This is a genomic window from Kurthia sp. Dielmo, assembly GCF_000307285.2.
GTDB lineage: Bacteria > Bacillota > Bacilli > Bacillales_A > Planococcaceae > Kurthia > Kurthia populi.
Map to the genome: position 1 here is coordinate 3032 of NZ_HE578964.1, position 57671 is coordinate 60702.

Annotated in this window: 71 protein-coding genes and 2 other annotated features (1 of these 73 cut by a window edge); of the genes, 3 read left to right on the plus strand and 68 right to left on the minus strand. The window is 38.7% G+C overall.

Annotated features, from left to right (window positions below; all coding sequences use genetic code 11):
• Window positions 1-29: 29 nt before the first annotated feature.
• From KTHG_RS18475 to KTHG_RS18805, 66 genes are all read right to left on the minus strand, one after another.
• Window positions 30-437 carry a MaoC family dehydratase gene (locus KTHG_RS18475; protein ID WP_126991948.1) on the minus strand — a complete coding sequence of 136 codons (408 nt, stop codon included), beginning with the start codon at window positions 435-437 and terminating at the stop codon, window positions 30-32.
• 142 nt (window positions 438-579) lie between these two features.
• Window positions 580-972, minus strand: coding sequence for a 30S ribosomal protein S9 (gene rpsI / locus KTHG_RS18480; RefSeq protein ID WP_126991949.1), 393 nt, complete (start codon window positions 970-972; stop codon window positions 580-582).
• Between the two features lie 21 nt (window positions 973-993).
• Window positions 994-1431 carry a 50S ribosomal protein L13 gene (gene rplM, locus KTHG_RS18485; RefSeq protein WP_126992054.1) on the minus strand — a complete coding sequence of 146 codons (438 nt, stop codon included), beginning with the start codon at window positions 1429-1431 and terminating at the stop codon, window positions 994-996.
• Window positions 1432-1621: 190 nt separating this feature from the next.
• Window positions 1622-2371, minus strand: coding sequence for a tRNA pseudouridine(38-40) synthase TruA (truA, locus tag KTHG_RS18490; protein WP_139995828.1), 750 nt, complete (start codon window positions 2369-2371; stop codon window positions 1622-1624).
• Between the two features lie 9 nt (window positions 2372-2380).
• Window positions 2381-3178 carry an energy-coupling factor transporter transmembrane component T family protein gene (locus tag KTHG_RS18495; RefSeq protein ID WP_126991951.1) on the minus strand — a complete coding sequence of 266 codons (798 nt, stop codon included), beginning with the start codon at window positions 3176-3178 and terminating at the stop codon, window positions 2381-2383.
• Window positions 3175-4041 (minus strand): energy-coupling factor ABC transporter ATP-binding protein, encoded by an 867-nt coding sequence (locus tag KTHG_RS18500; RefSeq protein ID WP_139995831.1) that lies wholly within the window; start codon window positions 4039-4041, stop codon window positions 3175-3177. Before KTHG_RS18500 ends, KTHG_RS18495 begins: the two co-directional genes overlap by 4 nt.
• Window positions 4017-4862 carry an energy-coupling factor ABC transporter ATP-binding protein gene (locus KTHG_RS18505; protein ID WP_139995833.1) on the minus strand — a complete coding sequence of 282 codons (846 nt, stop codon included), beginning with the start codon at window positions 4860-4862 and terminating at the stop codon, window positions 4017-4019. The genes KTHG_RS18500 and KTHG_RS18505 overlap by 25 nt, the downstream gene beginning before the upstream one ends.
• Before the next feature lie 367 nt (window positions 4863-5229).
• Entirely contained in the window at window positions 5230-5610 is a 381-nt protein-coding gene (gene rplQ, locus KTHG_RS18510) for a 50S ribosomal protein L17 (protein WP_010290381.1), read from the minus strand.
• Between the two features lie 61 nt (window positions 5611-5671).
• Complete coding sequence (locus KTHG_RS18515; RefSeq protein ID WP_010290382.1) at window positions 5672-6616, minus strand: DNA-directed RNA polymerase subunit alpha; 945 nt, start codon at window positions 6614-6616, stop codon at window positions 5672-5674.
• 152 nt (window positions 6617-6768) lie between these two features.
• The gene (gene rpsK / locus KTHG_RS18520) at window positions 6769-7158 is read right to left on the minus strand and encodes a 30S ribosomal protein S11 (protein ID WP_126991954.1); all 390 of its coding nucleotides are present in this window, start codon (window positions 7156-7158) and stop codon (window positions 6769-6771) included.
• Window positions 7159-7184: 26 nt separating this feature from the next.
• Entirely contained in the window at window positions 7185-7550 is a 366-nt protein-coding gene (rpsM, locus tag KTHG_RS18525) for a 30S ribosomal protein S13 (protein ID WP_029500576.1), read from the minus strand.
• Window positions 7551-7574: 24 nt separating this feature from the next.
• The gene (gene rpmJ / locus KTHG_RS18530) at window positions 7575-7688 is read right to left on the minus strand and encodes a 50S ribosomal protein L36 (RefSeq protein ID WP_000868344.1); all 114 of its coding nucleotides are present in this window, start codon (window positions 7686-7688) and stop codon (window positions 7575-7577) included.
• A gap of 37 nt (window positions 7689-7725) precedes the next feature.
• Window positions 7726-7944: a translation initiation factor IF-1 gene (infA, locus tag KTHG_RS18535; protein ID WP_010290388.1), complete on the minus strand. Its 219-nt coding sequence runs from the start codon at window positions 7942-7944 to the stop codon at window positions 7726-7728.
• Window positions 7945-8389: 445 nt separating this feature from the next.
• Window positions 8390-9043, minus strand: a complete 654-nt coding sequence (locus KTHG_RS18540) for an adenylate kinase (protein ID WP_126991955.1) — start codon at window positions 9041-9043, stop codon at window positions 8390-8392.
• Between the two features lie 72 nt (window positions 9044-9115).
• Window positions 9116-10405 (minus strand): preprotein translocase subunit SecY, encoded by a 1290-nt coding sequence (gene secY / locus KTHG_RS18545; RefSeq protein WP_126991956.1) that lies wholly within the window; start codon window positions 10403-10405, stop codon window positions 9116-9118.
• The gene (rplO, locus tag KTHG_RS18550) at window positions 10405-10845 is read right to left on the minus strand and encodes a 50S ribosomal protein L15 (RefSeq protein WP_126991957.1); all 441 of its coding nucleotides are present in this window, start codon (window positions 10843-10845) and stop codon (window positions 10405-10407) included. The genes secY and rplO overlap by 1 nt, the downstream gene beginning before the upstream one ends.
• Window positions 10846-10876: 31 nt before the next feature.
• Complete coding sequence (gene rpmD / locus KTHG_RS18555; protein WP_029500580.1) at window positions 10877-11059, minus strand: 50S ribosomal protein L30; 183 nt, start codon at window positions 11057-11059, stop codon at window positions 10877-10879.
• A 16-nt stretch (window positions 11060-11075) separates the two neighbouring features.
• Window positions 11076-11579, minus strand: coding sequence for a 30S ribosomal protein S5 (gene rpsE, locus KTHG_RS18560; protein WP_126991958.1), 504 nt, complete (start codon window positions 11577-11579; stop codon window positions 11076-11078).
• A gap of 21 nt (window positions 11580-11600) precedes the next feature.
• A complete protein-coding gene (gene rplR, locus KTHG_RS18565) occupies window positions 11601-11960 on the minus strand; it encodes a 50S ribosomal protein L18 (protein WP_126991959.1) in 360 nt (119 codons plus the stop codon).
• Between the two features lie 33 nt (window positions 11961-11993).
• Entirely contained in the window at window positions 11994-12533 is a 540-nt protein-coding gene (rplF, locus tag KTHG_RS18570) for a 50S ribosomal protein L6 (RefSeq protein WP_126991960.1), read from the minus strand.
• A 32-nt stretch (window positions 12534-12565) separates the two neighbouring features.
• On the minus strand, window positions 12566-12964 hold the full coding sequence (gene rpsH, locus KTHG_RS18575; RefSeq protein ID WP_029500584.1) for a 30S ribosomal protein S8: 399 nt from the start codon (window positions 12962-12964) through the stop codon (window positions 12566-12568).
• Window positions 12965-12994: 30 nt separating this feature from the next.
• Entirely contained in the window at window positions 12995-13180 is a 186-nt protein-coding gene (locus KTHG_RS18580) for a type Z 30S ribosomal protein S14 (RefSeq protein ID WP_029500585.1), read from the minus strand.
• Window positions 13181-13197: 17 nt separating this feature from the next.
• Window positions 13198-13737, minus strand: a complete 540-nt coding sequence (rplE, locus tag KTHG_RS18585; RefSeq protein WP_126991961.1) for a 50S ribosomal protein L5 — start codon at window positions 13735-13737, stop codon at window positions 13198-13200.
• Between the two features lie 28 nt (window positions 13738-13765).
• A complete protein-coding gene (gene rplX, locus KTHG_RS18590; RefSeq protein ID WP_126991962.1) occupies window positions 13766-14074 on the minus strand; it encodes a 50S ribosomal protein L24 in 309 nt (102 codons plus the stop codon).
• A gap of 34 nt (window positions 14075-14108) precedes the next feature.
• Window positions 14109-14477 carry a 50S ribosomal protein L14 gene (gene rplN / locus KTHG_RS18595; protein WP_029500588.1) on the minus strand — a complete coding sequence of 123 codons (369 nt, stop codon included), beginning with the start codon at window positions 14475-14477 and terminating at the stop codon, window positions 14109-14111.
• A gap of 47 nt (window positions 14478-14524) precedes the next feature.
• The gene (rpsQ, locus tag KTHG_RS18600) at window positions 14525-14788 is read right to left on the minus strand and encodes a 30S ribosomal protein S17 (protein WP_010290404.1); all 264 of its coding nucleotides are present in this window, start codon (window positions 14786-14788) and stop codon (window positions 14525-14527) included.
• 23 nt (window positions 14789-14811) lie between these two features.
• Window positions 14812-15009, minus strand: coding sequence for a 50S ribosomal protein L29 (rpmC, locus tag KTHG_RS18605; protein ID WP_010290406.1), 198 nt, complete (start codon window positions 15007-15009; stop codon window positions 14812-14814).
• Window positions 14999-15433 carry a 50S ribosomal protein L16 gene (gene rplP / locus KTHG_RS18610; RefSeq protein WP_126991963.1) on the minus strand — a complete coding sequence of 145 codons (435 nt, stop codon included), beginning with the start codon at window positions 15431-15433 and terminating at the stop codon, window positions 14999-15001. The genes rpmC and rplP overlap by 11 nt, the downstream gene beginning before the upstream one ends.
• Before the next feature lie 2 nt (window positions 15434-15435).
• Window positions 15436-16092: a 30S ribosomal protein S3 gene (gene rpsC / locus KTHG_RS18615; protein ID WP_126991964.1), complete on the minus strand. Its 657-nt coding sequence runs from the start codon at window positions 16090-16092 to the stop codon at window positions 15436-15438.
• A 3-nt stretch (window positions 16093-16095) separates the two neighbouring features.
• Window positions 16096-16443 (minus strand): 50S ribosomal protein L22, encoded by a 348-nt coding sequence (gene rplV, locus KTHG_RS18620; RefSeq protein ID WP_126991965.1) that lies wholly within the window; start codon window positions 16441-16443, stop codon window positions 16096-16098.
• 22 nt (window positions 16444-16465) lie between these two features.
• Complete coding sequence (gene rpsS, locus KTHG_RS18625; RefSeq protein WP_029500593.1) at window positions 16466-16747, minus strand: 30S ribosomal protein S19; 282 nt, start codon at window positions 16745-16747, stop codon at window positions 16466-16468.
• A gap of 57 nt (window positions 16748-16804) precedes the next feature.
• Window positions 16805-17635 (minus strand): 50S ribosomal protein L2, encoded by an 831-nt coding sequence (gene rplB, locus KTHG_RS18630; RefSeq protein ID WP_139995835.1) that lies wholly within the window; start codon window positions 17633-17635, stop codon window positions 16805-16807.
• Between the two features lie 39 nt (window positions 17636-17674).
• Window positions 17675-17953, minus strand: coding sequence for a 50S ribosomal protein L23 (rplW, locus tag KTHG_RS18635; protein ID WP_126991967.1), 279 nt, complete (start codon window positions 17951-17953; stop codon window positions 17675-17677).
• Window positions 17953-18576: a 50S ribosomal protein L4 gene (gene rplD, locus KTHG_RS18640; protein WP_126991968.1), complete on the minus strand. Its 624-nt coding sequence runs from the start codon at window positions 18574-18576 to the stop codon at window positions 17953-17955. The genes rplW and rplD overlap by 1 nt, the downstream gene beginning before the upstream one ends.
• Window positions 18577-18602: 26 nt before the next feature.
• The gene (gene rplC, locus KTHG_RS18645; RefSeq protein WP_139995837.1) at window positions 18603-19232 is read right to left on the minus strand and encodes a 50S ribosomal protein L3; all 630 of its coding nucleotides are present in this window, start codon (window positions 19230-19232) and stop codon (window positions 18603-18605) included.
• Window positions 19233-19283: 51 nt separating this feature from the next.
• On the minus strand, window positions 19284-19592 hold the full coding sequence (gene rpsJ, locus KTHG_RS18650) for a 30S ribosomal protein S10 (protein WP_126991970.1): 309 nt from the start codon (window positions 19590-19592) through the stop codon (window positions 19284-19286).
• Between the two features lie 360 nt (window positions 19593-19952).
• The gene (locus KTHG_RS18660; RefSeq protein WP_126991971.1) at window positions 19953-21284 is read right to left on the minus strand and encodes a Na+/H+ antiporter family protein; all 1332 of its coding nucleotides are present in this window, start codon (window positions 21282-21284) and stop codon (window positions 19953-19955) included.
• Between the two features lie 154 nt (window positions 21285-21438).
• Window positions 21439-22629 carry an elongation factor Tu gene (gene tuf, locus KTHG_RS18665; RefSeq protein WP_139995839.1) on the minus strand — a complete coding sequence of 397 codons (1191 nt, stop codon included), beginning with the start codon at window positions 22627-22629 and terminating at the stop codon, window positions 21439-21441.
• A 161-nt stretch (window positions 22630-22790) separates the two neighbouring features.
• Window positions 22791-24869, minus strand: a complete 2079-nt coding sequence (gene fusA, locus KTHG_RS18670; RefSeq protein ID WP_139995841.1) for an elongation factor G — start codon at window positions 24867-24869, stop codon at window positions 22791-22793.
• 45 nt (window positions 24870-24914) lie between these two features.
• A complete protein-coding gene (rpsG, locus tag KTHG_RS18675) occupies window positions 24915-25385 on the minus strand; it encodes a 30S ribosomal protein S7 (protein WP_126991974.1) in 471 nt (156 codons plus the stop codon).
• 31 nt (window positions 25386-25416) lie between these two features.
• Window positions 25417-25845, minus strand: coding sequence for a 30S ribosomal protein S12 (rpsL, locus tag KTHG_RS18680; protein WP_139995843.1), 429 nt, complete (start codon window positions 25843-25845; stop codon window positions 25417-25419).
• 455 nt (window positions 25846-26300) lie between these two features.
• The gene (rpoC, locus tag KTHG_RS18685) at window positions 26301-29903 is read right to left on the minus strand and encodes a DNA-directed RNA polymerase subunit beta' (protein WP_139995845.1); all 3603 of its coding nucleotides are present in this window, start codon (window positions 29901-29903) and stop codon (window positions 26301-26303) included.
• Window positions 29904-30037: 134 nt separating this feature from the next.
• The gene (rpoB, locus tag KTHG_RS18690; RefSeq protein ID WP_139995847.1) at window positions 30038-33589 is read right to left on the minus strand and encodes a DNA-directed RNA polymerase subunit beta; all 3552 of its coding nucleotides are present in this window, start codon (window positions 33587-33589) and stop codon (window positions 30038-30040) included.
• Between the two features lie 251 nt (window positions 33590-33840).
• Entirely contained in the window at window positions 33841-34440 is a 600-nt protein-coding gene (locus KTHG_RS18695) for a class I SAM-dependent methyltransferase (RefSeq protein WP_139995849.1), read from the minus strand.
• 76 nt (window positions 34441-34516) lie between these two features.
• On the minus strand, window positions 34517-34876 hold the full coding sequence (gene rplL, locus KTHG_RS18700; protein WP_126991978.1) for a 50S ribosomal protein L7/L12: 360 nt from the start codon (window positions 34874-34876) through the stop codon (window positions 34517-34519).
• Window positions 34877-34952: 76 nt separating this feature from the next.
• Window positions 34953-35453 carry a 50S ribosomal protein L10 gene (gene rplJ, locus KTHG_RS18705; RefSeq protein WP_139995851.1) on the minus strand — a complete coding sequence of 167 codons (501 nt, stop codon included), beginning with the start codon at window positions 35451-35453 and terminating at the stop codon, window positions 34953-34955.
• A gap of 33 nt (window positions 35454-35486) precedes the next feature.
• Window positions 35487-35631: a sequence feature (ribosomal protein L10 leader region), on the minus strand.
• A 47-nt stretch (window positions 35632-35678) separates the two neighbouring features.
• Window positions 35679-36374, minus strand: coding sequence for a 50S ribosomal protein L1 (gene rplA, locus KTHG_RS18710; protein ID WP_126991980.1), 696 nt, complete (start codon window positions 36372-36374; stop codon window positions 35679-35681).
• Window positions 36375-36505: 131 nt separating this feature from the next.
• Complete coding sequence (rplK, locus tag KTHG_RS18715; RefSeq protein ID WP_139995853.1) at window positions 36506-36931, minus strand: 50S ribosomal protein L11; 426 nt, start codon at window positions 36929-36931, stop codon at window positions 36506-36508.
• A 182-nt stretch (window positions 36932-37113) separates the two neighbouring features.
• Complete coding sequence (gene nusG, locus KTHG_RS18720) at window positions 37114-37647, minus strand: transcription termination/antitermination protein NusG (protein ID WP_126991982.1); 534 nt, start codon at window positions 37645-37647, stop codon at window positions 37114-37116.
• A 98-nt stretch (window positions 37648-37745) separates the two neighbouring features.
• On the minus strand, window positions 37746-37931 hold the full coding sequence (secE, locus tag KTHG_RS18725) for a preprotein translocase subunit SecE (RefSeq protein ID WP_126991983.1): 186 nt from the start codon (window positions 37929-37931) through the stop codon (window positions 37746-37748).
• A gap of 49 nt (window positions 37932-37980) precedes the next feature.
• Window positions 37981-38127 carry a 50S ribosomal protein L33 gene (gene rpmG, locus KTHG_RS18730; protein WP_010290442.1) on the minus strand — a complete coding sequence of 49 codons (147 nt, stop codon included), beginning with the start codon at window positions 38125-38127 and terminating at the stop codon, window positions 37981-37983.
• A 79-nt stretch (window positions 38128-38206) separates the two neighbouring features.
• A complete protein-coding gene (gene sigH / locus KTHG_RS18735; RefSeq protein WP_233600632.1) occupies window positions 38207-38800 on the minus strand; it encodes an RNA polymerase sporulation sigma factor SigH in 594 nt (197 codons plus the stop codon).
• A 63-nt stretch (window positions 38801-38863) separates the two neighbouring features.
• Entirely contained in the window at window positions 38864-39394 is a 531-nt protein-coding gene (locus tag KTHG_RS18740) for an NYN domain-containing protein (RefSeq protein WP_126991984.1), read from the minus strand.
• A 13-nt stretch (window positions 39395-39407) separates the two neighbouring features.
• Complete coding sequence (gene rlmB / locus KTHG_RS18745; protein ID WP_233600633.1) at window positions 39408-40133, minus strand: 23S rRNA (guanosine(2251)-2'-O)-methyltransferase RlmB; 726 nt, start codon at window positions 40131-40133, stop codon at window positions 39408-39410.
• Between the two features lie 134 nt (window positions 40134-40267).
• Window positions 40268-40687 (minus strand): Mini-ribonuclease 3, encoded by a 420-nt coding sequence (locus KTHG_RS18750; protein ID WP_126991986.1) that lies wholly within the window; start codon window positions 40685-40687, stop codon window positions 40268-40270.
• 5 nt (window positions 40688-40692) lie between these two features.
• Window positions 40693-42093 (minus strand): cysteine--tRNA ligase, encoded by a 1401-nt coding sequence (gene cysS, locus KTHG_RS18755; protein ID WP_139995857.1) that lies wholly within the window; start codon window positions 42091-42093, stop codon window positions 40693-40695.
• 124 nt (window positions 42094-42217) lie between these two features.
• Window positions 42218-42430 (minus strand) — a binding site (T-box leader).
• A 99-nt stretch (window positions 42431-42529) separates the two neighbouring features.
• Window positions 42530-43990 (minus strand): glutamate--tRNA ligase, encoded by a 1461-nt coding sequence (gene gltX, locus KTHG_RS18760; RefSeq protein WP_126991988.1) that lies wholly within the window; start codon window positions 43988-43990, stop codon window positions 42530-42532.
• Between the two features lie 80 nt (window positions 43991-44070).
• Window positions 44071-44547 carry a 2-C-methyl-D-erythritol 2,4-cyclodiphosphate synthase gene (ispF, locus tag KTHG_RS18765; protein WP_126991989.1) on the minus strand — a complete coding sequence of 159 codons (477 nt, stop codon included), beginning with the start codon at window positions 44545-44547 and terminating at the stop codon, window positions 44071-44073.
• Between the two features lie 4 nt (window positions 44548-44551).
• Window positions 44552-45238, minus strand: a complete 687-nt coding sequence (ispD, locus tag KTHG_RS18770) for a 2-C-methyl-D-erythritol 4-phosphate cytidylyltransferase (RefSeq protein WP_126991990.1) — start codon at window positions 45236-45238, stop codon at window positions 44552-44554.
• Between the two features lie 79 nt (window positions 45239-45317).
• A complete protein-coding gene (locus KTHG_RS18775) occupies window positions 45318-46397 on the minus strand; it encodes a PIN/TRAM domain-containing protein (protein WP_139995859.1) in 1080 nt (359 codons plus the stop codon).
• Window positions 46398-46489: 92 nt separating this feature from the next.
• On the minus strand, window positions 46490-47866 hold the full coding sequence (gene radA / locus KTHG_RS18780) for a DNA repair protein RadA (RefSeq protein ID WP_139995861.1): 1377 nt from the start codon (window positions 47864-47866) through the stop codon (window positions 46490-46492).
• Window positions 47867-47953: 87 nt separating this feature from the next.
• Complete coding sequence (locus tag KTHG_RS18785; RefSeq protein ID WP_126991993.1) at window positions 47954-50410, minus strand: ATP-dependent Clp protease ATP-binding subunit; 2457 nt, start codon at window positions 50408-50410, stop codon at window positions 47954-47956.
• Window positions 50400-51497 (minus strand): protein-arginine kinase McsB, encoded by a 1098-nt coding sequence (gene mcsB / locus KTHG_RS18790; protein ID WP_139995863.1) that lies wholly within the window; start codon window positions 51495-51497, stop codon window positions 50400-50402. The genes KTHG_RS18785 and mcsB overlap by 11 nt, the downstream gene beginning before the upstream one ends.
• The gene (locus KTHG_RS18795; RefSeq protein ID WP_139995865.1) at window positions 51490-52029 is read right to left on the minus strand and encodes a UvrB/UvrC motif-containing protein; all 540 of its coding nucleotides are present in this window, start codon (window positions 52027-52029) and stop codon (window positions 51490-51492) included. Before KTHG_RS18795 ends, mcsB begins: the two co-directional genes overlap by 8 nt.
• Before the next feature lie 12 nt (window positions 52030-52041).
• Window positions 52042-52515, minus strand: coding sequence for a CtsR family transcriptional regulator (locus tag KTHG_RS18800; protein ID WP_126991996.1), 474 nt, complete (start codon window positions 52513-52515; stop codon window positions 52042-52044).
• A 157-nt stretch (window positions 52516-52672) separates the two neighbouring features.
• Window positions 52673-52996 carry a DUF4870 domain-containing protein gene (locus KTHG_RS18805; RefSeq protein WP_126991997.1) on the minus strand — a complete coding sequence of 108 codons (324 nt, stop codon included), beginning with the start codon at window positions 52994-52996 and terminating at the stop codon, window positions 52673-52675.
• Window positions 52997-53435: 439 nt separating this feature from the next.
• Here KTHG_RS18805 and corA point away from each other — a divergent pair, with 439 nt between their 5' ends.
• The 3 genes from corA (at window position 53436) to KTHG_RS18820 (ending at window position 56641) form a co-directional block, all read left to right on the plus strand.
• Window positions 53436-54398 (plus strand): magnesium/cobalt transporter CorA, encoded by a 963-nt coding sequence (corA, locus tag KTHG_RS18810; protein WP_126991998.1) that lies wholly within the window; start codon window positions 53436-53438, stop codon window positions 54396-54398.
• Between the two features lie 193 nt (window positions 54399-54591).
• Window positions 54592-55902: a globin-coupled sensor protein gene (locus KTHG_RS18815; RefSeq protein ID WP_139995867.1), complete on the plus strand. Its 1311-nt coding sequence runs from the start codon at window positions 54592-54594 to the stop codon at window positions 55900-55902.
• Window positions 55903-56008: 106 nt separating this feature from the next.
• Complete coding sequence (locus KTHG_RS18820) at window positions 56009-56641, plus strand: histidine phosphatase family protein (protein ID WP_139995869.1); 633 nt, start codon at window positions 56009-56011, stop codon at window positions 56639-56641.
• A 122-nt stretch (window positions 56642-56763) separates the two neighbouring features.
• Here KTHG_RS18820 and KTHG_RS18825 read toward each other — a convergent pair whose 3' ends face one another.
• Window positions 56764-57249: an acyl-CoA thioesterase gene (locus KTHG_RS18825; protein WP_126992001.1), complete on the minus strand. Its 486-nt coding sequence runs from the start codon at window positions 57247-57249 to the stop codon at window positions 56764-56766.
• 141 nt (window positions 57250-57390) lie between these two features.
• Window positions 57391-57671, minus strand: the 3' portion of a protein-coding gene (locus KTHG_RS18830; RefSeq protein WP_126992002.1) for a DUF779 domain-containing protein. It continues 109 nt past the right edge of the window; only the last 281 of its 390 coding nucleotides appear in the window; its start codon lies beyond the right edge, outside the window; the stop codon is at window positions 57391-57393.

The window sequence follows — 57671 nt, forward strand, 5'->3', positions numbered from 1 at the left end:
ACGGAATCGCACTAAGCGATTCCGTTTTTTTATTCTTCAATTGGAACTTTCACAACAGCATCGCCTTCAACAACTGTTTTACCATGCTGATTTGTTACTGTTGTTAGTAGTTTTACAATATCTTTTTTAATGAATTCCGCAACTTCAACCTTAGCTGTTACGGTGTCGCCAATATAAACCGGGCGTGTAAATTTTAAATTTTGACCTAGATAAATTGTACCTTCACCAGGAAGCTTCATACCGATTGTTGTTGAAATTAACGAAGATACAAGCATCCCATGTGCAACGCGGTCTTTAAAGATTGATGCTTCACCTGCAATTTTATTAATATGTATCGGATTTAAATCACCTGAAATACCTGCGAATTGATAAACATCAAATTCACTAATTGTCTTTGAAAATGTTGCTGTCGAACCAATATCAAATTTTACAACCATAAGTAATCCTCCAATAATCAAATTTAAAATATGTTTATCAAATCATAACTAATTTTGAGATAAAAGTAAATAATTAACATTAAAAGAAATAAGAAAAACCACTCCCATAAGAGAGTGGTTTTTGTATTCTGTAAACGAAAGATTAACGTTTTGAGAACTGAGGTGCACGACGAGCGCCGCGTAGACCTGGTTTTTTACGTTCTTTCATACGAGGGTCACGAGTAAGTAAACCTGCAGATTTAAGTGCTGGACGGAAATCAGGGTCAACTGTTAGTAACGCACGAGCGATACCGTGGCGGATAGCGCCAGCTTGACCTGTGAAACCACCACCGTTAACATTTACAAAAATGTCATAGCTTCCAAGAGTTTCAGTTGCTACTAATGGTTGTTTGATAATTTCGCGTAAAGTTTCGAATGGTACGTAGTTTTCAACTGCGCGATTGTTGATTACGATTTTGCCTTCGCCTGGTACTAAACGTACGCGGGCAGTAGAGCTTTTACGACGGCCTGTGCCGATATATTGAACTTGTGCCAAGATATTGTCCTCCTCTAATAATTATCCGCGAAGCGTATAAGCTTCTGGTTGTTGTGCAGCGTGTGGGTGTTCAGCGCCAGCATATACGTGTAATTTTGTGAAAGTTTGACGACCTAAAGAGTTTTTAGGAAGCATGCCTTTTACAGCTAATTCAAGCATTTGTACAGGGTATTTTTCTTTCATTTCGCCTGCAGTACGTTGTTTTAAACCGCCTGAGTATTGAGTGTGACGGTAATAAATTTTACCTTGTAATTTGTTACCTGTTAATTGGATTTTTTCAGCGTTGATGATGATTACATGATCACCTGTGTCAACGTTAGGTGTGAATGTTGGTTTATTTTTACCACGTAAAATAGCTGCTACTTCTGAAGCTAAGCGACCAAGAGTTTGGCCTTCAGCGTCAACAACATACCATTTACGTTCTACTTCGTGGCCTTTTGCCATGAATGTTGTACGCATCATTGTTAGTATCCTCCTACAATTTCAATATTAATTCTAATTCTATAAAATCTGTTCCAATTGTTTTCTTTATCCTCATAAGAAAAGATTCGGGGCTTATCTTGTGGGGTAATGAAAATACCATACATCATCTTATAACACTGAGCAACTTAAGTCAAGCATTTTCAAAAAAACACTAGGCGATGTTGTTCTAATTTGGATAATGTACTTTTTCTAGGTATAAACCTTGTGGCGCCGCGGTTTTACCAGCGGTCTTCCGATTCATCGATGCCACAATTTGTTCAATTTCTGCTGGTTCTCGCTTAGAAATTCCTACTTCCCACAAAGTTCCGGCAATAATTCTCACCATATTATACAAGAATCCATTTCCTCGAATAATCATGTGTAACTCTTCACCGTGCCATTCAAAGTCTAATGCCTCTACTGTACGAACTTTATCCTTCACTCCCGTGTTGGCAGCGCAGAAGCAAGAAAAATCATGTGTGCCAATAATATACTGAGTAGCTTCTTTCATCCTTGCGATATCTGGTTTATGACCATTTGTTGCTGTCGTGTAATATCGACGGAATGGATTTAAAATTTTTTCACATGACCAAATATATCGATATTGCTTTCCGTGTACGCTGTAACGTGCGTGGAAGTCTTCAGCAACCTCTTCTATTTTTAGAAAACGAATATCATGTGGTAGTTGGACATTTAGTGCTGTTACGTAACGATCTACAGGAATCGTTAATGTCGTATCAAAATGTAGCACCTGACCTAACGCATGTACGCGTGCATCTGTACGCCCACTTGCCGTCACATGAATCGTTTCTTTACTTTTATGCATTCTTGTTAATACTTTTTCGATTTCTTCTTGCACAGTACGCTGATTTGGTTGTACTTGATACCCAGCAAAATTTGTACCATCATATGAAATCGTTGCTTTCAAACGTCGCATATTGCCCTCCTAATTGCGTAAAAATACGAGTAATCCTATTACTAGCACTAATACGACAAGTGCTAATGTATCTCGAAGATTCCATTTCAACTGACGATAACGCGTACGACCGTCGCCCCCGCGATATCCTCGTACTTCCATAGCTGTTGCTAAATCTTCTGCACGCTTAAAGGCACTAACAAAGAGTGGAACAAGTAAAGGCACCACCGCTTTAATACGGTCTTTAATCGGTCCAGAAGTCATATCCGATCCACGTGCCATCTGAGCCTTCATGATTTTATCGGTTTCATCCATTAGTGTTGGAATAAAGCGTAGCGCAATCGACATCATCAACGCCAGCTCATGCACAGGTAATTTTATTTTTTTAAACGGATTTAATAACATTTCCATACCATCTGTAATGGCAATCGGTGATGTTGTTAACGTTAAAATAGATGTCATAAACACTAATACAAGGAAACGAATTGAAATAAATATCCCTTGTCGTAGCCCCTCTTCATGAATCTCAATAAATTTCCAATCCACTAAAACGGCGCCACCTTTTGTGAAGAAGACATGAATAAACAATGTAAATACAAGTAGTATCATGACAGGCTTTAAGCCGTTGATTAAGTAACGTAATTTAATTTTCGATATAGTCATCACAAGAAATGTAAATGCTAATAGTACCGCATATGACCACACATTATTTGCTAAGAATACGGCAACAATAAAAATAAAAACAAATAATAACTTCGCACGTGGATCCATTTTGTGCACAATTGAATCTCCTGGTAAGAAGCGTCCAAAAATCATTTTACCCATTATTGCTCACGCTCCTTAACAGCCTTTGCAAGCGTTTCTGCGAGTTCTTCCTCTGTTAGACAAAGCTTTGGAAGAGAAAAGCCTAAACGAGCCTCTAAACGCTTCTGAAAACGAATGATATGCGGTACTTCCAAACGAAACTCAGCAAGTTTTTTCGCATCACTAAAAATTTCGAGTGGCTTTCCTGTTAATACACAGCGCCCATTATACATAATGGCAATGTGGTCTGCATAACGTGCTGCATCTTCCATGCTATGTGTTACGAGAATCATTGTTAAGTTTTGTTCTTTATACAATTTATAAAACAATTCCATGATTTCTTTTCGACCACGTGGATCAAGACCAGCAGTTGGCTCATCCAGTACAATGACATCTGGTTTCATTGCAAGTACACCTGCAATCGCCACACGACGCATTTGACCACCTGATAGATCGAATGGTGATTTTTCAAGCACTTCTTCTGGTAATCCAACAAGATTGGACATTTTACGTGCTCGTTCCTCAGCTTCTTTTTCATCAACACCAAAATTCATTGGGCCAAACATAATATCCTTTAGCACCGTTTCTTCAAACAATTGATGCTCAGGAAATTGAAACACAATCCCAACTTTTTGACGAACGGGACGTAAATCTTTGGGTTTCTTTTTAGATTCAATAATTGCACTACCAATTCGTACTGTACCTTCAGTAGGCTTCAACAATGCATTTAAATGCTGTAGAATGGTTGATTTTCCCGAACCTGTATGACCAATAATCGCTTGATAACTTCCACTAGGGATTAATAAATCAACATCAAATAACGCACGCTTTTCAAAAGGAGTGCCCACACCATAGCTATAACTTACTTTTTGAAGTTCGATATCCATATATCATTCACCAACTCTTCTTCTGTCATATAGCCACCTTCAAGTGTGACTCCCTGTTGCTGTAATAGCTTAACCATTTTAATTGGAAATGGTAAATCTAATCCTAATTTAACAAGTTCATCTCCTAAATCAAAAATTTGCTGTGGTGTTCCCTCTGCAAACTTTCGACCACCATTCATGAACAGTAAACGATCTGCAAGCATTGCTTCTTCCAAGTCGTGTGTAATTGATAATACTGTTAATCCAGTTTCTTCACGTAGCTTATGAACAGTATTTAAAACTTCTGCGCGCCCTTGCGGATCCAACATCGATGTTGCTTCATCTAAAATTAAAATACGTGGACGTAATGCCAAGGCACCTGCAATTGCGACACGTTGCTTTTGACCACCGGATAAATGTTGTGGCTCATTATCTAAAAAATCCTCCATTTTCACTTGAGCTAATGCTTCGTGCACACGTTGCACCATTTCTTTATGCGGTACGCCATTATTTTCTAAAGCAAATGCAACATCATCTTGTACTGTTGCACCAACAAATTGATTATCGGGATTTTGGAATACCATCCCCATTTTTGAACGAATATCCCAAAGATTCTCTTCATTCATTGGTTGGTCTAGTACACTAACGCTTCCTTGTTGTGGAAATAATAACCCATTAATAATACGTGCTAACGTGGACTTTCCAGAACCATTATGCCCAACAATAGCAATCCATTCCCCTTCATAAACTGTAAAGGAAACATCTTCTACTGCATTTTTCACTTCTGGCTGATCAGGTGTGTATGTAAATGCAATATTTTTTAGTGATAGTATTTCATCCATGTTGAAACTCCTCTCTTGCTCGACAATTCTCTACTCTACATTCTAACTGAGCTCACTATTTATAGCTATTCTATACAAAAAGAAACGACTTTGCCACAAGAGACAAAGTCGTTTAGGTGTCATATTTTAAAATAAATAAAAAAAGCGCGCACCCCATCCAGAGAAACGCGCAAAAATCGAAAGTCTCCTTATAGGTTGCTCAGACCTATAAGTGGATGGGGTGCGTAGAGCTAAACGAGACAGCCTCAACTGCTCATCATAACACTCAGCTTTTTATATTGTCGTATAAATCATTTTGGTTTTTAAAAAAAGAGGGTGCAAAGTTCATTTGATGCGAACAGTACACCCTCCACCGCATTAGTTAAGATTAAACTAATTCAATCACAACTACTGGTGCACCGTCACCACGACGTGGACCAACTTTCATAATGCGAGTATAACCGCCTTGACGGTCAGCGTAGCGTGGAGCTACATCATCAAATAACTTTTGAAGTGCGAAAACAGTTTGTTCGTTACCTTCAGCGTCAGTTGTAGTAGCTAACTCACGACGGATAAATGCTGCAGCTTGACGACGAGCGTGTAAGTCACCGCGTTTACCTAGAGTAATCATTTTTTCAACTACTGAACGTAATTCTTTTGCACGAGTTTCTGTTGTTTGGATGCGTTCGTTAACGATTAAGTCTGTTGCTAAATCGCGAAGCATCGCTTTACGTTGAGAACTTGTACGGCCAAGTTTTCTGTAACCCATGGATATTTCCCTCCTTTGTTCAATTACTGATCGTAAAATTTATATTATTTAAAAGTTATGCTTAGTCTTCTTCACGTAACCCTAAACCAAGCTCTTCTAACTTCGCTTTTACTTCTTCTAATGATTTACGTCCTAAGTTACGTACTTTCATCATATCGTCTTCAGACTTGTTAGCAAGTTCAAGAACAGTATTAATGCCAGCGCGTTTCAGACAGTTGTAAGAACGAACAGAAAGATCTAATTCCTCGATAGTCATCTCAAGAACTTTTTCTTTTTGGTCTTCTTCTTTTTCAACCATGATTTCAGCAGTTTGCGCTTCATCAGTTAAACCAACGAAGATGTTTAAGTGCTCGGTTAAAATTTTTGCTCCGAGCGAAATCGCCTCTTTAGGACCGATGCTGCCATCTGTCCATACATCAAGTGAAAGTTTGTCGAAGTCAGTCGATTGACCAACACGAGTATTTTCCACTGTGAAGTTGACGCGTGATACTGGAGTGTAAATAGAGTCGATCGGGATAACGCCGATAGGAAGATCCTCGCGTTTGTTTTGATCAGCTGGAGTGTATCCACGTCCACGTTGTGCATACATACGCATGCGAAGATGACCATTATTAGCAACAGTTGCAATGTATAGATCTGGGTTTAAAATTTCTACGTCACTGTCGTGAGTAATATCAGCGGCAGTAATCACTCCTGAGCCTTTGAAATCAATTTCAATGACTTTTTCTTCATCAGAGTAAATTTTTAAAGCTAGCTTTTTAAGATTCAAAATAATTGAAGCAACATCTTCTACGACACCCTCAATAGTAGAGAATTCGTGTAGTACGCCGTCAATTTGAATTGATGTAACAGCAGCTCCTGGTAAAGAAGACAGAAGGATACGACGTAGTGAATTTCCCAAAGTAGTTCCATAACCACGTTCAAGTGGCTCCACAACAAACTTGCCGTATTTTAAATCATCACTGATCTCAACGGTTTCAATCTTTGGTTTTTCAATTTCGATCATTCAATTTACCCTCCTTAATAAAACATCGAATGTATGGTATCAATCCATCATTTGTTTGTTAAAATCGAATGTCAATCAAATAAGATTGTCCTAATACAAAGTTAGTGCATATGATAGTTTAACTTAATTCTAGATTAAGTTGCAACTATTAATTATACACGACGACGTTTTGGTGGGCGGCAACCGTTATGAGGTACTGGAGTTACGTCTCTGATAGCTGTAACTTCTAAACCAGCTGATTGAAGTGCACGGATTGCAGCTTCACGGCCAGCACCAGGACCTTTAACAGTTACTTCAAGAGTTTTTAAACCATGTTCCATTGCAGTTTTAGCAGCAGCTTCTGAAGCCATTTGAGAAGCGAATGGAGTAGATTTACGTGAACCACGGAAACCTAGAGCACCAGCTGATGACCATGAAATTGCGTTACCTTGTACATCTGTAATAGTAACAATTGTGTTGTTGAAAGTAGAACGGATGTGAGCAATACCAGCTTCGATATTCTTTTTCACACGACGTTTACGAGATTGTTGTTTACGTGCCATTGTTATGCGTGACCTCCTTTACTTAATTATTTTTTCTTGTTCGCTACAGTTTTACGAGGACCTTTACGAGTACGAGCATTGTTCTTCGTATGTTGACCACGAACAGGTAAACCGCGACGGTGGCGGATACCACGTAATGAACCGATTTCCATTAGACGTTTGATATTAAGAGAGATTTCGCGACGTAAGTCACCCTCTACTTTATATGTGTCTAATTGTTCACGGATTTTGTTTAATTGATCTTCAGTTAGATCTTTAACACGGATGTTTTCGTCAACGCCAGCACCAGCTAATACTTGTTTAGCTGTAGCGTTACCGATACCGTAGATGTAAGTTAATGAAATTACAACGCGTTTTTCGCGTGGAATATCAACACCAGCAATACGTGCCATGTACGATGTGCACCTCCTTTATTATTATCCTTGTTTTTGTTTGTGTTTAGGATTTTCACAGATTACCATTACTTTACCACGTCGGCGAATAACTTTACATTTTTCGCAGATTGGTTTCACAGATGGTCTTACTTTCATCTTACCTAACCTCCTTAGTGGTCCGGAGTGCAAAAGATTATTTAAAACGGTATGTGATACGACCGCGAGTTAAGTCATATGGAGATAATTCAATTGTTACTTTATCTCCAGGAAGAATGCGGATAAAGTGCATACGGATTTTGCCACTCACGTGAGCAAGAACTGTATGTCCATTTTCTAATTCTACCTTAAACATCGCGTTTGGCAAAGTTTCAAGAACTGTGCCTTCGATTTCAATTACATCGTCTTTCGCCATCGAGCCTGTCTCCCTTCTATATGCAATGCAGGTTCTCATCGTTAAATTCAAACGAATTCAGCCAAGTGTTCTTGTGAAATACTCGTCTAACATATGTTTGGATTATATGAGAGATGTTCGAAAGACGTCTGGGTTCGATCTCACATCCCTGGAAAAAATCCCAGAATCAGTATCCATAATGTCAACGCGATCACTTGGAATGTATATCCTTGGATGAGATCTGTGCATACCTGTAATCTACAGATACTTTACACGAAACCCATTATACCCCTTCAGAATTAATATTGCATCAAGGACAAAGGGAATCCTTCGAACGATACAATAATTCATCAGTGCATAGACCGGGCACAATATGCTTTTGCAGCTCTCGAAATTTAAATTCCGTTTTGCTACCGCAGCACGTTTCCTTGCCGAGGCAGAGTTTCCTGCGCCCGAGACTCGGGTATTAGTTGCGGCTGCTCTTTAAAAGAGCGTCAACATCAGCAAAGACATCATTGATATCTTTCTGACCGTCAATATCTGTTAAAATTTGTTTTTTGTTATAAAAATCAAGCAATGGTTGAGATTGTTTGATGTTTACTTCTAGACGATTAGAAACCGTTTCTAGATTATCGTCTGCGCGTTGATAAAGTTCTCCTCCATCTTTGTCACATACGCCTTCAACTTTTGGTGGGTTGAAAACTAAGTGATAAGACGAGCCACATACTTTACAAATACGACGACCTGTTAAGCGTTTAACCAATTCATCTTGGTCTACCTTAATGTTAATCACGTCTTCAACTTTGCGTCCAAGATCTGCTAAGATTTGATCTAAAGCTTCAGCTTGTTCAATTGTACGTGGGAAACCATCTAGTAGGAATCCTTGATTGCAGTCAGGTTCAGCTAAGCGTTCACGAACGATACCAATCGTCACTTCATCAGGTACAAGAGCACCTTTATCGATGTAAGATTTCGCTTCTAAGCCAAGTTCTGTGCCATTTTTCATAGCGGCACGGAACATATCGCCTGTAGAGATATGAGGAATGTCGTACTTTTCAATAATTTTGTCTGCTTGAGTACCTTTACCGGCACCAGGAAGACCCATTAAAACGATATTCATACGGTAAATCCTCCAATATATAATTTATGGTTGTATCAGGAACATCCGAAAATGCCCCCAAGCCAACCAAAGTTATTTCATAAAACCTTTATAGTGTCGTTTAGTTAATTGTGATTCAAGTTGAGTCATTGTTTGAAGAGCTACGCCCACAACGATGATTAAACTTGTACCGCCAATTTGTGCTGATTGTGGAAGACCCCCAATGTTAACGAATAAAATCGGTAACACAGCAACAATTGATAAGTAAATTGACCCTACAAACGTTAAGCGATATAACACACTTGTAAGATACGACTCTGTATTCTTCCCTGGACGAATCCCTGGAATATAAGCGCCTTGATTCTTCAAGTTATCTGCTACCTTCTCAGGATTCACTTGAACGAATGCATAGAAATATGCGAATGCAATAATCAATGCAACGTAGATTATCATACCAACAGGTTTTGAATAATCAAAAGTGTTCTGAATGAAAGTAGCAACCTCACCATCACCAAAGAAAGATGCAATTGTTCTAGGTGTTACGATAAATGCAACAGCGAAGATTACTGGGATAACCCCAGCTGCATTAACTTTAAGTGGTAGGTGGGATTTTTGCGCTCCACGAATATTGCCACCAGAACCTTTAGAGTATTGAATTGGAATTTTACGACTTGCACGTTCGAAGTAGATAACTCCAACAACAATAGCTAAAACAACTAAAGCAATAAGCGCAAATTTGACAATGTTAAGGAACAATTGATCCCCAGCATTTTCAAATTCTTGAGCATAGATTTGATTAACTGTATTTGGTAATGCTGCAACGATCCCCGCGAAGATGATAATGGAAATACCATTTCCCACACCTTTTTCAGTAATCTGTTCGCCTAACCACAATAGAAATGCTGTTCCAGCAGTTAACACAATGGCAATTGTAAGATAAGTTAAAAAACCTTCTTCACTAATCAACATACCGCTATACATACGGTTGAAACCATATGACATAGCGATAGATTGAATGAATGCTAGGACAATTGCAAAGTATCGTGTAAATCGAGCACTTTTCTTACGCCCAACTTCACCTTGTTTTGACCACTCAGTGAACTTTTTCACAACATCCATTTGTAACAGTTGAACGATGATTGATGCCGTAATATAAGGCATAATTCCCATCGCGAAAATAGAGAAGTTCTGGAGAGCTCCCCCACCAAACATATTAAGGAAACCGACTAAACTTTGTTCATCGGTTTGCTTTAATACATCTGCATCCACATTTGGTACCGGGATAAATGTTCCTATACGGAAAATCACCAACATCAAAAGTGTGAAAATGATCTTATTTCGGATATCTCTAACGCGGAATAGGTTAGCGATAGTCTGAAACATTAGATCACCTCAATGTTTCCGCCAGCAGCTTCAATAGCTTCTTTAGCAGAAGCAGAGAATTTGTGAGCTTTCACAGTAAGTTTAGTTGTAACAGAACCGTTACCTAAAACTTTAATACCTGATTTTTCATTGCTCACAACGCCAGTTTCAACAAGTAAAGCTGGTGTTACTTCTGTGCCATCTTCAAAACGATTTAAAGCGTCAAGATTCACGATAGCGAATTCTTTACGGTTAATGTTTGTGAAACCGCGTTTTGGTAAACGACGGAATAATGGATTTTGACCACCTTCGAAGCCAGGGCGTACGCCACCGCCTGAACGGGCTTTTTGACCTTTGTGACCGCGACCAGAAGTTTTACCGTTACCTGTTGCGATACCACGACCTACGCGGTTACGTACTTTACGTGAACCAGCAGCTGGTTGTAATTCATGAAGTTTCATTAGAGGCACCTCCTTATTGTAAGATAAAAGATTAATTTTCAGTAACAGTTACTAAGTGTGCTACTTTTGCAATTTGACCGCGAACAGCGACGTTGTCAGCATGTTCAACAGTTTGTTGCATTTTACGTAAACCTAGAGCTTCAAGAGTTTTCTTTTGGCCTGGTTTAGAACCGATTGGGCTTTTAGTAAGGGTAATCGCTAATTTGTTTGCCATTGTCAATTTCCCTCCCTTAACCTAAAAGTTCTTCTACTGATTTACCACGAAGTTTTGCAACTTCTTCAGCTTGTTTTAGTTCAGATAAACCTTGGATTGTAGCACGAACCATATTGATTGGTGTGTTAGATCCTAAAGATTTAGATAAGATATCTGTAATACCAGCAAGTTCTAGTACGGCACGTACTGGACCACCAGCGATAACTCCTGTACCAGGAGAAGCAGGTTTAATCATGATGTTACCTGCACCGAATTTACCCATCACTAAGTGAGGAGTTGTACCACCTACACGTGGAACTTCGATTAAGTTTTTCTTCGCATCTTCTACAGCTTTGCGAATAGCATCAGGTACTTCTTGTGCTTTACCTGTACCAAAACCTACATGGCCATTGCGATCTCCGACAACAACTAATGCAGTAAAGCGGAAACGACGTCCACCTTTAACAACTTTAGCAACGCGGTTAATAGTAACTACGCGTTCTTCAAGTTCAAGACTGTTTGCGTCAATAATGTGACCCATTGAATGTGAACCTCCTTCTTATTAAAATTCTAAACCATTTTCACGTGCAGCTTCAGCTAAAGCTTGTACGCGTCCGTGATATAAGTAACCGCCACGGTCGAATACAACCGCTTTGATGTTTTTGTCAGCAGCTTTTTTAGCGATAGCTTCGCCAACTTTTGTAGCAGCTTCAGTGTTGCTTGTAGTACCTTCAAAACCAGTTTCCATAGTTGAAGCAGATACTAGTGTAACACCTTGAATATCGTCAATAAGTTGAGCGTAAATGTGTTTGTTTGAACGGTAAACGTTTAAACGTGGACGTTGAGTTGTACCAGAAACTTTAGCACGTACGCGAGCATGACGTTTTTTACGAACTTGATTTTTATCTTGTTTCGTAATCACTAAAGGTCACTCCTTTCTAATGCTTATACAGCATTATTTACCTGTTTTACCTTCTTTACGACGAACGTATTCGCCTTCATAACGAATCCCTTTACCTTTGTAAGGTTCTGGAGGACGTACGTCACGGATGTTAGATGCTAGAGCACCAACTTGTTCTTTAGAAATACCTTTAACGATAACTTTTGTGTTAGCAGGTACTTCGATTTCGATACCTTCACCAGGAGTAAATTCTACTGGGTGAGAGTAACCAACGTTAAGAACTAATTTTTTACCTTGCAATTGAGCACGGTAACCTACACCGACAAGTTCTAAAGCTTTCTCGAAACCAGCAGATACGCCAGTTACCATGTTAGCTAAAAGAGCACGAGTTGTACCATGATTTGTACGGTGTTCTTTTGAGTCAGAAGGACGTACTACAGTAATTACGTTACCTTCTTGCTCGATTTTCATATCTTTGTGGAAAGCACGAACTAATTCGCCTTTCGGACCTTTAACAGTTGCTACGTTTTCAGCATCCACTGTAACTGTAACTCCTGCAGGCACCTCGATGATTTTTTTACCAATACGAGACATTTCTTATTGCACCTCCATTCTTTTGTTGCTAATTACCAAACGTAAGCTAGAACTTCGCCGCCAACTTTTTTAGCGCGAGCTTCTTTATCTGTAACTAAGCCTTGTGATGTTGAAACTAGAGCAATACCTAAGCCGTTAAGAACTTTTGGCACTTCTTCAGTTTTAGCATAAACACGTAGACCTGGTTTAGAGATACGTTTTAAACCTGTGATAACACGTTCGTTATTTTGACCATATTTTAAGAAAATACGGATAATACCTTGTTTATCATCTTCGATATACTCAACGTCACGTACGAAACCTTCACGTTTAAGAATCTCAGCGATTTCTTTTTTGATGTTAGAAGCTGGAAGCTCTAATTTTTCGTGACGTACCATGTTCGCATTACGGATGCGAGTAAGCATATCTGCAATTGGATCTGTCATAGTCATTACATTTTACCTCCTTCCCAATTTAGGGGATTACCAGCTGGCTTTTTTCACGCCAGGAATTTGTCCCTTGTAAGCAAGTTCACGGAAACAAATACGGCAAAGTTTAAATTTACGGTATACAGAGTGCGGACGACCACAGCGTTCGCAACGTGTGTATTCTTGAACATTAAATTTTTTAGCACGTTGTTGTTTAACAACCATTGATTTTTTAGCCACGTTCTAGCCCTCCTATCTTATTTTTGGAATGGCATACCGAATTGAGTTAACAACTCGCGAGCTTCTTCGTCAGAGTTCGCAGTAGTTACGATAACGATATCCATACCGCGTACTTTAGAAACTTTATCGAAATCGATTTCTGGGAAAATTAATTGTTCTTTAACACCTAGAGTGTAGTTACCGCGACCGTCGAATGCTTTTTTAGAAACACCGCGGAAGTCACGTACACGTGGAAGCGAAATAGAGATTAATTTGTCTAGGAAATCGTACATACGGTCACCACGAAGTGTAACTTTAGTACCGATTGGCATACCTTCACGAAGACGGAAACCAGCGATAGATTTCTTAGCTTTAGTAATAACTGGTTTTTGACCAGCGATTAATGTTAATTCTTCAACTGCTGCATCTAGTACTTTAGAGTTTTGAACAGCGTCACCAACACCCATGTTGATTACGATTTTTTCTACTTTAGGTACTTGCATAGTAGAAGTGTATTCAAACTTGCTCATTAGAGCAGATGATACTTCATTTGTATATTTTTCTTTTAGGCGGCTCATGTGTGTACCTCCCTTCTATTATTAAAAATTAGTCGATCACATTACCTGATTTTTTTGCTACACGAACTTTTTTGCCATCTTCAACTTTGAAACCTACGCGAGTCGGCTCGCCAGATTTAGGGTCGATTAGCATTACGTTCGATACGTGGATCGCTGCTTCTTGAGAAACGATACCACCTTGTGGATTAAGTTGGTTTGGTTTCACGTGTTTTTTAACGATGTTAACACCTTCAACTAACACGCGATCTTTTTTAGGGAACGCAGATAAGATAACACCTGTTTTGCCTTTATCTTTACCTGAGATAACCATTACTTTATCGCCTTTTTTAACGTGCATTATGTCGCACCTCCTTGTTGGCACTTCCTTGAAATTAAAGAACTTCCGGAGCTAATGAAACGATTTTCATGAAGTTGTCATCACGTAATTCACGTGCAACAGGTCCGAAAATACGAGTTCCGCGTGGTGATTTATCATCACGGATGATTACACATGCGTTTTCGTCAAATTTGATGTAAGTACCGTCTTTACGACGTACGCCTGATTTAGTACGTACGATAACAGCTTTTACTACTTCGCCTTTCTTGACAACGCCACCTGGTGTTGCTTTCTTAACTGTACAAACAATAACATCACCGATGTTAGCAGTTTTACGGCCAGAACCACCTAGTACTTTGATAGTTAATACTTCTTTAGCACCTGAGTTGTCGGCAACTTTTAAACGACTTTCTTGTTGAATCACTTAGGTTACCTCCCTTCGGATCTTTACTGAATAAATACCGAAATTTATTAGATAATAACCGCTTCTTCTACAACTTCAACTAAACGGAAACGTTTAGTAGCTGATAGCGGACGAGTTTCCATAATACGTACGATGTCTCCAACTTTTGCTGTGTTGTTTTCATCATGCGCTTTGAACTTTTTAGAGTATTTTACACGTTTACCGTAAAGTGAGTGTTTCTTGTATGTTTCAACAACTACTGTAATAGTTTTGTCCATTTTGTCAGAAACTACGCGGCCTGTGTAAACTTTGCGTTGATTACGCTCAGTCATGCTTGCAAACCTCCTTTATCAGTTTAATCTGCACTGATTTCTCTTTCACGAATAACAGTTTTCATACGCGCGATAGCTTTACGAACTTCACGAATACGAGCTGTGTTTTCTAATTGACCAGTCGCTAATTGGAAGCGAAGGTTGAAAAGCTCTTCTTTCAGTGATTTTACTTTGTCTTCAATTTCAACAGTTGCAAGTTCACGGATTTCATTAGCCTTCATTAGATTCACCACCAATTTCTTCACGTTTAACAATCTTACATTTTACTGGTAATTTGTGAGCTGCTAAACGTAGTGCTTCGCGGGCTACTTCTTCAGTAACTCCACCGATTTCGAACATTACACGACCTGGTTTTACAACTGCTACCCAACCTTCAGGAGCACCTTTACCAGAACCCATACGTACTTCTAGAGGCTTTTTAGTGTAAGGTTTGTGTGGGAAAATGTTAATCCATACTTTACCGCCACGTTTTGTATAACGAGTCATAGCAATACGTGCAGCCTCAATTTGACGGTTAGTAATCCAGCTTGCTGTTTGAGCTTGTAAACCGAATTCACCGAATGTTACTGTTGTGCCGCCTTTTGATTGACCACGCATTTTGCCACGGTGTACACGACGGTATTTAACGCGTTTTGGCAATAACATAATTATTTGCCTCCTTCCACAGAGTTCTTTTTAGTAGGAAGGACTTCACCACGGTAGATCCATACTTTAACACCTAATTTACCATAAGTAGTGTCAGCTTCAGCGTGAGCATAATCAATGTCAGCGCGAAGAGTATGAAGTGGAACAGTACCTTCACTATAATGTTCCGCACGAGCGATATCAGCGCCACCTAAACGACCAGATACTTGAGTTTTGATACCTTTAGCACCTGCACGCATAGTGCGTTGAATAGTTTGTTTTTGTGCACGACGGAATGATACACGGTTTTCTAATTGACGAGCGATATTTTCTGCTACTAAGCGAGCATCAAGATCTGCACGTTTGATTTCAACAATGTTGATGTGTACGCGTTTGCCAGTCATGTTGTTAAGAGCTTTACGAAGTGCTTCCACTTCTTGTCCGCCTTTACCAATTACCATACCTGGTTTAGCTGTACTAATCGTAATGTTAATACGATTTGCAGCGCGTTCAATTTCTACTTTAGAAACTGAAGCTTCTTTTAAAGTTTCTTCGATGAATTTACGTACTTTGATATCTTCGTGAAGTAATGTTGCGTAATCTTTTTCAGCGTACCAACGAGATTCCCAATCACGAATGACACCTACACGTAAACCAATTGGATGTACTTTTTGACCCACGTATTATCCCTCCTTCTTCTCAGATACCACGATTGTAATGTGGCTTGTACGTTTGTTAATTGCGCTAGCACGTCCTTGTGCGCGTGGACGGAAGCGTTTTAATGTTGCACCTTCGTCAACAAATACTTTAGAAACAACTAGGTTGTTTACATCTAAATCATAGTTGTGCTCTGCGTTAGCGATTGCTGAGTTTAAAACTTTCTCTACTACTGGAGATGCAGCTTTAGGTGTGTGTTTTAAAATAGCGATGGCTTCACCGACTTCTTTACCTCGGATTAAGTCTACTACTAGACGTACTTTACGAGGAGCAATGCGAACTGTGCGAGCGATAGCTTTAGCTTCTTGTTGCATTAGTGTTTACCTCCTCTCTTAATTAGCGTACTTTAGTTGATTTATCGTCTCCGCCGTGACCTTTGAATGTACGTGTTGGAGCGAACTCACCTAACTTGTGTCCTACCATATCTTCAGTTACGTATACAGGAACGTGTTTACGTCCGTCATACACAGCGATTGTTTCGCCGATGAAGTTCGGGAAGATTGTAGAGCGACGAGACCAAGTTTTAATAACTTGTTTCTTTTCAGAATTGTTTGATGCTTCAACCTTTTTCATAAGGTGGTCATCAATGAATGGTCCTTTTTTCAAGCTACGAGCCATTTCGGAACCTCCCTCCATGATTCAACTACGATTCGAATGAATCGTAGCTTAATCACATTATTTTTTACGAGAACGAATAATAAATTTACTAGATTTTGCTTTTTTGTTACGAGTTTTGTAACCAAGAGCTGGTTTACCCCATGGAGTCATTGGTGATTTACGACCAACTGGAGCTTTACCTTCACCACCACCGTGTGGGTGATCGTTAGGGTTCATTACAGAACCACGAACTGTTGGACGTTTACCCATCCAGCGTTTACGACCTGCTTTACCAATTTTGATAAGTTCGTGTTGTTCGTTACCAACTTCACCAATTGTTGCACGGCAAGTTGCTAAGATCATACGTACTTCACCAGATTGTAAGCGTACGATTACGTATTTGTCTTCTTTACCAAGTACTTGCGCAGAAGTACCTGCAGAACGTACAAGTTGACCGCCTTTACCAGGTTTTAACTCGATATTATGGATTGTAGTACCCATTGGAATGTTAGCAAGTGGTAATGTGTTACCAACTTTAATATCCGCATCTTCACCAGATACGATAGTCATGCCAACTACTAGACCTTTCGGAGCTAGGATGTAGCGTTTTTCACCATCAGCATAGTTAATTAATGCGATGTTTGCAGATCGGTTAGGATCGTATTCGATAGTAGCTACTTTACCTACGATACCATCTTTATTACGTTTGAAATCGATGATACGGTATTGTTTCTTGTGGCCACCACCATTATGACGAACAGTGATTTTACCCTGGTTGTTACGACCAGCTTTGCGTTTTTTAGCAGCTAATAAAGATTTTTCTGGTTTATTAGTTGTGATTTCAGCAAAGTCAGATGACGTCATGTTACGACGGCCATTTGTGGTTGGTTTGTACTTTTTAATCGCCATGTGTATTCCCTCCTTTATTAATTAAGAATGCAATCTATATTACATTTCGAATAATTCAATTTCGCCTTCAGCTAAAGTTACGATAGCTTTGCGACGTTTGTTAGTTAAGCCAGTATAACGGCCAACGCGTTTCTTTTTACCTTTGTAGTTCATGATGTTGACTTTCTCAACTTTAACACCAAAGATAGATTCAACAGCGTCTTTAACTTCTGTTTTGTTGGCACGAGTGTCAACTTCAAATGTGTATTTTTGTTCTGCCATTTGTTCTGAAGAGCGCTCAGTGATGACAGGACGTTTTAGTACTTCACGTGCTTCCATTAACCAAGCACCTCCTCAATTTTAGCTACAGCATCTTTAGTGATAACAACTTTGTTTGCAGATACTAGATCTAAAACGTTGATACCTTCAGCTGTTAGAACAGTTACGCCTGGGATGTTACGAGCAGATAATGCTACGTTTTCATTCACGTCAGCAGTAACGATAAGTGATTTAGTTGCTACTGATAAATCAGCAAGAACTTTCACGAAATCTTTAGTTTTTGGTGCATCTAGAGTTAGAGCATCAACAACTACGAAGTTTGTTTCAGCAACTTTGTTAGAAAGAGCTGATTTAAGTGCTAAGCGACGAACTTTTTTAGGAAGTTTGTATGCATAGCTACGTGGTGTTGGACCGAATACGATACCACCACCGCGCCATTGTGGAGAACGGATAGAACCTTGACGGGCACGGCCAGTACCTTTTTGACGCCATGGTTTACGACCACCACCAGAAACTTCTGAGCGACCTTTAGTTTTGTGTGTACCTTGACGTAGAGAAGCGCGTTGAGCGATTACTGCGTCGAAAAGTACAGATTCGTTTGGTTCGATTCCGAAGATAGCATCGTTTAATTCGATTTCACCTACAGAAGAACCTGTTTGACTAAGTACATTTACTTTTGTCATTCCTGTTTCCTCCTTTCTTCGGAAAATTAGTTAGCTTTAATACCAGATTTAACTGTGATTAACGCTTTTTTAGAACCAGGAACATTACCTTTAACTAGTAATAAGTTGCGTTCTGTATCAACTTTTACGATTTCTAAGTTTTGGATAGTTACAACGTTGCCACCCATTTGACCAGGTAAATTCTTTTGTTTGAATACGCGGTTTGGAGCAACTGGACCCATTGAACCAGGGCGACGGTGGTAACGAGAACCGTGGGCCATAGGACCACGTGATTGACCATGACGTTTAATAACACCTTGGAAACCTTTACCTTTAGTAACACCTGTTACATCTACTACATCGCCTTCTGCGAAAATTTCAACTTTGACTTCTTGACCAATCTCGTACTCAGCTAAGTCAGCATTGCGAATTTCGCGAATGAAGCGCTTAGGAGCAGTGTTTGCTTTAGCTACGTGTCCTTGTTCAGGTTTGTTAGATAATTTTTCTCGTTTATCTTCGAAACCGATTTGGATAGCTTCGTAACCATCTGTATCAACTGTTTTCTTTTGAAGAACTACGTTTGGAGTAGCTTCGATTACAGTTACAGGGATTAAATCACCGTTCTCAGCGAAGACTTGCGTCATACCGATTTTTCTACCTAAGATTCCTTTGGTCATGTGTCACACCTCCTGAAGATATTTAAAATTAATTTTATTTTTTACCATGCATTATAGTTTGATTTCGATATCAACGCCTGATGGTAAATCTAATTTCATTAACGCGTCAACAGTTTGTGGTGTTGGGTTAACGATATCGATTAGACGTTTATGCGTACGCATTTCGAATTGTTCACGTGAGTCTTTATATTTATGAACCGCACGTAAGATTGTGTAAACTGTTCTTTCAGTTGGTAGTGGAATCGGACCTGATACACCAGCACCTGAACGTTTTGCAGTTTCAACGATTTTTTCAGCAGATTGATCTAAAATTCTGTGATCATATGCTTTTAAACGAATACGAATCTTTTGTTTTGCCATTATTTTCCCTCCCTTTTCGCCTATTTCCTAGACAATTCTCCACGGAAATTTTCCAACCACGCGCCATGGCAATGCGGCCGGGTGTGTCGGTAACCTCCCGTTTCATCGCAGTCAAAGACCAACATTTATATTATACATAATCTACGTATCGAACGCAATAACTTTCTTTAAAAAAATTATTTACGCTATTCTATGTGGTTCTTTTCTTGAATTTGAATTTACGTCTGCTTTTTTAACGTTTTCTAGTATATAAAAAATTAGCGCAGAAGGCAACCTTTTACCCTTCGAAATTAAGAAAAACCATTTTTCTGTCAATTCAAGCACAAAAAAATGGTTTTCCTTCTATATATAATATAGTTCCTATGAAAAGAACATAATTGCTACCCAGCCAGAAATTAATAGTGGAATATTGAAAATGAATAAAGTCGGAATACAGGTATCGCGAATATGATCATGCTGACCATCAACATTTAATCCAGCTGTGGGACCCAACGTTGAATCAGAAGCTGGAGATCCAGCATCACCTAATGCTCCTGCCGTACCTATCAATGTAATAATTGCTGCAGCACTTAAACCAAAGCTTTCTGCTATTGGTACAAAAATAGATGCAATAATTGGAATAGTCGCAAATGAAGAACCAATTCCCATATCGATGAAAAATCCAATTAGTAACATTAGTAAAACAGCTAAAGCTTTATTATCACCAAGCATTGTTTCCGCAGCAGATACTAAACCGTCGACATCTCCTGTAGCTGTAACAACTGCTGCAAAACCACTTGATGCAACCATAACCATTCCGATAAAAGCCATTAAACGCATGCCATCTGTTAAAATACTATCGGCTTCTTTCCAACGAATAGCACCAGTAATATATAAAATCAATACACCAGTTAATGCGCCTAAAAACATTTGCCCTGTCTCTAATGGTACTAATGCCGGAATTTGTACTAACACTGTTGCAACTAATGCAATAACTGTTGAAATAATATTTTTTCTACTTACTTTAACGATAAGTTCACTTTCTACATTAATTTCTCGATATTTACGCGGTTTACGAAACGCAAAAAACGCAATGATCAATCCAATTAACATGCCGATTGCTGGAATTAACATCGGTCCATAAACATCGGTGCGAGAAATATCTAATCCTGCTGATGAAATATTATCTGCTACAATCCCTTGATAAACAAGCCCAAAACCAAATGGCAAACTCATATATGGTGTAATTAAACCAAATGCTAAAATACAAGCAATCAAACGACGATCAATTTCCAACATATTTAAAATTTTAATAATTGGGGGAATTAACAAAGGAATAAATGCAATATGAATAGGAATGATATTTTGTGAGGATACAGCCATTAATAATAAAACAATAAAGATAAGCGCCTTTACTAGAGCTGATTTTTGTGAATCTCCACTTCGTTTCACTACTTTTAAAATTGCTGATACTAGCAATTCAGATATCCCGGTTTTTGAAATTGCAACAGCTAGACCACCAAGCATCGCATAACTTAATGCTACCTCTGCCCCATCGCCTAAACCACCTATAAATGCCTCTAATGTTTTACTTAATGACATTCCCGAAGTTAAGCCACCAATAAGTGCCCCAATCGCTAATGAGAAAACCACATTAATGCGAAGAACACTTAATATTAGCATAACCAATACAGCAACAATGACTGCGTTCATCAATGTCACCTACTTTCTAATTTTTTGACTCATTCGCCATTATAATGAACGTAAGATTTCATGTCAATTTTCCGTAAAAAAAAAGCATATGCAGCAAATGCTACATACGCTTTTTATAAGAAAGCTTATTAAATCAATCTAGTTAAAGAAAGAATTAAGCTTTTTCGATGTTAGAAACAACACCTGAACCAACTGTACGGCCGCCTTCACGGATTGAGAAACGAGTACCGTCTTCAATAGCGATTGGGTGGATAAGTTCGATGTTCATTTTAGTGTTATCGCCAGGCATTACCATTTCAGTACCTTCTGGTAACGTGATTACACCAGTTACGTCAGTAGTACGGAAGTAGAATTGTGGACGGTAGTTAGAGAAGAATGGAGTGTGACGGCCACCCTCTTCTTTTGATAACACGTAAACTTCAGCAGAGAATTTAGTGTGAGGTGTGATTGTACCTGGTTTAGCAAGTACTTGACCACGTTGGATATCTTCACGAGCAACACCACGTAATAAAGCACCGATGTTATCGCCAGCTTCAGCGTAATCTAATAATTTACGGAACATTTCAACACCTGTTACAGTTGTTTGAGCAGTTTCTTCAGTAATACCAACGATTTCAACAACATCGCCGACTTTAACTTGACCACGTTCAACACGGCCAGTTGCTACTGTACCACGACCAGTGATAGAGAATACATCCTCTACTGGCATCATGAATGGTTTGTCAGTTTGACGTTCTGGAGTTGGAATGTAAGAATCTACAGCGTCCATTAATTCAACGATTGCATTTTCCCATTTTTCTTCGCCTTCTAAAGCTTTAAGAGCAGAACCTTTGATTACAGGAACATCATCGCCAGGGAAGCCATATTCTGATAATAGGTCACGTACTTCCATTTCAACTAATTCAAGTAATTCTTCGTCGTCTACCATATCGCATTTGTTTAAGAATACTACGATGTAAGGTACACCTACGTTACGAGATAAAAGGATGTGTTCACGAGTTTGTGGCATTGGACCATCAGCAGCAGATACTACTAAGATCGCGCCATCCATTTGTGCAGCACCAGTGATCATGTTTTTAACGTAATCGGCGTGTCCTGGGCAGTCAACGTGAGCGTAGTGACGAGTGTCAGTTTCATATTCGATGTGAGAAGTGTTGATAGTGATACCGCGTTCTTTTTCTTCTGGAGCGTTATCGATATCAGCGTATGATTTAGCTTCCCCGCCTTGTTTTTTAGCAAGAACTGTAGCGATTGCAGCAGTTAAAGTTGTTTTACCATGGTCAACGTGTCCGATTGTACCAATGTTAGCATGCGTTTTAGAACGGTCGAATTTTTCTTTAGCCATTTTAAATGTGCCTCCTAGGGTTTTAAAAGTTTTATTAGTAATAAGATTTATAGATACATCTTTTAGAAGAACGGGCCCTGTTCTCCTGCTAAGATGTAGCTTACATGTTATTTATACTTGATATACCAAGAAATTTCAATTAAAAATTATTCAATTTAAAATTAACCTTGGTGTTTTTTGATGATTTCTTCTGAAACTGATTTTGGAACTTCTTCATAGTGATCAAACACCATTGAGAATGTACCGCGACCTTGAGTAGATGAACGTAAAGTTGTTGCATACCCAAACATTTCAGCAAGTGGAACCATTGCACGAACAACTTGAGCGTTACCGCGAGCTTCCATACCTTCTACACGTCCACGACGAGCAGTGATGTTACCCATGATATCACCAAGATATTCTTCTGGCATTACTACTTCTACTTTCATAACTGGTTCTAAAAGAACTGGGTTACAAGCTTGAGCAGCTTTTTTCACTGCTAGAGATGCAGCTACTTTAAACGCCATTTCATTTGAATCGACATCGTGGTAAGAACCATCGACTAATGTAGCTTTAACGTCGATTAGAGGGAATCCTGCTAATACACCGTTTGCTAATGAATCTTTAAGTCCTGCTTCTACAGCTGGGATGTATTCACGAGGAACTACACCACCAACGATAGCGTTAACGAACTCAAAGCCTTTTCCTTCTTCGTTTGGTTCGAATTCGATATGAACGTCACCATATTGACCACGACCACCAGATTGGCGAGCGAATTTACCTTGAACTTTAGCCGCTTGACGGAAAGTTTCACGGTAAGATACTTGAGGAGCACCTACGTTGGCTTCAACGTGGAATTCACGTTTCATACGGTCAACTAAGATATCTAAGTGAAGTTCACCCATACCTGAGATGATAGTTTCACCAGTTTCAACATCAGTGTGAGCGCGGAAAGTTGGATCTTCTTCTTGAAGTTTTTGTAGTGCTTGACCCATTTTATCTTGGTCAGCTTTTGATTTAGGCTCAACAGATAGAGAAATAACTGGTTCTGGGAATTCCATTGATTCAAGGATAACTAAGCTATCTTCTGCACAAAGAGTATCACCAGTAGTTGTAGCTTTAAGACCTACTGCAGCAGCAATGTCGCCAGCGTAAACTTCAGAGATTTCTTCACGGCTGTTAGCGTGCATTTGTAGGATACGACCTACACGTTCACGTTTGCCTTTAGAAGAGTTTTGTACGTAAGAACCTGATTGAAGAACACCAGAGTACACACGGAAGAAAGTTAATTTACCAACATAAGGGTCAGTCATAACTTTGAACGCAAGTGCAGCAAATGGTTCATCATCAGAAGAGTGACGTACGATTTCTTCGTCGCCATCAACAGATGTACCTTTAATAGATTCAACATCTGTTGGAGCTGGTAGGTAATCAACTACTGCATCAAGCATTAATTGAACACCTTTGTTTTTGAACGCAGTACCACATACTACTGGGTAGAATTCTACTGATAAAGTAGCTTTACGGATAGCAGCTTTTAATTCTTCTTTAGTGATTTCTTCACCAGCGAAGTATTTTTCCATTAGATCTTCATCTAATTCAGCAACTGCTTCCACAAGTTTTTCGCGGTATTCGTCTGCTTGTTCTTTGTATTCAGCAGGAATTTCTTTAACTTCTGCGTGTGAACCGTCATCGCCTTCTTTGTAGAAAGTAGCGTTCATTTCTACTAAGTCAATGATAGCGTGGAACTCATCTTCAGCACCGATTGGTAATTGAATTGGGTGAGCGTTTGCTTCTAAACGTTCATGTAAAGTTCCTACAGAGTATAAGAAGTTCGCACCGATTTTATCCATTTTGTTAATGAATACGATACGTGGTACGCCGTAAGTTGTAGCTTGACGCCATACTGTTTCAGTTTGTGGTTCTACACCTGATTGAGCATCAAGTACAGTAACAGCACCATCAAGTACACGAAGAGAACGTTCAACTTCTACAGTGAAGTCTACGTGTCCTGGTGTATCAATGATGTTTACACGGTTGCCTTTCCATTGGGCTGTTGTAGCAGCAGAAGTGATAGTAATACCACGTTCTTGCTCTTGCTCCATCCAGTCCATTTGAGAAGCGCCTTCGTGAGTTTCACCGATTTTGTGAATCTTACCAGTGTAATAAAGGATACGCTCAGTTGTTGTTGTTTTACCAGCATCAATGTGAGCCATGATTCCGATATTACGAGTGTTCTCAAGTGAGAATTCTCTAGTCATGCGGAATTTCTCCTTCCATAATGGATGTATATTTTAGGATAAATCTTACCAGCGGTAGTGAGCGAATGCTTTGTTGGCTTCAGCCATTTTATGCATATCTTCACGTTTTTTAACTGACGCACCAGTGTTGTTAGAAGCGTCTAAAATTTCGTTAGCAAGACGTTCTTCCATAGTTTTTTCGCCGCGAAGACGAGAGTAGTTTACTAGGTAACGAAGACCTAAAGTAGTACGACGTTCTGGACGAACTTCTACTGGTACTTGATAGTTAGCACCACCGACACGGCGAGCACGTACTTCAAGAACTGGCATTACGTTTTCTAATGCAGCTTCGAATACTTCTACTGCATCTTTACCAGAACGTTCTTTAACTAAATCGAAAGCTCCGTATAAGATTTTTTGAGAAGTACCTTTTTTACCATCTACCATTAATTTGTTGACTAAACGAGTTACAAGTTTTGAATTATAAAGTGGATCTGGTAACACGTCACGTTTGGAAACAGGACCTTTACGAGGCATGTGTTTTCCTCCTTTCAAGTATAGCTACTTATTAGATTACATTATTTTTTTCTTTTGGTTTTTTAGCACCGTATAATGAACGTGATTGCATACGTCCTTGTACAGCTGCAGTATCAAGAGCACCACGAACTACGTGATAACGTACCCCTGGTAAATCTTTTACACGTCCGCCACGGATAAGAACAACACTGTGTTCTTGTAAGTTATGGCCTTCACCAGGAATATAAGCGTTAACTTCGATTTGGTTAGTTAAACGTACACGAGCGTATTTACGTAACGCTGAGTTAGGTTTTTTAGGTGTCATTGTACCAACACGAGTACAAACACCACGTTTTTGTGGTGAGTTAACATCAGTTAAGCTTTTTGCAAAGCTGTTATAGCCTTTGTTTAAAGCTGGTGAATTAGATTTCTTACTTTTGGATTGACGAGGCTTACGTACTAATTGGTTAATTGTAGGCATCGATATGTCCTCCTCTCATTGCTTTCTTTAAATCCACACATCCAGGTGGTTCATTTTGAGTTAAAAACAAAAGTCTTTACGTGATCAGCGTAAAAACTACTAAAGCAGTACTTCAAGTTATGTTGGCGTTTTACATCAACGTCATTATCTCTACCAAGAGTCTGCCTGGTTATTTAATGCAACGGGAACACCAAAATTTGTGCCGTCGCACCGCATGCGTGGTTTATTCACCTGTTACATCTTAGAGTAACAACGTTTTGTTCCACGACCAGCAATGCTTGTCGTTACTGTTTGTAATTAACGTGCATTGTTTTAATTTTTCCCTTAGACATTAAGCCCATGAAATGATAGACAATGAACTATCAACCTAAAATATATTATCATCTCAGAAGTTTGTTGTCAACTAAATATAAAAAATCCCAACGAAAATTCGTTGGGATTTAATATAAAATCTATTATTCGGCTGAAGTTGTTGTTTCTGTAGCTGCACCAGCACCGGCAATTTCGATTTGACGGTAACGTTGCATACCTGTACCAGCTGGCACAAGTTTACCAAGAATAACGTTTTCTTTAAGACCAAGTAATTCATCACGTTTACCTTTGATAGCTGCATCCGTTAACACACGAGTTGTTTCTTGGAATGAAGCTGCAGATAAGAATGATTCAGTTTCAAGAGAAGCTTTTGTAATACCAAGGATAACTGGACGACATGTAGCTGGCGCTTTGTTACCTGACATTAAGATACTGCTGTTTGCTGCAGTGAATTGGTGAATATCCACTAATGAGCCTGGTAGTAAGTCAGTGTCACCAGCTTCGATAATACGAACCTTACGTAACATTTGACGTACCATAACCTCGATGTGTTTATCACCGATTTCTACACCTTGCATACGGTATACTTTTTGAACTTCTTTTAATAGATACTCTTCTACAGTAGACACGTCAGTAACTTTGATTAATTGTTTTGGATCAATTGAACCTTCAGTTAATGATTGACCATGAGAAACTTGATCGCCCTCTTGGACTTTTAGACGTGCATTGTATGGAGCTGTATATTTACGAGATTCGATTGGGCTTTGAACCGTAATTTCTTTAAGACCTTCACGAATTTCTTCAATTTCAACAATTGTACCTGAAATTTCCGTAATAAGCGCTTGACCTTTTGGATTACGAGACTCGAAAATCTCTTGGATACGAGGTAAACCTTGAGTGATATCGGCACCGGCAACCCCACCTGTATGGAAAGTACGCATTGTTAACTGAGTACCTGGTTCCCCGATAGATTGAGCAGCGATGATACCAACTGCTTCACCCACTTCAACTTCATCACCTGTAGCTAAGTTCATACCATAACATTTTTTACATACGCCGTGTTTAGTATTACATGTAAACGCAGAACGAATTGTAACTGTTTCGATATTTGCTTCAGTGATTTTACGAGCTAATTCAGCTGTGATTAATTCGTTTGGATTTACGATAATTTCGTTTGTTTCCGGATGACGAATTGTTTTCTTAGCGTAACGACCAAGAACACGTTCTTCAAGGGCTTCGATTAATTCGTTGCCTTCTTTAAGAGCTGAAATTTCAAGACCTTTATCAGTACCACAATCGTCTTCGCGGATGATGACATCTTGTGCAACATCAACAAGACGACGAGTAAGGTAACCTGAATCGGCTGTTTTAAGTGCTGTATCGGCAAGACCTTTACGAGCACCATGGGTAGAGATAAAGTACTCTAATACCGTTAAGCCTTCACGGAATGAAGATTTAATTGGTAATTCGATGATACGACCAGCTGGGTTGGCCATCAGACCACGCATACCAGCAAGTTGAGTGAAGTTAGAAGCGTTACCACGCGCACCAGAGTCACTCATCATGAAGATTGGGTTAGTCGCTGGAAGAGATTTCATCAGTTTAGATTGGATAACATCCTTCGCGTCACTCCAGAATGAAATTACACGATCGTAACGTTCTTCTTCAGTGATTAAACCACGACGGAATTGTTTTTGTACTTTATCTACTTTAATTTGAGCTTCATGTAAAATTTCTTGTTTATCTGGTAATACGATGATATCTGAGATACCAATTGAGATACCAGCTTTAGTTGAATATTTGAAACCAAGGTTTTTCAATTCATCAAGCATTTTAGAAGTTTCTGTGATATGGTAGCGATCAAATACTTCTGCGATAACATTACCAAGATATTTTTTAGTGAATGGTTTAGAAGGCTCTTGCTCTGCTAAATATTCTTTAATATTTGTATTAGTTGAAACGAAGAATTTATCTGATGTACCTACTTGTAAATTATCGATAGTTGGCTCGTTAATGTATGGGAAATCAGCATATAAGATTTCGTTAAACAATACTTTACCAACAGAAGTAACTAACAATTTTTTATTTTGTTCTTCAGTGAATGTGTTGTTATTTAAAGAGGCTGCACGAATAGCAATACGAGTGTGTAAATGCACTTCGTTATTCGCGTAAGCAACATTTAATTCTTCAGGATCTGAGAACACAGTACCTTCACCTACAGCGCCTTTACGCTCAAGAGTTAGGTAATAGTTACCTAAGACCATATCTTGAGATGGTGTAACAACTGGTTTACCATCTTTAGGGTTTAAGATATTTTGCGCTGCAAGCATTAATAGACGTGCTTCAGCTTGTGCTTCTGCAGAAAGAGGAACGTGGACGGCCATTTGGTCACCATCGAAATCGGCATTGTATGCAGTACATACTAATGGGTGTAAGCGAATTGCTTTACCTTCGATAAGTGTAGGCTCGAACGCTTGGATACCAAGACGGTGAAGTGTTGGTGCACGGTTCAGTAATACTGGGTGCTCGCGCATGATGTCTTCTAAAACATCCCATACTTCTTCGTGTTGACGTTCGATTTTACGTTTAGCTGATTTAATATTATGAGCTAAACCGCGTTCAACTAATTCTTTCATTAAGAAAGGTTTGAATAGTTCGATTGCCATACCTTTTGGTAGACCACATTGGAACATTTTTAAAGATGGACCAACGACGATTACAGAACGACCAGAGTAATCGACACGTTTACCAAGTAAGTTTTGACGGAAACGACCTTGTTTACCTTTTAACATATGAGAAAGAGATTTTAATGGACGATTACCAGGACCTGTAACAGGACGGCCACGACGACCATTATCGATTAATGCATCAACTGCTTCTTGTAACATACGTTTTTCATTTTGAACGATGATGCCAGGAGCACCAAGGTCTAATAAACGTTTTAAACGGTTGTTACGGTTGATAACACGACGATATAAATCATTTAAATCAGATGTTGCGAAACGACCACCATCTAGTTGTACCATTGGACGTAATTCTGGTGGAATTACAGGAAGTACATCTAAGATCATCCATTCAGGACGATTGCCTGAGTGGTGGAATGATTCAACAACTTCTAAACGCTTAATTGCACGTGTGCGGCGTTGGCCTTGTGCAGTTTTAAGCTCTTCTTTAAGTTCAATTGATTCTTTGTCTAAATCGATTTCTTTCAATAAATCTTTGATTGCTTCTGCACCCATAGATGCTTTGAATGTTTTACCGAATTTTTCACGGTACGCACGATATTCTTTTTCAGAAAGAAGTTGTTTCTTTTCTAAAGGAGTATCGCCTGATTCAATTACAACGTAAGAAGCGAAGTAAATTACTTCTTCAAGTGCGCGTGGAGACATATCTAAGATAAGTCCCATACGGCTTGGAATACCTTTGAAGTACCAAATGTGAGAAACAGGAGCAGCTAGCTCAATATGTCCCATACGTTCCCGACGTACTTTTGCACGTGTTACTTCAACGCCACAGCGGTCACAAACTACGCCTTTATAACGTACGCGTTTGTATTTACCACAGTGACACTCCCAGTCTTTTGTTGGACCAAAGATGCGTTCACAGAATAAACCATCTTTCTCTGGTTTTAATGTACGGTAGTTGATAGTTTCTGGTTTTTTAACCTCACCATATGACCACGAACGGATTTTATCTGGTGAAGCAAGACCAATTTTCATGTATTCAAAATTATTAACGTCTATCAAGGAGCCTACCTCCCTCTATTAATGAAGTCTTTTCGACTTATAAATAATTAGCTCGACGATTGATTATTAGCAAATAAAAGGGAATTAGGACAAGCCCATAAGAGGTCCTGTCCATGTCCCAAAAAAATTACAACTTAATTTTCAGAAGATACTTCGTCACTTTCTTCTTTTTTAGAAGCGATGTTTAACGCGTCTGCTGATGGAACATCATCATCTTCGTCATCGCGTAGTTCTACTTCTTCATCATTAATGTTTAACATTTTCACGTCTAAACCTAATGATTGAAGTTCTTTAATTAATACTTTGAATGATTCTGGTACGCCTGGTTCTGGAACAGGTTCACCTTTAACGATTGCTTCGTATGTTTTCACACGTCCCACAACGTCATCAGATTTAACTGTTAAGATTTCTTGAAGTGTGTGCGCTGCACCATATGCTTCAAGAGCCCAAACTTCCATTTCACCGAAACGTTGACCACCAAATTGAGCTTTACCACCCAATGGTTGTTGTGTAACAAGTGAGTAAGGACCAGTTGAACGAGCGTGAAGTTTATCATCAACCATGTGCGCAAGTTTGATCATGTACATAACCCCTACTGATACGCGGTTATCGAATGCTTCACCTGAACGTCCATCATAAAGTGTTGTTTTACCATCACGGTTCATGCCTGCTTCTTCCATTGTACGCCATACGTCTTCATCTGTAGCACCATCGAATACAGGTGTAGCCATGTGCACGCCTAAGTAACGAGCGGCCATACCTAAGTGTAATTCAAGTACTTGTCCGATATTCATACGAGATGGTACACCTAATGGGTTAAGCATGATGTCGACTGGAGTACCGTCTGGTAAGAATGGCATATCCTCTTCTGGTAAGATACGAGAGATAACCCCTTTGTTACCATGACGTCCGGCCATTTTATCCCCAACACGGATTTTACGTTTTTGAACGATATAAACGCGTACCATTTGGTTTACGCCAGGAGATAATTCGTCGCCATCTTCGCGATGGAATACTTTAACGTCAAGTACAATACCACCAGAACCGTGAGGAACACGTAATGATGTATCGCGTACTTCACGCGCTTTTTCACCGAAGATTGCATGTAATAGACGTTCTTCTGCAGTAAGCTCTGTTACACCTTTAGGAGTAACTTTACCTACTAAGATATCACCATCATTTACTTCTGCACCAATACGGATAATACCACGTTCGTCTAAGTTGCGAAGTGCTTCTTCACCAACGTTAGGAATATCACGAGTGATTTCTTCAGGTCCAAGTTTTGTATCACGAGCTTCTGATTCATATTCTTCAATATGAACAGAAGTATATACATCGTTTTTAACTAAACGTTCGTTCATGATTACAGCATCTTCATAGTTATAACCGTTCCAAGTCATGAATGCCACGACTACGTTACGGCCAAGTGCAAGTTCACCATTTTCCATTGACGGACCATCAGCAAGAATATCACGCGGTTTCACGCGGTCGCCTTCTTTAACTAATGGACGTTGGTTAATTGATGTACCATGGTTAGAACGAGTAAATTTTTGTAGTTTATAACGAACTAAATCACCTTTTACTTCTTTACCATCTACCTCTTCAATAGTACGAACTGAAATATAACGAGCTTCAACATGCTCAACGATACCATGGTATTTAGCTACGATTGCAGCACCAGAGTCACGAGCATTGACATGTTCCATACCAGTACCTACGAAAGGAGCTTCTGGGTTAAGAAGTGGAACAGCTTGACGTTGCATGTTGGCACCCATAAGAGCACGGTTTGAGTCATCGTTTTCTAAGAATGGGATACATGCTGTCGCAGCAGATACTACTTGTTTAGGAGATACGTCCATGTAATCAACGGTGTCACGTTTGAACACTGAGTTATCGCCACGGAAACGACCCACTACTTCTTCTTCAGCAAACGTACCATCTGCATTCAATGGTGAGTTTGCTTGAGCAACAACATAGTTATCTTCTTCGTCTGCTGTTAGATAATCGATATGTTCAGTAATTTTACCAGTTTCAGGGTCAACACGACGATATGGTGTTTCAATGAAACCAAATTTATTTACTTTTGCATATGATGATAGAGAGTTGATTAAACCAATGTTTGGACCCTCTGGAGTTTCGATTGGACACATACGGCCATAGTGAGAGTAGTGAACATCACGTACTTCGAAACCAGCACGTTCACGTGTTAAACCACCAGGTCCTAATGCAGAAAGACGACGTTTGTGCGTTAATTCTGCAAGAGGGTTTGTTTGGTCCATAAATTGTGATAATTGAGAACTACCAAAGAATTCTTTAATAGATGCAATTACTGGACGGATATTGATTAATTGTTGTGGAACAATTGCAGCAGTATCATTGATTGACATACGTTCACGTACAACACGTTCCATACGAGATAAACCGATACGGAATTGATTTTGTAGTAATTCACCTACTGAACGTAGACGACGGTTACCTAAGTGGTCGATGTCATCAGTATCGCCCACACCATGTAATAAGTTAAAGAAATAAGAAACAGATGCTACAACATCTGCTGGAGTAAGATGTTTTACTTCATCATCGATGTAAGCGTTACTGATTACTTTGATTTCTTTTTGAGACTCATCATTTGGTGCAAAGATTTTTACTTCTTGTACAAGAATGTCACCTTCGATAATGCCGCCCACTTTTGAAAGTGTTTTAAAGTTTACGCCTTCTTCTAAGAATGGTGTAATGCGGTCTAATACACGACGGTCAATCACAGTTCCGCTTTCCGCTAAGATTTCTCCAGTATTTGGATCTACTAGCGTTTCAGCCAATGTTTGATTGAATAAGCGGTTCTTGATATGAAGTTTTTTATTCATTTTATAACGACCTACAGCTGCTAAATCGTAGCGTTTTGGGTCGAAGAAACGAGAATATAGTAAGTTTTTAGCTGACTCTACTGTAGGTGGTTCACCCGGACGTAGACGTTCATAGATTTCTAATAACGCTTTTTCAGTGCTATCAGTGTTATCTTTTTCTAAAGTATTACGTAAATATTCATTATCACCGACAAGTTCGATAATTTCTTGGTCAGATGCAAAGCCTAACGCACGTAATAATACCGTTGCAGGTAATTTACGTGTACGGTCGATACGAACATAGACTACATCTTTTGCATCTGTTTCATATTCTAACCATGCGCCACGGTTTGGAATAACTGTTGCACCAAAGCCTTTTTTACCATTTTTATCTGTTTTATCGTGATAGTATACACTTGGTGATCGAACTAATTGGGAAACGATAACGCGTTCTGCGCCGTTGATAACAAAAGTACCTGTTTCTGTCATGAGTGGGAAATCACCCATGAAGACTTCTTGTTCTTTTACTTCTTCAGTTTCCTTATTATGAAGACGTACTTTTACGCGTAATGGTGCTGCGTAAGTAACGTCACGTTGTTTACATTCATCGACATCATATTTTGGTTCTCCAAGACTGTAGTCGACGAATTCTAGTGAAAGATTTCCTGTGAAGTCTTCAATCGGTGAAATGTCGTGGAACATTTCACGTAAGCCTTCCTCTAAAAACCACTCGTTAGAAGCGGTTTGAATCTCGATAAGATTCGGAAGTTCTAGCACCTCTTTAATACGCGCGAAGCTTCTACGCTGGCGGTGTTGTCCGTACTGAACTAGTTGACCTGTCAACTCATTCACCCCTCAATAAAGCGATATTAGGTCTTGTGAAATTGCAATTTTTCACAAGACAAAAAAGAAAACGAGCAATAATTCTCATTTTCGATTATTCAAACATAATTTTAAACCGAAAGCTCTTGACATTTTCATCAAATAGGCAGACGGCTTCAAATTAATATTTTTGCATTTTCTTATAATATCACAGCGCTTTTGTCAAGTCAATCTATAAATATTGACAATTATTTTTCAGAAAATAGCATGAATTATTTTATAGCTCTAATAATCCAATAACCTTTCTCTTTATGCACGACTGTGACGTCCTTAAACTGTGTTTGTAAATGATCTACTGTAGATGGTGCTCCCTGTTTCTTTTGAATAACAATCCACAGCTCTCCGTCTTCTGATAAGACTTCATAAGCCTGATCATAAATGCGGAAGATTGTTTGCTTACCAGCACGAATAGGAGGATTTGTCAGAACAACAGCGACTTGATCTGTATCAACAGATGAAAGTGCATCACTCTCATAAATTCGTACATTTTGAACCCCGTTAAGCTCAGCATTTTTAATAGCCAAGTTTAATGCACGATCATTTACATCCATCATGTGAACAATACGCTCGGGGTAACTTTTTGCGATTGATAAGCCAATTGGACCATATCCACAGCCCACATCCAAAATATTTCCTTCAACTGACGGCAGTTCAAAACAATCGATTAAGACACGGGAGCCAAAATCTACTTCGCTTTTACTAAAAACGCCTGCGTCGGTTTCAAACGTAAAGGAAAATCCTCGAAGTCTAAAATCCCATCTACGTGGCTTACTCTCAACCTCAGGGTTTTTTGAATAATAATGATCTGACATTAGCATGCCCTCCATCACGTAAAATGAAGAAAAAGCTCGTCAAAATTGACGAGCTTTTCCAATAGGTTAGCAGAAATTATTTAACTTCTACAGATGCGCCAACTTCTTCAAGTTTAGCTTTGATTTCTTCAGCTTCAGCTGCAGCTACGCCTTCTTTAAGAGCTTTAGGAGCGTTATCTACTACTTCTTTAGCTTCTTTAAGACCTAAGCCAGTGATTTCACGTACTACTTTGATTACTTTGATTTTAGAATCGCCAGCAGATGTTAATACTACGTCAAATTCTGTTTTTTCTTCAGCAGCGCCTGCAACAGCACCAGCTGCAGCTACAGGAGCAGCAGCAGTTACGCCGAATTCTTCTTCGATTGCTTTTACTAAGTCATTTAATTCTAAAACTGTCATCTCTTTGATTGCAGCTAAGATTTGTTCTTGGTTCATTATGAGTTCCTCCTATTATGGAATCTAATTTTTTTATTTTTGTACATCCTAAGATGCTTTAAAGATTAAGATGCAATTAAGCGCCTTGTTCTTCTTTTTGGTCTGCAACAGCTTTTGTTGCAAGCGCGAAGTTGCGCATTGGTGCTTGTAGAACTGATAAAAGCATTGATAGTAAACCTTCGCGTGATGGAAGTTCTGCTAGTGCTTTTACTTCTTCTAAAGTTGCGAAGTTGCCTTCGATTAAACCTGCTTTAATTTCTAAAGCTTCGTTTTCTTTAGCGAAGTTATTGATAATACGAGCTGGAGCAACTACATCTTCGTTAGAGAATGCGATTGCGTTTGGACCAGTAAGTACATCGTTGATCTCAGTGTGACCAACTTCTTCAGCAGCACGACGAACTAAAGTATTTTTGTATACTTTGAATTCAACGCCAGCTTCACGTAATTGTTTACGTAATTCAGTTACTTGTTGAACTGTTAAGCCGCGGTAGTCTACTACTACTACTGACGCTGCAGCTTTGAACTTGTCAGCGATTTCTTGAACAACAGTTTGTTTTGCTTCTACTGCTTTGCCCATTATTGACACCTCCTATAAGAATGAGTCATTTATACCGACAAAAGAAAAGCCCCTTATCAATGACAGACAAGAGGCAGAAATTCATCATCTAAATAGAGAATGATTCCTTTGCCCTCGGCAGGATAATTAAGCGGTACTAAGCCGCCCCTACTGTCTTTGGTACAAATGGATAATTCACAACAAAACTCATCTTATCAGATGAGTTTTTGTTTGTCAATCATTAAATTATTTTACAAGTGCTAGAGTATCAAGTTTAATTGATGGTCCCATAGTAGTTGTAACGTGTACTGATTTTAAGTAAACACCTTTTGCAGTAGCTGGTTTAGCTTTAACGATAACATCAACTAATGTTTGGATGTTTTCAGCTAATTTGTCAGCTTCAAATGATGCTTTACCTACTGGTGCGTGTACGATACCAGCTTTATCAGCACGGTACTCAACTTTACCAGCTTTGATTTCGTTAACTGCTTTAGTTACATCGAAAGTAACTGTACCAGTTTTAGGGTTTGGCATTAAGCCTTTAGGACCTAATACACGACCAAGTTGACCAACTTGACCCATCATATCTGGTGTAGCAACGATAACGTCGAAATCGAACCAGCCATCTTTAATTTTTTGGATGTATTCAGCATCACCTGCGTAGTCTGCACCAGCAGCTTGAGCTTCTTTAAGTTTTTCACCTTTAGCGAATACTAAAACTTTTTGAGTTTTACCAGTACCGTTTGGAAGCACGATTGCGCCACGGATTTGTTGGTCGTTTTTACGAGTATCGATGTTTAGGTTGAAAGCTACTTCTACAGTTGCGTCGAAGTTTACTTTGCTTGTATTTTTAGCTAATTCAGCAGCTTCAGCTACAGAATAAACTTTAGTTTTGTCTACTAATTTAGCGGCATCTTGTAATTTTTTACCTTGTTTAGCCATTTTGAATTTCCTCCTTGATTGTGGTTATAGCGGGATTTCCCTCCCACGAATAAAGGTTGCGGGTGTTTCAAATATCGCTATAAGAAACATTCGCAACCTCCAAAAACAATACTTTTATCAAGTAATGAGTATTAGTCTTCTACGACAATACCCATGCTACGTGCAGTACCTTCTACCATTAACATAGCAGCTTCTACAGAACCTGCGTTTAAGTCTGGCATTTTAGTTTCAGCGATTTCGCGAACTTGGTCACGTTTCACTGTAGCTACTTTTTTCTTGTTTGGCTCACCAGAACCAGATTTAATACCTGCTGCTACTTTAAGTAATACTGCAGCTGGTGGAGTTTTTGTAATGAAAGTGAATGAACGATCTTCAAATACAGAAATCTCAACTGGAATGATTAAACCTGCTTGGTCTTGTGTACGAGCATTGAATTCTTTACAGAATCCCATGATGTTAACACCTGCTTGACCTAATGCAGGACCTACTGGTGGCGCTGGGTTTGCTTTACCAGCTTGAATTTGAAGTTTTACAACTTTAACAACTTTTTTAGCCACGAGACACACCTCCTTAAGTCCGTGATGTGGTAATTGGGTTGCCCCTCCCACTCAAATATCTGTCTGTCGGCTTATTTCCGATAACATTAAAAATTACTGTTAGTCGACTATAACTTAGTCATAGTCTGACCTAAAAAATAATAACACTTTTAATTATGCAAGGCAAGCATAATTAAACCAAATTAAACTTTTAGTACTTGATCGAAAGCTAATTCCATTGTTGTTTCGCGTCCGAACATATCTACTGTAACTTTAATTTTTTCTTCAGTAGCAAGGATTTCTTCTACTTTCCCTTGGAAGTGAGCGAATGGTCCTTCTAATACTTCAACAAGATCACCTACAGCGAAATCAAGATCAACACTTTTCTCGCTTTCAGCCATTTTAGTTAAAATATGTTCTACTTCTTCAGGTAATAATGGAGTTGGTTTAACCCCACCACCTGAAGAGCCAATGAAACCTGTAACACCTGGTGTATTACGTACAACGTACCAAGCATCATCTGTCATGATTAGTTCAACTAATACATAACCAGGGAATGTTTTACGCATATATGTTTTTTTACGGCCATCTTTTACTTCTGTTTCTTCTTCTTCAGGAACGATGACACGGAAAATTTTATCTTGCATACCCATCGTTTCAATACGTTTTTCTAGGTTTAACTTTACTTTGTTCTCATAACCAGAGTAAGTATGAACGACATACCAATTTTTTTCCATAATTAACAGGACTAAATTGTCCTTTCCCTCCTTTTTTTAAAGGCAAATGAAAAAACCCGCTTTTACGGGCTCCTTCAAAAATATTAACATTTTTTCGCTTATAAATCCAAGTACATGCGGAATAATTTTGATATTCCTAAATCGACTAGCATAAAGAACACTGCCATAAAGAGTAATGTAGAAAGTACAACTAGTGTGTATTTGCTAAGCTCTTTACGTTTAGGCCAGCTAGTTTTACGCATTTCAGAAAAAACATTGCTGAAAAATTTTTTAAGCTTTCCCATCCAACCTAACCTCCGAATAAAAATAAAAATCTTTTATGATTAACGAAATTTATCTTGTTTGTTTGTGTAATGTATGTTCATTACAGTTCGAACAATATTTCTTTAATTCCATTCTTTTTGAGCTATCCTTTGGGGCAGGTAAATTATAATTACGAGCGCCGCATTTTTCGCAGCATAGCACAACTTTGTTTGCCATAATAAAAATCACCTTTCAGGCATTTGTCCTTATACAGACTATCATCTAATACCATAAGCTGTCAATAAAGCACATTGTGTCAGTTTGCAGTCAATTGTTGCTCAAGTTTACGTTTAATTCGTTGTAAGGCGTTGTCAATTGACTTCACATGGCGCTTTAATTGTTCAGAAATTTCTTGGTAACTACATCCATCAATATAAAGCGCTAGGACTTTTTGTTCAAAAGGACTTAATAACTCGTTGATACGCGATTCCATATCTAAAAATTGTTCTCGATGTACAACAAAATTTGCTGGGTCTTCACTGGCATCTGTTTGTAATAAATCCATTAATGTACTTGCTTGATCTTCATCCCCTACAGGTTTATCAAGTGATACGTACGAATTTAATGGAATATGTTTTTGTCGAGTAGCTGTTTTAATTGCTGTAATAATTTGACGTGTAATACATAGTTCTGCAAATGCTTTAAATGATGCTTGGTGCACATCACTAAAGTCACGCACAGCTTTAAATAAACCAATCATTCCTTCTTGAATGATATCTTCTTTATCTGCGCCAATTAAAAAATAAGATTTCACTTTAATTCTTACGAGCGGCTTATATTTTGTAATCAAAAAATCAAGTGCTTCACTATCGCCTTGCCTAGTGAATCTAACGAGTTCTTCATCGGTCATACTACTATACTGGTGCTGCAATTTACTTGTTATCACAAAATCACCCCAACTATTAATGTCCGTCTATTTCAAGCCACGACGCATATTTTCTAGCTTACTTTGTGTTTCAGCATCTAATTGAACTCGATTTGAAAACTTTCGTTGACGCGCATAGTCTTTATTAACTGTTTGCGTAATTTGCCGCTGTGATTCCCGAACTGCTGTAAACAATTCAGAAGCTGGCATGCGTAGTGCCCCATTCCCAAAAATAACACTTTGCTCTGCCATATCTGAAGTTGCAACAGTAATGCGTGTTAAGCGACCATATTTTTGGATTTTATCCATCGTCAACGCTTCAATACACTCATCTGCTGTTTCTTTTACACGTGTATAAATGATTTCTACATCATGTTGTTTTTCTTTTGTAGCAACGCCTGGGACTTGATACGCATCAAACACAACAATAATCTTATATTGTGAATACGCTTGATATTCAGCTAATAGCTCAATTAATCGATCGCGTGCGTCAATTAGTTGATGCTTATCTTTTAACTGTTTCAATTCGCCCCAGTCACCGATCATGTTATAGCCATCTACGATCAAAATGTCCTTCATAAGCATCCCTCACTTATAGTTCGTGACGTTTACGATACACTTCATACATCAAAAGCGATGCCGCTACAGATGCATTTAAAGATGTAACATGGCCAACCATCGGTAAATTATAAAGGAAATCACATTTTTCTTTTAGAATGCGGCTCATACCTTTGCCTTCACTGCCAATAATAACAGCTAATGGTAATGTAGCATCCATGCGACGGTAATCTTGTGAACCTTTCGCATCTGTACCCGCAATCCAAACACCTCGTTCTTTTAACTCATCAACTGTTTGTGATAAGTTATTAACACGTACCGTTGGAATGTATTCAATTGCACCTGTTGAAGATTTTGCAACAACAGCAGTTAATGATACAGAACGACGTCTCGGAATAATAATACCGTGTGCTCCAACTGCATCAGCTGTACGCATAATTGAACCTAAGTTATGTGGGTCTTCTAATTCATCTAAAATCATGATGAATGGGTCTTCGCCACGCTCTTCAGCAATTTTGAATATATCATCTAATTCTGCATAGTTATATGCTGCAACTGACGCAACAACACCTTGGTGATTTTCGGAAGATAAATTATCAATTTTTTGCTTCGGTACAAATTGAACAACAATACGACGTTCACTCGCCATATCTAAAAGTTCTTTAATACCGTTCTTTTTAACGCCTTCAGCAATCCAAATTTTATTGATATCGCGTGTTGAACGAAGTGCTTCCAAGACTGGGTTTTTACCCGCAATCATTTCTTTTGAATGATCTACTTCTTGTTCTACTTCTAGTACATTTTCTGTTTTTTGTTCACGCGCAGGACGGCGGTCATATTTACGTCCGTCGCGGTCCTGTTTGCGGCCATTTTTATAATCTCGTTCATATTTCATTATTTTGACACCTCATTTTTTTCTTCGACTGTGTCGATTGCATACTGAATAATACTGTCTACGCGTTCTTGTTGACCCAGTAAATATAAATAACCAATAACTGCTTCAAAAGCGGAGCTATAGTTGTAAGTTTGTACATCTGTATTTTTTGGTACGGAACCAGATTTTGCATTGCGGCCACGGCGTAGCACCGCAAGCTCCTCTTCCGTAAAATAGTTTTCAGCCTTCATTTTAAGAACGACCATTGCTTGTGCTTTTGCAGAAACATAATGCGTTGCTTCACGGTGCAACACTTTTGGCTTCACACGACCTGAGCGTAATAAGTGCTCACGAATAGCGATTTCTAAAACCGCATCTCCCATATAAGCTAAAGCTAGTGCATTTATTTGTTTAACATCTGCATCTCGAAGTTCTCCCACTTCTCTTAACCTCGTTTCCATCGTACGCCTTGGCGTGTATCTTCTAAGATAATATTCATATCTTTTAATTGGTCACGAATTTCATCAGAACGTGCGAAATTGCGATCTTTACGTGCTTGTTGACGTTCCGCAATCAATGCATCAATTTCTTCGTCTAATAATTCTTCTTTAACATTTAAAATAATACCCAATACGCCTGCTAACTCATCTAATACATCGATTAAAGCTTTAAGCGTTTCTTCGTTTGTATTCTCTTCGTTTAAATATTTATTTGCGGCTGTCGATAACGCAAATAATGTTGCGATAGCATTGGCTGTATTAAAATCATCATCCATTGCTGACGTAAAGTTTTGTCGTTCCGCCTCAATTGTTTCAAATACCGCTTCATTTTTCTCTGCTAAATTTGCTGTGCTTTCTAAACGGTGCACTAAATTTTTACGAGATGTACGTAGACGATCCAGTCCATTTTGTGCAGCTTCTACTAAATCTTGTGCAAAGTTGATTGGGTGACGATAATGAACAGAAAGCATGAAGAAACGTAACACTTGTGGATCGATTTGTTGAATAATATCATGCACAAGAATGAAGTTACCAAGTGATTTTGACATTTTTTCATTATCGATATTAATATAACCATTATGCATCCAATAGTTTGCAAATTGTTTCTCTGTATATGCTTCTGATTGCGCAATTTCATTTTCATGATGTGGGAAAGTTAAATCTTGTCCACCCGCATGAATATCGATTGTATCACCAAAATGTTCATGAACCATAACAGAACATTCAATATGCCACCCCGGGCGACCTTCTCCCCATGGGCTTTCCCAGAAAATCTCGCCTGGTTTTGCAGCTTTCCATAATGCGAAATCAAGTGCATCTTCTTTTTTCTCACCTGTTTCAATACGAGCACCAATTTTTAAATCATCTACTGATTGATGAGATAATTTACCGTAGCCTTTAAATTTACGTGTACGGTAATAGACATCACCTTGTGATTCATAAGCAAAGCCTTTTTCTACTAGTACAGCAATAAAGTTAATAATAGCATCCATATGTTCTGTAACACGAGGATGCGAATCAGCTTTTTGGCAACCTAACGCTGTAATGTCTTCAAAGTACGCATTAATAAAACGTTCTGTTAGTTCCGGTACTTCCTCACCTAGTTCATTTGCTGCTTTAATAATTTTATCATCTACATCTGTGAAGTTAGATACATAATCAACCTTAAATCCACGGTAAGTTAAATAGCGACGTACTGTATCGTAAACGATTACCGGACGTGCATTCCCAATGTGAATATAGTTATAAACAGTTGGTCCGCAGACATACATGCGTACCTTTCCTTCTTCAATCGGCACAAAGTTTTCTTTTTCACGAGTTAGTGAGTTAAAAATTTGAATAGCCATGAGCGATCATCTCTCCTTTAAATAAACATCGTTTCTATACGTTGATCCAGCGATAATCGTATTGTTCTCATTCCCTTACGATTAAAACATAATCACGAAAAAAAGCGTCCCTATCTACTAAATAGACAGAGACGCTGTATGCGCGGTTCCACTCTGATTGGAAAAAACTTTCCCACTCGTAGTCTATTAACGGTGACGAACCGGTCATGCCTACTAACATTTCAACATAACACTCAGAGGTGCATTTCTGCGATGTCTCAACTCAAGTCACTCTCAGCCAGTGGTGACTCTCTCTTTGGAGCATACAACGCATACTTTTCCTCTTCAACGTTTTGAACTGGATAGATTTATTGTACAATGAAACCTCAATTTTGAAAACTAAAACAAAAAAGAGGGAGTCGTCTAATACGACATCCCTTCTTTTTATTTAAAACGATTAGCCTAGTTGTGCGTCTAAACGTTTTACAACTGTATCTTTACCTAAGATTTCAATTGCATCTGCAAGTTCTGGACCGTGCATTTCGCCAGTAGTTGCTACGCGGATTGGCATGAATAGGTTTTTACCTTTATGACCTGTTTCTTTTTGAACAGCTTTGATTGCTTTTTTAATTGCTGGAGCTTCAAATTCTTCTAATTCAAGAAGATTCTTTTTAAATGTTGCAAGCACTTCAGGAACTTGTTCGCCAGCTAATACTTCTTTTTCTTCGTCGTTTAATTCAACGTGATCTTGGAAGAACATTTCAGAAAGCTCAACGATTTCAGCACCGAAGCTCATTTGTTCATGGTAAAGACCGATTAATTTATCTGCCCATTCAGCTTCTTCAGCTGTTGGATTTTCAGCAACACGACCTGCTTTTTGTAAGAATGGAAGGCAAAGTGCCACAACTTCTTCATGAGTTAATTTTTTCATGTATTGGTTATTCATCCATTTTAATTTTGTCATGTCATACATAGAAGGAGATTTTGTTAAACGTTTTTCATCAAATTGCTCGATTAATTCGTCCATAGAGAAAATTTCTTCTTCGCCTTCTGGAGACCATCCAAGTAACGCAAGGAAGTTAATCATTGCAGCTGGTAAGTAACCAAGGTCTTTATATTGAGAAATAAATTGGATAATTGATTCATCACGTTTTGATAATTTTTTGTGATTTTCGTTAATGATTAGAGTCATATGACCGAAGCGAGGAGCTTCCCAGCCAAATGCTTTATATACCATTAATTGTTTTGGAGTGTTAGATAAATGTTCTTCACCACGGAATACGTGTGACATTTCCATTAGGTGGTCATCTAATACTACCGCGAAGTTGTAAGTTGGGATGCCGTTTGCTTTAACGATTACCCAGTCACCAATATCTTTAGATTCGAACGTAACTTCACCACGAATTAAATCATCTACTACATATGTTTCGTTTTCAGGAACTTTGAAGCGGATTGTGTAAGGTGCGCCTGCTGCTTCTTTTTCTGCAACTTGTTCAGCAGTTAAATGACGGCAAGTACCTTTGTACATTGGCGCCGCTACGCCTGCTTCACGTTGCGCTTCGCGTTCTGCTTCTAATTCTTCTGAAGTACAGAAACATTTGTAAGCCATGCCCATATCGATTAATTTTTGAGCAGCATCTTTGTATGTGTCTAAACGTTCCATTTGACGATAAGGAGCGTATGGACCACCGATTGCAGGTGATTCAACAGGTTCAATTCCCATCCAAGCTAAGTTATGAAGTTGTGATTCTTCGCCGCCTTCAATGTTACGAGCGATATCTGTATCTTCAATACGGAAGATAAAATCTCCGTCGTAATGTTTTGCGTATAAGTAATTGAATAGTGCTGTACGAGCGCCACCAATGTGTAAATGTCCAGTTGGACTTGGGGCATAACGTACACGAACTTTTTTAGTCATGATTAAAATCCTCCTATTTTGTCGAGAAAAAATTCAACTTTTTTAATTTTACCACTCGTGATATGAAATTTAAAGCGGCCTTACTTTTTAATTAGAAGAATTGTTGCCATTGCAGCGATTCCTTCTTTACGTCCTACAAAGCCTAATTTCTCTGTAGTTGTCGCTTTTACATTTACTTGTGAAGGCTCTGCATGTAAAAGTTCTGCGATACGATTGCGCATTTGCTCAATATATGGGGCCATTTTTGGTGCTTGTGCCATAATCGTGCAATCAACATTTCCTAGCGTATATCCTTTTGCTTCAACCTTATCCCAAATGAATGACAGGAGTTTTGCAGAATCTGCACCTTCCCATTCTGGATCTGTATCAGGGAAATGATGACCAATATCCCCCTCACCAATCGCACCTAATGCTGCATCTGTTACTGTGTGTAATAATACATCTGCATCTGAATGACCTAGTAAACCTTTGTCACTTGGCACCTCAATACCGCCAATGATTAATGGGCGTCCTTCTGCAAACTCATGTACATCAAAACCTTGTCCTACACGAAACATATAATTATCCTCCAATACGTTGGTTTAAGATTGCTTCACCAAAAACCAAATCTTCTTTTGTTGTTATTTTAACATTTTCATAGCTACTCTCAACCATATATACAAATTCGCCCTCACGCTCAACAAGCATTGATTCATCTGTTCCTAAAAATCCATCTTGCTCAGCATGATTTTCTGCGTATTGTAATAATTCAAAACGAAATGCTTGTGGTGTTTGAATCATCCACAACGTTGAACGGTCGACTGTTTCTTGAATAATCCCCTCTTCAACACGTTTCATTGTATCCTTTGCACGTACACCTGCGATTGCTGCACCTTTTTGTTGTGCCGCTTCTACCAATTTATGAATAGTTGGTTCTAAAATAAATGGACGTGCCGCATCATGAACAAGTACAATGTCACCATTTCCGATAGCTTTCATACATGACTGCACACTATATTGGCGCTCAGCTCCTCCGGTTGGCATCGCTTTTACTTTTGTAATGTGGTAGTGCTTAAGTAAATTTTGAATAAACTCGCGCTCGCTATCTTTCACTGCTAAATAGATGCCACGGCACCATTCATCTTTCTCAAATACCTCTAATGTATGAATTAAAATAGGTTTTTCTTTCAACTCCAGAAATAATTTGTTTTTTCCAGCACCCATTCGTTTACCACTACCAGCTGCCGGTAAAATAACATCATATACCATTTATTACACTCCCTCACCGTTCCATTAGCTTTATTGTATTAAAAAAATGGCTGAAGCGCATAGCTTCAACCATTATCAATTATTTTTTCGGTTTTGCAAAAATCATACGACCAGCAGATGTTTGAAGCACACTTGTTACAATAACAGTAATCGCATCCCCGATATACGATTTCCCATCCTCGACGACAATCATCGTACCATCATCTAGGTAAGCAACACCTTGGTGATGTTCTTTCCCTTCTTTGATGACGACGACATGCATTTCTTCGCCAGGAATAACAACTGGTTTCACAGCATTTGCTAACTCGTTAATATTTAATACTTGAACATTGTGGAGTTCACACACTTTATTCAAATTAAAATCATTTGTCACAATTTGCGCGCCACCCATTTTCTTCGCAAGGCGTACTAATTTTAAATCCACTTCTGGTACATCGTCAAAATCAACTTCTGTTAACAAAACTGTCGTTAACGGATCATCTTGAAGTGCTTTTAAAATATCAAGACCTCGACGTCCCTTTGTTCGCTTTAAAGTATCCGAAGAATCTGCTATATGCTGTAGCTCGGTTAGGACAAACTGTGGAATAACAAGTGTCCCCTCAACAAAGCCTGTACGACAAATATCAGCGATACGACCATCAATAATGACACTTGTATCTAATAACTTGTAAGAGGCTGGCGATACTAGAGATTCTTCTTTACTATCCTCGCTTTTTTTCTTCGATGAACGTGATGTAAATACACTCATTAATTCTTCACGACGTTTAAAACCAACCTGAAACCCTAAATAGCCGAGCACAATTGATAAAAGAATCGGTAATACTGTTGTTACTATTGGAATACGAATGCTGTCTAGCGCAAAACCAACAAGATACGCAACGATTAACCCAATAATTAAACCTAGTGTACCAAATAGTAAATCACCACTAGGCTCCTTTAATAATTTCTCCTCAAGCCAACGAATAAACTTTACAAAATAGTCTGCAATAAAGAACGATACAATAAACAAAATAATCGCACCTATTAAAACAGAAACATACGGGTTATTAATCCATGGATTATTGGATAAATGAATGAGCTTGTATAAAGGCGGTAACAGGACTAACCCTAGTGTTCCTCCAATCAACAGGAATACGACTTGAATAATTCGTTTTAACATACATGCACCTCCCCTTTAATTGACTATTATACAGATTATTCCTAAATTACGCTTCATTCAGCCCTGTTGTAACGAGAATGAAATAATTAGCACTACAGTTCACGGAATGCTTGTTTTAAAGCTTGGTCAACACGCTCAACACCAATGACTTCGATTCCTGCTGGGAAATCCCAGCCTCCGATATTTGAAGTTGGAATAAAGATACGTTTAAACCCTAGTTTAGCAGCTTCATTCACACGCTGTTCGATACGTGTAACACGACGTACCTCACCTGTTAACCCTACTTCACCCGCAAAACAATCGGTTGGATTAGCTGATAAATCTTTAAAACTTGAAACAATACTAACAAGTACAGCTAAATCAATAGCTGGCTCATCTAACTTCACACCACCAGCCACTTTAATAAATGCATCTTGTGCCTGTAACATAAACCCCATCCTTTTTTCTAGAACAGCCATTAATAATGACACACGGTTTTGATCTAACCCTGTCGCCATACGTTTTGGATAATTAAAACTTGATGGTGATACAAGCGCTTGAATTTCTACAAGAATTGGGCGAGTTCCTTCCATCGATGCAACAATTGTTGACCCCGGTGCTCCTTGCGAACGTTCTTCAAGGAACATTTCAGATGGATTTAAGACTTCTTTTAGCCCTCCATGAACCATTTCAAAAATCGCAATCTCATTCGTTGAGCCGAAGCGGTTTTTTTGGCTACGTAAAATACGATGATTATGATGACGCTCTCCTTCAAAGTACAGTACGGTATCAACCATATGCTCTAAAATACGTGGACCCGCGATTTGTCCCTCTTTCGTTACATGTCCCACTAAGAAGATGGCAATATTTTTTGTTTTTGCAATACGCATTAATTCCCCTGTACATTCTCGAACCTGTGATACACTACCTGGTGCTGACGTTACTTCTGGGTGATGTACCGTTTGAATAGAGTCAATAATGACAAACTTCGGTTGTGTCTGCTCGATTGTCTCACTAATCATTTCAAGATTTGTTTCAGCATAAATATAAAGTTCTGGTGACTGAACACCTAAACGCTCTGCACGTAATTTTGTTTGGCGAATCGATTCTTCACCTGACACATAAAGCACCCGATGATTTTTATTCGATAATAATGCCGATACTTGTAGCAGTAATGTAGATTTCCCGATGCCCGGGTCCCCACCAATTAAAATAAGAGAGCCTGGTACAATACCGCCACCTAACACACGGTTAAACTCAGTTAATTCTGTTGGAACACGCTGCTCTTCCTGTGTTTCTACTGAAATAATGGGTGTTGCTTTAGCTGACACCATTTCGGAATGCTTAAATGCTCCACGCGGGCCTTTCGCAACAACTTCTACTTCCTCTACCATCGTATTCCACTGACCACAGCCTGGACAACGCCCCATCCACTTAGCTGTTTCATAGCCACATTCATTACAAACAAATTTTGATTTCTTCTTTGCCATAATACCCTCCCGTAAAACGATTATACGTTTATTATAAAACAAAAAAGGAACGCCTTAATAGTACAGACGTTCCCATTTTTAAATTTATTATTTCTCAGTAGTTACTGGGGCTGGTTCTTTTGTTGAAACGATAAATTTTCCGTCTGCATCAACATCGAACACAACAACTTGACCTGTTAATACTTCGCCTTTTAAAATTTCTTCTGATAAGCGGTCTTCAACATGCTTTTGTAGTGCTCGACGAATAGGTCGTGCCCCGTATTCTGGGTCATAGCCTTCCTCTGCAATTTTATCTAGTGCAGCCGGTGTTAATTCAAGCTCAATATGTTGCTCCGCAAGACGTTTTGTAAGCTGTTCAGCCATTTTCCCAACAATTTCTGCAAGCTCTTCTTTCTTAAGTGCATGGAAGACAATTGTTTCATCAATACGATTTAGAAATTCTGGGCGGAATGCTTTTTTCAGCTCTTCTAACATAACGCCTTTTGCAGTTTCTTCTGTTTTCGCTGTTTCTTGGGCACCAAAGCCAACTGACTTACGATATTTCAATGCTTCTGCACCAATATTTGATGTCATGATGACAACTGTGTTACGGAAATCAACAACGCGACCTTTTGAATCTGTTAAGCGACCATCATCTAAAACTTGTAACAAGATGTTGAACACATCTGGATGCGCTTTTTCAATTTCATCTAGTAACACAACTGAGTAAGGTTTACGACGAACTTTTTCAGTCAATTGACCACCTTCATCGTAACCTACATAACCTGGAGGTGAACCAACAAGACGTGAAGTCGAATGTTTCTCCATGTACTCAGACATATCGATACGAATCATCGAATCTTCATCACCAAACATAACTTCTGCTAGTGCACGACCAAGCTCTGTTTTACCAACACCTGTTGGACCAAGGAAGATAAATGAACCGATTGGACGTTTTGGATCTTTTAATCCAGCACGGGCACGACGGATAGCACGAGAAATTGCTTTTACCGCTTCACTTTGCCCTACTACACGTTTGTGTAATTCTTCTTCTAAGTTCAACAATTTCTCAGATTCTTCTTGAGCGATTTTCGCTACTGGAATACCTGTCCACATTGCAACAACTTCGGCGATGTCATTCACTGTTACTTCTGATTCAGAACGACCTTGTTTTTCTTTCCATTCTTTTTTCGTTGCTTCTAACTCATCTTTTAATTTTTGCTCAGAGTCACGTAGGTTCGCCGCTTTTTCAAACTCTTGGCTTTGAACTGCTGCATTTTTCTCAGCTTTTACACTCTCTAATTTTTGTTCAAGTTCTTTTAAATTAGGCGGTGTTGTATACGAACGTAAGCGTACTTTTGAACCGGCTTCATCCATTAAGTCAATTGCTTTATCTGGAAGGAAGCGGTCTGAAATGTAGCGATTACTTAATTGAACTGCTGCTTCTACTGCTTCATCGGTAATTTTCACACGGTGATGCGCTTCATAACGATCGCGCAGACCACGGATAATTAATACAGCTTCTTCGGGAGTAGGCTCATCAACTTGAATCGGTTGGAAACGACGTTCAAGTGCTGCATCTTTTTCAATATATTTACGGTATTCATCAAGTGTTGTGGCACCGATACATTGTAGTTCTCCACGAGCTAATGATGGTTTTAAAATATTCGATGCATCAATTGCACCCTCTGCACCACCAGCGCCAATTAATGTGTGTAACTCATCAATAAATAAGATGACATTGCCAGCTTGGCGAATTTCATCCATTACTTTTTTCAAACGGTCCTCAAACTCACCACGGTATTTTGTACCCGCTACAACTGTACCCATATCTAGAGTCATAACACGTTTGTCGCGTAAAATTTCTGGTACTTCATTGTGAATAATTTGTTGTGCTAGTCCTTCAGCAATCGCTGTTTTACCAACACCTGGTTCACCAATCAAGACAGGGTTATTTTTTGTACGACGTGATAACACTTCAATGACACGCGTAATTTCTTTACTACGTCCAATCACTGGATCTAAGCTACCTTCACGTGCGATTTGAGTTAAATCACGCGCTAAGCTATCTAATGTAGGTGTATTTGCTGTCGGTGCAGCTGAAGCATTACTACCTGCATTTGTATCATGATTACCAAGTAGTTGTAGTACTTGTTGACGTGCTTTATTTAAGCTAACACCCGCATTATTTAATACGCGTGCTGCAACACCTTCACCTTCACGAATTAGTGCTAATAAAATATGCTCTGTACCGATATATGTGTGACCTAATTTACGCGATTCATCGACAGATAATTCGATCACTTTTTTCGCACGTGGCGTATAGTGAACGACTGGACCCACATCTTTAGTACCGACACCTACAAGTTTTTCAATACCTTCTTCAATTACTTCAGGCGTCACTTCAATTGCTTCTAATGCTTTTGCTGCAATGCCGCCGCCTTCACGAATAAGGCCAAGTAGAATATGTTCTGTGCCGATCGCATCATGTTTCATGCGAATTGCTTCCTCTTGTGCTAATTGTAGAACCTTTTGAGCTCGCTGAGTAAAGTGGTTAAACATCATATGAATCGTCTCCTTTTTCACGCTGTCTCACATTATTTAATATCTCTCGTAATAATGTGGCACGATAAACATCTCTTTCGTTTGGCTTTAATGTAGTGCCAACGTATTGTTGTAAAAAACCTGGTTGAATAACCAACATACATTTATTTAAAACCTTTGTAGGAATGTTTTCAATTAGTCCTAAATCTATACCCAATCGCACGTTAGATAAACAATTTGCCGCTTCATCAGACGTTAAAATACGGGCATAATGTAATGTTCCTAATGAACGATTTACTCGGTCATTCATAATGGTCTCCGCATGATCTAACAGGGCTTTTCTAGACTCTTTTTCTCGTTGTACGATTTGTTCTGCTAATGATTGTAAGTCTGTCAAAATCTCTTCTTCTGATTTACCTAGTGTTACTTGATTTGAGATTTGATAATAATTACCTACAGCTTCTGTTCCTTCGCCATAAATCCCACGAACGACCATACCAAGCCGAGGCATCATACTAATAATTTGTTCCATTTGATCAGTCATTGTTAACGCTGGTAAATGCATCATAACCGAAGCACGCATACCCGTTCCTGTATTTGTTGGACAGCTTGTTAAGTAACCAAACTTTTCATCAAATGCATACGGGACATACTCTTCTAAATAACGATCAAGTGTATCGGCATTGAAATAGGCTTTTTCTAAATCTAGTCCCGGCTCAATACATTGAATACGCAAATGATCTTCTTCATTAATCATAACACTCATTGATTCATCATCTGAAATAACAACAGATGCAGAACGGTCTTTATGCGCTAACTGTGGGCTAATTAAATGTTTTTCGACGAGCACCTTCTTTTGAAGAATCGGCGTCGTTGCGATATCAATATGCGTGAAGTGCTGATCAAGTGTTTCTGCATCAAGCAACACATTTGAAATGGTTTGATCCAATTTAAATGCTTCATCTTCTGAAAAAGCTCGGGGAAAGCGGTAATCTTTCAAATTACGAGCTAGACGAATTCGGGTACTCATAACAATATCGCCATGTTCTACATCGCCCGCCATCCATCTCACATCAGTCGCATTAAAAAAAGTATCTTTTTTATCCATTCAAATCACCGCCATGCAATTCTTTTTCAAGCTTTCTTGCCTGGTCGCGTAGTGTAGCAGCGTCTTCAAAACGCTCCTCTTCTACAGCCTTCTTCATGTCATTACGCAACCCTTCAATTTCTTGCTTTAATTTATAGGTTGCATTGACTGCACCAGGCATTTTTCCAACGTGTCGTGTTGCCCCATTATGAAGACGCTTCATCACTTGTGGAAGTTCATCGCGAAATGCATCGTAACATGTTGGACAATTGAATTTACCATCATGTAGAAATTGCTTGTATGTCATACCACAATTCGGACAAATTAAATGCTCCTCCTGTTGCTGGCTTTTCGGTACATTTGCTGACCATGTAGGAATACCAAACCAGTCTGCAAAAAGCTGTTGCAATGGTACATGTTCATTCTGAGAATGATCATGCTGATGTAATTGTTGGCTACAAATCTCGCAATAATGTTTTGTGATTTGCTGACCATTTTTCACTTGCGTTAAGGTTATTGTTGCAGGTCTTTGCTTACAATTTTCGCAGATCACTTCACACACCTCTTATCTCTTAGGAATATCGTATTTTAATGTCGTTAGCATCGCGCGTAAGATTCGTGCGCGTACTTCATCACGTAATGGCAAGTTGAGCGCTAATATTTGTCGATCGACAGCCGCCAACATCATTTTCGCTTCTCTTTTTGAAATAACTTCTTCATTAATAAGACGGAAAATGATATCTTCTGCAACTTGTTGTGGTGCAGAAATCCCTAGTTGTTGAATGGTTTCATCAATCAAATCAGCACTCGAAGTTATTTGAACGCGAACGATACGAATATACCCTCCGCCTCCACGTTTACTTTGTACCTGATACCCACGTTCCTCAGTAAATCTGGTATTAATAACATAGTTAATTTGCGATGGTACACATTGAAATTTATCAGCGATCTCACTACGTTTAATTTCAATTAAGCCATTTCCTTCTAATTCAATAACTTCCTTCAAATATCCTTCAATAATGTCGGAAATATTTCTCATTTGCTGTCTTCACCTCGCTTGCCTTACTGACTTTGACTATCTTTGACTATATTATATTCAATTCAAAATTCGATTACAAATATTTGGCTCATAAAATGTGTAAAACCTTTTCTCTCATTTCGATATAAAAAAACCATGCCGTAGCATGGTTTTACGATTAAAAGAATTTTTTAATAATTGGGTATTCCCAGTTGTCGTCCTGTATTGCTTTTACGATACCTACAATTGGCACGATTACGGTCATTGCTACGAAGACAACTAAGAATGGCAGACCGATTAAAAGTGCACTGAATATCGCTGAAATGAAAATTAACACGCCCATCAAGATTTGGAATAGCAAGGCTTGAATCGATATTTTTTTAACTGAAGCATCATCAACAAATAAATAAAATAAAACTGGGATAAGGTATGGTGCGAAAAATGGACTTGCATGCACAATCACTTTTAACCATTTAGTAGATTCAACGTTTTTATCGTTCATTTGAATAGTCCTTTCTATTATGTGGTAGTTATTCTACGGGATAAGCTATAAAATAGTTTCATTCTAGCTATAAACCGTTTGGAAACATTTTTTAGCAGTCGACGTCCTTTCTAATATCACATGATGAAAGGGATGTTTCTTTTGAAGAAAGCATTGCTTACAGCAGGAATTACTATTTTATGCCTCGCTGTTTTACTCGTTATGCCCTACTGCCTTTTAAAGAGCTCGTATGATTCAAGCGACTCTGTTGACCATAAAAATATACACTCGATATCGAACGGAAATAGCGGTGAAAAAATTGCTGTTTGGTTATCAAGTGACCGTTAAAGCCATGTATTTTCATGGCTTTTTGTTTTGATTAATTTTCTTTTACGTTTGTCGACATTAGGGTATGGATATGGGACAATATTAATAACTACGGAGAAAAAGAGGCGTTACGATGATTCGAACTTTAGGTTTTACAAAAGACAATAACGTAGTGGCCGATTTTCCATTGGATGAGTTGCATACATTCGACTTCGACTGGTATTGGGTAGATTTTGATCAACCAACACCTACGGAAAATACGTACTTAGATACGGTATTTCACTTTCACCCATTAGCAATCGAGGACTCATTAATGCGTTTACAACGTCCGAAAATCGACTATTATGACGACTGCCACTTCCTTGTCGTACATAAAATGAATTCTATTGAATTAGAAGCAGAAGAAGTAAATATTTTTATCGCTAGCAACTTTATCGTGACATATCACAAGACGCCTGTTCCTGAGATTGAAACAGCACGTAAACGTGTACTAAACCAACCTGGTGATTGGGAGCGCGGTTCTTATTACGCCATGTATCAAGTAGTCGATAAACTCGTTGATAGCTACTTCCCTATGGTTTATAACATTGAAGACCGCTTAAATGAAATTGAAGATCAATTAAATTACCAGCGCAATGCAAAGGCGATGTCCGATGTATTTGATTTACGTAGTGACTTATTACACATTCGTCGTATCGTACTCCCAATGCGCGACCTATTGTATCGCATCATGAACTCTGGCCGCCTCGGTTTAATTGGAGCCGAGCGTGCATACTTTGGCGATATTCATGACCATCTCGTAAAACTGACAGAAATGATTGAATCTAACCGAGAATTGACAGCTGACATGCGTGATAGTCATATGTCAATGAATGCTGTACGTATGAATAGTATTATGATGACTTTAACAATTGTATCGACCATCTTCATTCCATTGACTTTCGTTGCAGGAGTATATGGCATGAATTTCGATAACATGCCTGAGCTACATTGGCACTGGGGTTATTTCATTGTACTCGGTGTCATGTTTATCATCGCCGTTTCAATGATTTCTTGGTTCAAACATAAAGGTTGGCTCGATTTTTTCAAATTATAAATAGCTGAGAACTGTCTAATGGACAGTTCTTTTTTTATTTATGCACATATTTTTTGTGAATTTTAAAGTTTTTTTGTAATTAATACATTAAAACAAATACTCCAACCGATATAACTAATGAAAATATACTTTTTTTAAAAGTTAATACAAAATTATCAACATTATTTTTTACATAAAGATAGGAGACAATCTCTTGAGTATTTGGAATTTTTCAAAGCCGAAACAGCCCTCATCATATTTTGATTTAGACGCAGCGCTAAATGAAGTGGAGCTTGATTTATCAACATTCCCTGGTTTATCAAAGCAAGTAGAATTATTAAGTTTAACAAAAGAAGACTTAGCAATTATTTCTCATTTCAAGCAATATACAAATGAACTTGTACCATTAATGGTTAATGAATTCTACACCACAATTAGCAAAGCAAGTGAGCTTACATCAATTATTAATCACAACTCTTCAATTGAGCGTTTGAAAGTGACATTGACACGTCATATAACGGCAATTTTCAATGGGCAGTTCAATCATAACTATGTATTAGATCGTAAACGAATTGCACATGTTCATGTTGTAATTGGTTTACCATCAAAATGGTATTTAAATTCATTCCAAGCATTAAATAGTACGTTTATGACGTACTGTGCAGAACTTGGATTACCATTAGATGACTTTAAACGCGCAGTGAATGCATTTGCAAAAGTCATCAATCTCGAACAGCAAATCGTCATTGAAGCATATGATGAGGAACAAGCAGATATACAGCAGCGCCACATTGATGAAAAAGCAGAAATTATGGTTTCTGTACAAAGTACTGCAGAAGAATTAAGTGCCATTAGTGAGGAAACAACTGCATCAATTCAATCTCTTGTAACACAATCTGAAGATATTTCAGATGCTACAAAAAAAGGGCTAAACTTCGTGAATGAAACCGAGCAAAAATCTGAGAATGGCACACGTTTACTCGTACAACAAAATGATTTAATGGCACGTATGTCGACATCTGTTAAACAATTAGATTCGACGATGGGGCATCTGCGTATTTCCTCACACAAAATCTCAGAAATCGTACGTCTCGTGACAGATATCGCTGATCAGACAAACCTTTTAGCACTAAATGCATCAATTGAGGCGGCACGTGCAGGGGAGCATGGAAAAGGCTTTGCAGTCGTAGCAGATGAAGTTCGTAAGTTAGCTGAGGAAACAAAAAGTGCTGTGCAAAACGTTTCTTCATTAATTCATGAAACCGAATGTAATATCGCCAATATGTCCGCGTCTGTTAAAGAAGTAGATACACAAATTTTATCTGGTGTTGAAATGCAAAAAGAATTATCCGACTCATTCCAAACGATTGCACGCGCTGTTTCAGGTATTAAAACAAATCACACATCGACAACAAATGATGTATCTAACATCACAATAATATTAGACGAAATTTCAAATGCGACATTCCAAGTGGCAGATTCTGCAGAACGCTTATTAGAAGTAGCAACCGAATTAACGGAATAATGCTACTGAAAAATCGTCCTCTTAGAAGGGCGATTTTTTTATTATTTTGACATTCTAAAAGGAATCTTCTATACTTGTTTGGATTTCACTTGAAAGGAAGGATGATATGGTAACGCTCTATATTACGCGCCATGGGCAAACCGAATGGAACGTCCAAGAACGTATACAGGGATGGTTTGATTCACCGCTTACAAATTACGGGAAGGATCAAGCAAACGCTCTGTGTAAACGCCTTAGCAGTACACCATTCATCGCTGCTTACTCAAGTCCAAGCGGCCGAGCTTTAGAAACGGCAAAATTGATTTTACAGGGTCATCAAACACCTCTTTTTATTAAGCATGAACTAAAAGAGATTAATGTAGCAGAATGGCAAGGAATGCTCATTCAAAAAATTAAACAACAGTACCCTGAAGCCTATGATAATTACATCCATCACGCCGAATGCTTTGAATCACTAGAAGGTGAAAATTACTACGATGTACTCGAACGTGCAAAAAAAATTATCGATAAAATTGAAGGTAAGTATGAGCAGGATGACAATATACTCGTTGTAACACATAGTATCGTTAAAAAAGTACTTATCAATTATTTCCTTGGACACTCGATAGACCAGCTTTGTGATTCGCCCCATATCGATGGCACAAGTTTAACAATTGTTCATCTTGAAAACGGGCATGCAACAATTGAAAAAGTTGGTTGTGTTGAACATATGCCACCAAAAACTAGATTTTCTCATTAAAAATAGATTGAGCGAGAACTTATTTCTAATAGGTTCGCAACAAAAAGAAGGAACCACGCTTATGGTTCCTTCTTTTTGTTAATCCTTTTATCGACTAGAATTAGTTTGTCCTAGCCTCTTTTTTAAAAGAATGAATGTGGCATTTCACGTTTTGCTTTACGATGTGCGCGACGTGCTGGACCCGATTCAAACAATCGACGTTCTTCATTTGTTTCTGGATAAACCGGGGCAACTTCTTGTGGTTTTCCATTTGTATCGACAGCAACCATCGTGACAAATGATTCTGTTGTTAGTTTAGTATCGCGTGTTTCAATATCACGAGCTTGTACCCGAATATAAATTTCCATTGAAGAACGTCCTGTGTTGCTGACAACTGCTTCTAATTCTAAAATTTCACCCGAATGTACCGGCGCAAAGAAATCAACTGAGTCAAATGAGGCTGTAACAGTTTGCATTTTAGCATGCTTCATTGATGTAACTGCTGCGATTTCGTCAATATAAGCTAAAACTTTCCCACCGAATATTGTATTCATATGATTTGTATCTGGTGGTAACACAAGATGTGTTTGCACCGTTCTTGATTGGCTCATTGGCACTGCTTCTAACATTGCAACCGCTCCTTCGTCTCTTTCATCTGTATCTATCATAAAACACATTCTGTATCATTTCAACAATTAAAGTTCACAAAATAGACTCAAATCTGTATTTATTTAAAAACTAATATTAATATAACAGAAAAAAGCAGTGGATTACCCCACTGCTTTTTCATTGGCAATAATTTGTTTCACTTCCGCATATTCCTCATCTGTAAACACACGAGCGCGTATAAGGAAACTTTTATTTTCGATGGATTCAATTGAAAATCCACTCCCAAAACTATCCACAACATCTAATACATGTTGTGTATGCTTCGAATAATTGTAGAGGTTTTCATGCATATAAAATGGCACGTCTCCATCCACATATCCAAGGAGTACATCGATTTGCCCTACTTTAAATTCATCCTCCAAAAAGCATAATGGTTTCGAAC

Coding starts and splice junctions, on each gene's coding strand:
- rplQ (WP_010290381.1), bottom strand. CDS start 5,610: ATGGGTTACAGAAAACTTGGCCGTACAAGTTCTCAACGTAAAGCGATG.
- rplE (WP_126991961.1), bottom strand. CDS start 13,737: ATGAGCCGCCTAAAAGAAAAATATACAAATGAAGTATCATCTGCTCTA.
- rpsQ (WP_010290404.1), bottom strand. CDS start 14,788: ATGACTGAGCGTAATCAACGCAAAGTTTACACAGGCCGCGTAGTTTCT.
- KTHG_RS18500 (WP_139995831.1), bottom strand. CDS start 4,041: ATGGATATCGAACTTCAAAAAGTAAGTTATAGCTATGGTGTGGGCACT.
- rplL (WP_126991978.1), bottom strand. CDS start 34,876: ATGAACCAAGAACAAATCTTAGCTGCAATCAAAGAGATGACAGTTTTA.
- KTHG_RS18660 (WP_126991971.1), bottom strand. CDS start 21,284: ATGAACGCAGTCATTGTTGCTGTATTGGTTATGCTAATATTAAGTGTT.
- sigH (WP_233600632.1), bottom strand. CDS start 38,800: ATGACCGATGAAGAACTCGTTAGATTCACTAGGCAAGGCGATAGTGAA.
- secE (WP_126991983.1), bottom strand. CDS start 37,931: ATGGGAAAGCTTAAAAAATTTTTCAGCAATGTTTTTTCTGAAATGCGT.
- cysS (WP_139995857.1), bottom strand. CDS start 42,093: ATGGCTATTCAAATTTTTAACTCACTAACTCGTGAAAAAGAAAACTTT.
- rpmC (WP_010290406.1), bottom strand. CDS start 15,009: ATGAAGGCTAATGAAATCCGTGAACTTGCAACTGTTGAAATTGAAGAC.
- rpmJ (WP_000868344.1), bottom strand. CDS start 7,688: ATGAAAGTAAGACCATCTGTGAAACCAATCTGCGAAAAATGTAAAGTT.
- rplB (WP_139995835.1), bottom strand. CDS start 17,635: ATGGCGATTAAAAAGTACAAACCAACCACAAATGGCCGTCGTAACATG.
- rplX (WP_126991962.1), bottom strand. CDS start 14,074: ATGCACGTTAAAAAAGGCGATAAAGTAATGGTTATCTCAGGTAAAGAT.
- KTHG_RS18775 (WP_139995859.1), bottom strand. CDS start 46,397: ATGTTAAAACGAATTATTCAAGTCGTATTCCTGTTGATTGGAGGAACA.
- rplA (WP_126991980.1), bottom strand. CDS start 36,374: ATGGCTAAACAAGGTAAAAAATTACAAGATGCCGCTAAATTAGTAGAC.
- corA (WP_126991998.1), top strand. CDS start 53,436: ATGATTCGAACTTTAGGTTTTACAAAAGACAATAACGTAGTGGCCGAT.
- KTHG_RS18515 (WP_010290382.1), bottom strand. CDS start 6,616: ATGATCGAAATTGAAAAACCAAAGATTGAAACCGTTGAGATCAGTGAT.
- KTHG_RS18475 (WP_126991948.1), bottom strand. CDS start 437: ATGGTTGTAAAATTTGATATTGGTTCGACAGCAACATTTTCAAAGACA.
- rlmB (WP_233600633.1), bottom strand. CDS start 40,133: ATGATTGCGGGTAAAAACCCAGTCTTGGAAGCACTTCGTTCAACACGC.
- rpmD (WP_029500580.1), bottom strand. CDS start 11,059: ATGGCAAACAAATTAGCGATTACCCTTACTAAAAGCCCAATCGGTTCT.
- tuf (WP_139995839.1), bottom strand. CDS start 22,629: ATGGCTAAAGAAAAATTCGACCGTTCTAAAACGCATGCTAACATTGGT.
- KTHG_RS18785 (WP_126991993.1), bottom strand. CDS start 50,410: ATGATGTTTAACCACTTTACTCAGCGAGCTCAAAAGGTTCTACAATTA.
- rpsH (WP_029500584.1), bottom strand. CDS start 12,964: ATGACTATGACAGATCCAATTGCAGATATGCTTACTCGCATCCGTAAT.
- KTHG_RS18695 (WP_139995849.1), bottom strand. CDS start 34,440: ATGTCAGATCATTATTATTCAAAAAACCCTGAGGTTGAGAGTAAGCCA.
- infA (WP_010290388.1), bottom strand. CDS start 7,944: ATGGCGAAAGACGATGTAATTGAAATCGAAGGCACAGTTCTTGAAACT.
- rplM (WP_126992054.1), bottom strand. CDS start 1,431: ATGCGTACAACATTCATGGCAAAAGGCCACGAAGTAGAACGTAAATGG.
- rpsS (WP_029500593.1), bottom strand. CDS start 16,747: ATGGCTCGTAGCTTGAAAAAAGGACCATTCATTGATGACCACCTTATG.
- rpsM (WP_029500576.1), bottom strand. CDS start 7,550: ATGGCACGTATTGCTGGTGTTGATATTCCACGCGAAAAACGCGTTGTA.
- KTHG_RS18805 (WP_126991997.1), bottom strand. CDS start 52,996: ATGAACGATAAAAACGTTGAATCTACTAAATGGTTAAAAGTGATTGTG.
- rplO (WP_126991957.1), bottom strand. CDS start 10,845: ATGAAACTTCATGAATTACAACCAGCTGCTGGTTCACGTAAAGTACGT.
- rplC (WP_139995837.1), bottom strand. CDS start 19,232: ATGACCAAAGGAATCTTAGGTAGAAAAATCGGTATGACGCAAGTCTTC.
- rplF (WP_126991960.1), bottom strand. CDS start 12,533: ATGTCTCGTATTGGTAAAAAAATCATCGAGGTGCCTGCAGGAGTTACA.
- truA (WP_139995828.1), bottom strand. CDS start 2,371: ATGCGACGTTTGAAAGCAACGATTTCATATGATGGTACAAATTTTGCT.
- rpsG (WP_126991974.1), bottom strand. CDS start 25,385: ATGCCTCGTAAAGGTCCTGTTTCCAAACGTGACGTGTTACCAGATCCA.
- rpsK (WP_126991954.1), bottom strand. CDS start 7,158: ATGGCACGTAAACAACAATCTCGTAAACGTCGTGTGAAAAAGAATATC.
- rpsE (WP_126991958.1), bottom strand. CDS start 11,579: ATGGGTCACATTATTGACGCAAACAGTCTTGAACTTGAAGAACGCGTA.
- rplD (WP_126991968.1), bottom strand. CDS start 18,576: ATGACAAAAGTAAATGTACTTAGTCAAACAGGTTCTTCTGTAGGTGAA.
- KTHG_RS18505 (WP_139995833.1), bottom strand. CDS start 4,862: ATGGATGAAATACTATCACTAAAAAATATTGCATTTACATACACACCT.
- mcsB (WP_139995863.1), bottom strand. CDS start 51,497: ATGGATAAAAAAGATACTTTTTTTAATGCGACTGATGTGAGATGGATG.
- KTHG_RS18540 (WP_126991955.1), bottom strand. CDS start 9,043: ATGAATATCGTTTTAATGGGTCTTCCTGGTGCCGGTAAAGGTACTCAA.
- fusA (WP_139995841.1), bottom strand. CDS start 24,869: ATGACTAGAGAATTCTCACTTGAGAACACTCGTAATATCGGAATCATG.
- KTHG_RS18740 (WP_126991984.1), bottom strand. CDS start 39,394: ATGAAGGACATTTTGATCGTAGATGGCTATAACATGATCGGTGACTGG.
- nusG (WP_126991982.1), bottom strand. CDS start 37,647: ATGGAAAAAAATTGGTATGTCGTTCATACTTACTCTGGTTATGAGAAC.
- ispF (WP_126991989.1), bottom strand. CDS start 44,547: ATGTTTCGTGTAGGACAAGGTTTTGATGTACATGAGTTTGCAGAAGGA.
- secY (WP_126991956.1), bottom strand. CDS start 10,405: ATGTTTCAGACTATCGCTAACCTATTCCGCGTTAGAGATATCCGAAAT.
- rplW (WP_126991967.1), bottom strand. CDS start 17,953: ATGGAAGCACGTGAAGTACTAAAACGTCCTGTCATCACTGAGCGCTCT.
- rpsL (WP_139995843.1), bottom strand. CDS start 25,845: ATGCCTACAATTAACCAATTAGTACGTAAGCCTCGTCAATCCAAAAGT.
- rplV (WP_126991965.1), bottom strand. CDS start 16,443: ATGCAACAAGAAGCTAAAGCTATCGCTCGCACAGTTCGCATTGCTCCT.
- rpsJ (WP_126991970.1), bottom strand. CDS start 19,592: ATGGCAAAACAAAAGATTCGTATTCGTTTAAAAGCATATGATCACAGA.
- KTHG_RS18825 (WP_126992001.1), bottom strand. CDS start 57,249: ATGTTAGAAGCAGTGCCAATGAGCCAATCAAGAACGGTGCAAACACAT.
- rplJ (WP_139995851.1), bottom strand. CDS start 35,453: ATGGGCAAAGCAGTAGAAGCAAAACAAACTGTTGTTCAAGAAATCGCT.
- KTHG_RS18820 (WP_139995869.1), top strand. CDS start 56,009: ATGGTAACGCTCTATATTACGCGCCATGGGCAAACCGAATGGAACGTC.
- radA (WP_139995861.1), bottom strand. CDS start 47,866: ATGGCAAAGAAGAAATCAAAATTTGTTTGTAATGAATGTGGCTATGAA.
- KTHG_RS18800 (WP_126991996.1), bottom strand. CDS start 52,515: ATGAGAAATATTTCCGACATTATTGAAGGATATTTGAAGGAAGTTATT.
- gltX (WP_126991988.1), bottom strand. CDS start 43,990: ATGACTAAAAAAGTTCGTGTACGTTATGCCCCAAGTCCAACTGGACAT.
- ispD (WP_126991990.1), bottom strand. CDS start 45,238: ATGGTATATGATGTTATTTTACCGGCAGCTGGTAGTGGTAAACGAATG.
- rpmG (WP_010290442.1), bottom strand. CDS start 38,127: ATGGCAAACAAAGTTGTGCTATGCTGCGAAAAATGCGGCGCTCGTAAT.
- rplP (WP_126991963.1), bottom strand. CDS start 15,433: ATGTTATTGCCAAAACGCGTTAAATACCGTCGTGTACACCGTGGCAAA.